49 protein-coding genes and 1 pseudogene (1 of these 50 cut by a window edge) are annotated in these 57,046 nt (G+C 73.7%); 28 read left to right on the top strand and 22 right to left on the bottom strand.

Annotation, left to right across the window (positions count from 1 at the left end; genetic code table 11):
• From OF819_RS23525 to OF819_RS23550, 6 genes and pseudogenes are all read left to right on the top strand, one after another.
• Positions 1-549: pseudogene (locus tag OF819_RS23525) on the top strand (non-ribosomal peptide synthetase); the annotation flags it as partial.
• An 88-nt stretch (positions 550-637) separates the two neighbouring features.
• Complete coding sequence (locus tag OF819_RS23530; protein WP_267245615.1) at positions 638-3,742, top strand: non-ribosomal peptide synthetase; 3,105 nt, start codon at positions 638-640, stop codon at positions 3,740-3,742.
• Positions 3,742-4,977: an acyl-CoA dehydrogenase family protein gene (locus OF819_RS23535; RefSeq protein ID WP_267245616.1), complete on the top strand. Its 1,236-nt coding sequence runs from the start codon at positions 3,742-3,744 to the stop codon at positions 4,975-4,977. The genes OF819_RS23530 and OF819_RS23535 overlap by 1 nt, the downstream gene beginning before the upstream one ends.
• 29 nt (positions 4,978-5,006) lie before the next feature.
• Complete coding sequence (locus OF819_RS23540) at positions 5,007-6,878, top strand: amino acid adenylation domain-containing protein (RefSeq protein ID WP_267245617.1); 1,872 nt, start codon at positions 5,007-5,009, stop codon at positions 6,876-6,878.
• Between the two features lies 1 nt (position 6,879).
• A complete protein-coding gene (locus OF819_RS23545) occupies positions 6,880-8,694 on the top strand; it encodes a non-ribosomal peptide synthetase (protein ID WP_267245618.1) in 1,815 nt (604 codons plus the stop codon).
• Positions 8,691-11,342: a condensation domain-containing protein gene (locus tag OF819_RS23550; RefSeq protein ID WP_267245619.1), complete on the top strand. Its 2,652-nt coding sequence runs from the start codon at positions 8,691-8,693 to the stop codon at positions 11,340-11,342. The genes OF819_RS23545 and OF819_RS23550 overlap by 4 nt, the downstream gene beginning before the upstream one ends.
• Before the next feature lie 131 nt (positions 11,343-11,473).
• Here the strand turns inward: OF819_RS23550 and OF819_RS23555 are convergent, their stop codons facing one another.
• A complete protein-coding gene (locus tag OF819_RS23555) occupies positions 11,474-11,854 on the bottom strand; it encodes a winged helix-turn-helix transcriptional regulator (protein WP_267245620.1) in 381 nt (126 codons plus the stop codon).
• 111 nt (positions 11,855-11,965) lie between these two features.
• On the opposite strand from OF819_RS23555, the gene OF819_RS23560 reads away from it, so the two are divergent.
• The 3 genes from OF819_RS23560 to OF819_RS23570 all read left to right on the top strand — a co-directional run bounded on the left by OF819_RS23560 (position 11,966) and on the right by OF819_RS23570 (position 14,348).
• Positions 11,966-12,373: a RidA family protein gene (locus OF819_RS23560; RefSeq protein ID WP_267245621.1), complete on the top strand. Its 408-nt coding sequence runs from the start codon at positions 11,966-11,968 to the stop codon at positions 12,371-12,373.
• A 36-nt stretch (positions 12,374-12,409) separates the two neighbouring features.
• Complete coding sequence (locus tag OF819_RS23565) at positions 12,410-13,552, top strand: M20 family metallopeptidase (protein WP_267245622.1); 1,143 nt, start codon at positions 12,410-12,412, stop codon at positions 13,550-13,552.
• Positions 13,553-13,685: 133 nt separating this feature from the next.
• Positions 13,686-14,348: a 1-acyl-sn-glycerol-3-phosphate acyltransferase gene (locus OF819_RS23570; protein WP_267245670.1), complete on the top strand. Its 663-nt coding sequence runs from the start codon at positions 13,686-13,688 to the stop codon at positions 14,346-14,348.
• Positions 14,349-14,367: 19 nt separating this feature from the next.
• Here the strand turns inward: OF819_RS23570 and OF819_RS29285 are convergent, their stop codons facing one another.
• Complete coding sequence (locus OF819_RS29285; protein ID WP_099048249.1) at positions 14,368-14,442, bottom strand: 50S ribosomal protein bL37; 75 nt, start codon at positions 14,440-14,442, stop codon at positions 14,368-14,370.
• 336 nt (positions 14,443-14,778) lie between these two features.
• On the opposite strand from OF819_RS29285, the gene OF819_RS23575 reads away from it, so the two are divergent.
• Positions 14,779-15,783 (top strand): hypothetical protein, encoded by a 1,005-nt coding sequence (locus OF819_RS23575; RefSeq protein WP_267245623.1) that lies wholly within the window; start codon positions 14,779-14,781, stop codon positions 15,781-15,783.
• Positions 15,784-15,826: 43 nt separating this feature from the next.
• Here the strand turns inward: OF819_RS23575 and OF819_RS23580 are convergent, their stop codons facing one another.
• Positions 15,827-17,560 carry a serine/threonine-protein kinase gene (locus OF819_RS23580; RefSeq protein WP_267245624.1) on the bottom strand — a complete coding sequence of 578 codons (1,734 nt, stop codon included), beginning with the start codon at positions 17,558-17,560 and terminating at the stop codon, positions 15,827-15,829.
• Between the two features lie 97 nt (positions 17,561-17,657).
• The gene (locus OF819_RS23585) at positions 17,658-18,299 is read right to left on the bottom strand and encodes a cyclase (RefSeq protein ID WP_267245625.1); all 642 of its coding nucleotides are present in this window, start codon (positions 18,297-18,299) and stop codon (positions 17,658-17,660) included.
• 201 nt (positions 18,300-18,500) lie between these two features.
• Here OF819_RS23585 and OF819_RS23590 point away from each other — a divergent pair, with 201 nt between their 5' ends.
• From OF819_RS23590 to OF819_RS23600, 3 genes are all read left to right on the top strand, one after another.
• Positions 18,501-18,992 carry a Gmad2 immunoglobulin-like domain-containing protein gene (locus tag OF819_RS23590; RefSeq protein ID WP_267245626.1) on the top strand — a complete coding sequence of 164 codons (492 nt, stop codon included), beginning with the start codon at positions 18,501-18,503 and terminating at the stop codon, positions 18,990-18,992.
• Positions 18,993-19,145: 153 nt separating this feature from the next.
• Positions 19,146-19,712 carry a 3'-5' exonuclease gene (locus OF819_RS23595; RefSeq protein WP_267245627.1) on the top strand — a complete coding sequence of 189 codons (567 nt, stop codon included), beginning with the start codon at positions 19,146-19,148 and terminating at the stop codon, positions 19,710-19,712.
• A 279-nt stretch (positions 19,713-19,991) separates the two neighbouring features.
• The gene (locus OF819_RS23600) at positions 19,992-20,807 is read left to right on the top strand and encodes a class I SAM-dependent methyltransferase (RefSeq protein WP_267245628.1); all 816 of its coding nucleotides are present in this window, start codon (positions 19,992-19,994) and stop codon (positions 20,805-20,807) included.
• 39 nt (positions 20,808-20,846) lie between these two features.
• Here the strand turns inward: OF819_RS23600 and OF819_RS23605 are convergent, their stop codons facing one another.
• Positions 20,847-21,020: a hypothetical protein gene (locus OF819_RS23605; RefSeq protein WP_267245629.1), complete on the bottom strand. Its 174-nt coding sequence runs from the start codon at positions 21,018-21,020 to the stop codon at positions 20,847-20,849.
• Positions 21,021-21,374: 354 nt separating this feature from the next.
• Between OF819_RS23605 and OF819_RS23610 the strand changes: the two genes are divergently transcribed.
• Positions 21,375-21,584, top strand: coding sequence for a DUF2180 family protein (locus tag OF819_RS23610; protein WP_267245630.1), 210 nt, complete (start codon positions 21,375-21,377; stop codon positions 21,582-21,584).
• Positions 21,585-21,600: 16 nt separating this feature from the next.
• On the opposite strand, the gene OF819_RS23615 is transcribed toward OF819_RS23610, so the two are convergent.
• Positions 21,601-22,485 carry a LysR family transcriptional regulator gene (locus OF819_RS23615; RefSeq protein WP_267245631.1) on the bottom strand — a complete coding sequence of 295 codons (885 nt, stop codon included), beginning with the start codon at positions 22,483-22,485 and terminating at the stop codon, positions 21,601-21,603.
• Positions 22,486-22,569: 84 nt separating this feature from the next.
• On the opposite strand from OF819_RS23615, the gene OF819_RS23620 reads away from it, so the two are divergent.
• Together OF819_RS23620 and OF819_RS23625 are read left to right on the top strand one after the other, a co-directional pair.
• A complete protein-coding gene (locus OF819_RS23620) occupies positions 22,570-23,544 on the top strand; it encodes a threonine ammonia-lyase (protein ID WP_267245632.1) in 975 nt (324 codons plus the stop codon).
• Between the two features lie 176 nt (positions 23,545-23,720).
• A complete protein-coding gene (locus OF819_RS23625; protein ID WP_267245633.1) occupies positions 23,721-24,182 on the top strand; it encodes a cupin domain-containing protein in 462 nt (153 codons plus the stop codon).
• Between the two features lie 94 nt (positions 24,183-24,276).
• On the opposite strand, the gene OF819_RS23630 is transcribed toward OF819_RS23625, so the two are convergent.
• From OF819_RS23630 to OF819_RS23645, 4 genes are all read right to left on the bottom strand, one after another.
• The gene (locus tag OF819_RS23630) at positions 24,277-25,008 is read right to left on the bottom strand and encodes a DUF2470 domain-containing protein (RefSeq protein WP_267245634.1); all 732 of its coding nucleotides are present in this window, start codon (positions 25,006-25,008) and stop codon (positions 24,277-24,279) included.
• A 52-nt stretch (positions 25,009-25,060) separates the two neighbouring features.
• A complete protein-coding gene (locus OF819_RS23635; protein ID WP_267245635.1) occupies positions 25,061-25,456 on the bottom strand; it encodes a DUF2267 domain-containing protein in 396 nt (131 codons plus the stop codon).
• 77 nt (positions 25,457-25,533) lie between these two features.
• Positions 25,534-26,862: a chloride channel protein gene (locus OF819_RS23640; RefSeq protein WP_416370610.1), complete on the bottom strand. Its 1,329-nt coding sequence runs from the start codon at positions 26,860-26,862 to the stop codon at positions 25,534-25,536.
• Between the two features lie 51 nt (positions 26,863-26,913).
• The gene (locus OF819_RS23645) at positions 26,914-29,337 is read right to left on the bottom strand and encodes a phosphoketolase (protein WP_267245636.1); all 2,424 of its coding nucleotides are present in this window, start codon (positions 29,335-29,337) and stop codon (positions 26,914-26,916) included.
• A 160-nt stretch (positions 29,338-29,497) separates the two neighbouring features.
• Here OF819_RS23645 and OF819_RS23650 point away from each other — a divergent pair, with 160 nt between their 5' ends.
• Positions 29,498-30,490, top strand: a complete 993-nt coding sequence (locus OF819_RS23650) for a DUF3048 domain-containing protein (RefSeq protein ID WP_267245637.1) — start codon at positions 29,498-29,500, stop codon at positions 30,488-30,490.
• Positions 30,491-30,532: 42 nt separating this feature from the next.
• On the opposite strand, the gene OF819_RS23655 is transcribed toward OF819_RS23650, so the two are convergent.
• The 3 genes from OF819_RS23655 to OF819_RS23665 form a co-directional block, all read right to left on the bottom strand.
• Positions 30,533-31,219, bottom strand: a complete 687-nt coding sequence (locus tag OF819_RS23655; protein WP_267245638.1) for a DUF2278 family protein — start codon at positions 31,217-31,219, stop codon at positions 30,533-30,535.
• Positions 31,220-31,285: 66 nt separating this feature from the next.
• Positions 31,286-32,815 (bottom strand): APC family permease, encoded by a 1,530-nt coding sequence (locus OF819_RS23660; protein WP_416370611.1) that lies wholly within the window; start codon positions 32,813-32,815, stop codon positions 31,286-31,288.
• Between the two features lie 390 nt (positions 32,816-33,205).
• The gene (locus tag OF819_RS23665; protein ID WP_267245640.1) at positions 33,206-33,484 is read right to left on the bottom strand and encodes a hypothetical protein; all 279 of its coding nucleotides are present in this window, start codon (positions 33,482-33,484) and stop codon (positions 33,206-33,208) included.
• 151 nt (positions 33,485-33,635) lie between these two features.
• On the opposite strand from OF819_RS23665, the gene OF819_RS23670 reads away from it, so the two are divergent.
• Positions 33,636-36,236, top strand: a complete 2,601-nt coding sequence (locus tag OF819_RS23670) for an NACHT domain-containing protein (protein WP_267245641.1) — start codon at positions 33,636-33,638, stop codon at positions 36,234-36,236.
• A gap of 73 nt (positions 36,237-36,309) precedes the next feature.
• Here OF819_RS23670 and OF819_RS23675 read toward each other — a convergent pair whose 3' ends face one another.
• A complete protein-coding gene (locus OF819_RS23675) occupies positions 36,310-36,885 on the bottom strand; it encodes a YbaK/EbsC family protein (protein WP_267245642.1) in 576 nt (191 codons plus the stop codon).
• Positions 36,886-36,928: 43 nt separating this feature from the next.
• Positions 36,929-38,599, bottom strand: a complete 1,671-nt coding sequence (locus OF819_RS23680; RefSeq protein WP_267245643.1) for a hypothetical protein — start codon at positions 38,597-38,599, stop codon at positions 36,929-36,931.
• Between the two features lie 216 nt (positions 38,600-38,815).
• Here OF819_RS23680 and lanKC point away from each other — a divergent pair, with 216 nt between their 5' ends.
• The 4 genes from lanKC (at position 38,816) to OF819_RS23700 (ending at position 45,712) form a co-directional block, all read left to right on the top strand.
• Positions 38,816-41,518, top strand: a complete 2,703-nt coding sequence (gene lanKC / locus OF819_RS23685) for a class III lanthionine synthetase LanKC (RefSeq protein ID WP_267245644.1) — start codon at positions 38,816-38,818, stop codon at positions 41,516-41,518.
• Between the two features lie 15 nt (positions 41,519-41,533).
• A complete protein-coding gene (locus OF819_RS23690; RefSeq protein ID WP_267245645.1) occupies positions 41,534-41,662 on the top strand; it encodes a SapB/AmfS family lanthipeptide in 129 nt (42 codons plus the stop codon).
• A 109-nt stretch (positions 41,663-41,771) separates the two neighbouring features.
• Positions 41,772-43,589: an ABC transporter transmembrane domain-containing protein gene (locus OF819_RS23695; RefSeq protein ID WP_267245646.1), complete on the top strand. Its 1,818-nt coding sequence runs from the start codon at positions 41,772-41,774 to the stop codon at positions 43,587-43,589.
• Positions 43,586-45,712: an ABC transporter ATP-binding protein gene (locus OF819_RS23700; protein WP_267245647.1), complete on the top strand. Its 2,127-nt coding sequence runs from the start codon at positions 43,586-43,588 to the stop codon at positions 45,710-45,712. Before OF819_RS23695 ends, OF819_RS23700 begins: the two co-directional genes overlap by 4 nt.
• 15 nt (positions 45,713-45,727) lie before the next feature.
• Here the strand turns inward: OF819_RS23700 and OF819_RS23705 are convergent, their stop codons facing one another.
• Entirely contained in the window at positions 45,728-46,414 is a 687-nt protein-coding gene (locus OF819_RS23705; protein ID WP_323748961.1) for a DNA-binding response regulator, read from the bottom strand.
• Between the two features lie 298 nt (positions 46,415-46,712).
• Here OF819_RS23705 and OF819_RS23710 point away from each other — a divergent pair, with 298 nt between their 5' ends.
• The gene (locus tag OF819_RS23710; RefSeq protein WP_267245649.1) at positions 46,713-47,753 is read left to right on the top strand and encodes an NAD(P)/FAD-dependent oxidoreductase; all 1,041 of its coding nucleotides are present in this window, start codon (positions 46,713-46,715) and stop codon (positions 47,751-47,753) included.
• Between the two features lie 85 nt (positions 47,754-47,838).
• Here OF819_RS23710 and OF819_RS23715 read toward each other — a convergent pair whose 3' ends face one another.
• The 4 genes from OF819_RS23715 to OF819_RS23730 are packed head-to-tail and all read right to left on the bottom strand — an operon-like array spanning position 47,839 to position 50,751.
• On the bottom strand, positions 47,839-48,648 hold the full coding sequence (locus OF819_RS23715; RefSeq protein ID WP_267245650.1) for a slipin family protein: 810 nt from the start codon (positions 48,646-48,648) through the stop codon (positions 47,839-47,841).
• On the bottom strand, positions 48,645-50,024 hold the full coding sequence (locus OF819_RS23720) for an NfeD family protein (RefSeq protein ID WP_267245651.1): 1,380 nt from the start codon (positions 50,022-50,024) through the stop codon (positions 48,645-48,647). Before OF819_RS23720 ends, OF819_RS23715 begins: the two co-directional genes overlap by 4 nt.
• Complete coding sequence (locus tag OF819_RS23725) at positions 49,952-50,629, bottom strand: DUF1275 family protein (protein ID WP_267245652.1); 678 nt, start codon at positions 50,627-50,629, stop codon at positions 49,952-49,954. The genes OF819_RS23720 and OF819_RS23725 overlap by 73 nt, the downstream gene beginning before the upstream one ends.
• Positions 50,593-50,751 carry a DUF1275 family protein gene (locus OF819_RS23730; RefSeq protein ID WP_267245653.1) on the bottom strand — a complete coding sequence of 53 codons (159 nt, stop codon included), beginning with the start codon at positions 50,749-50,751 and terminating at the stop codon, positions 50,593-50,595. The genes OF819_RS23725 and OF819_RS23730 overlap by 37 nt, the downstream gene beginning before the upstream one ends.
• A gap of 141 nt (positions 50,752-50,892) precedes the next feature.
• Between OF819_RS23730 and OF819_RS23735 the strand changes: the two genes are divergently transcribed.
• From OF819_RS23735 to OF819_RS23750, 4 genes are all read left to right on the top strand, one after another.
• A complete protein-coding gene (locus OF819_RS23735) occupies positions 50,893-51,630 on the top strand; it encodes a class E sortase (protein ID WP_267245654.1) in 738 nt (245 codons plus the stop codon).
• 448 nt (positions 51,631-52,078) lie between these two features.
• Positions 52,079-53,236 (top strand): CapA family protein, encoded by a 1,158-nt coding sequence (locus tag OF819_RS23740; RefSeq protein ID WP_267245655.1) that lies wholly within the window; start codon positions 52,079-52,081, stop codon positions 53,234-53,236.
• A 34-nt stretch (positions 53,237-53,270) separates the two neighbouring features.
• Entirely contained in the window at positions 53,271-53,666 is a 396-nt protein-coding gene (locus tag OF819_RS23745) for a hypothetical protein (protein WP_267245656.1), read from the top strand.
• Positions 53,667-53,738: 72 nt separating this feature from the next.
• Entirely contained in the window at positions 53,739-54,437 is a 699-nt protein-coding gene (locus OF819_RS23750; protein ID WP_267245657.1) for an ester cyclase, read from the top strand.
• Positions 54,438-54,836: 399 nt separating this feature from the next.
• On the opposite strand, the gene OF819_RS23755 is transcribed toward OF819_RS23750, so the two are convergent.
• A complete protein-coding gene (locus OF819_RS23755; protein WP_267245658.1) occupies positions 54,837-55,757 on the bottom strand; it encodes a MurR/RpiR family transcriptional regulator in 921 nt (306 codons plus the stop codon).
• Between the two features lie 190 nt (positions 55,758-55,947).
• Positions 55,948-56,379, bottom strand: coding sequence for an SPW repeat protein (locus OF819_RS23760; protein ID WP_267245659.1), 432 nt, complete (start codon positions 56,377-56,379; stop codon positions 55,948-55,950).
• A gap of 189 nt (positions 56,380-56,568) precedes the next feature.
• Here OF819_RS23760 and OF819_RS23765 point away from each other — a divergent pair, with 189 nt between their 5' ends.
• On the top strand, positions 56,569-57,046 hold the 5' end (the start) of the coding sequence (locus tag OF819_RS23765) for an endonuclease/exonuclease/phosphatase family protein (protein WP_267245660.1). Its footprint extends 479 nt past the window's final position; 478 of the gene's 957 nt are visible here — the first part of the coding sequence; it begins with the start codon at positions 56,569-56,571; its stop codon lies off the right edge, out of view.

Below are 57,046 nucleotides of genomic sequence, written 5' to 3' on the forward strand. Positions count from 1 at the left end.
GCCGGGGCCGCCCTGGCCCGGCTGCCGGCCGCGGGCGGCGACCGCCGGGCCACGGCCTTTCCCGTGCTGCTCGACGCCTGCGCGGACGCCGCGCGCGTCCTGTACGGCCCCGACTGCCTGCCCCCGCTGGGCTATCCGTGGGGCGGACGGCCCGCCGCCGCGCCGCCCGTGCTGGGGTGCTTCCTCAACACCGTCGTCCATCCGGCCGCGCCGGGAGCGGACCCCGCCGACTGGTGGGACGACCTCGACCACGCGGACACCCCGTTCGACGAGGTGGTCAGGGCGGCCCGCGCCGCCGGGTGCGACTGGTCCGGGGCCCTCGACGGGCTGCTGACCTTCGAGGATCTGACGCGCCGCCCCGAGCTTGTGCTCGGCGGCGAGACCGGGCGCGAGACGCATGTCGACGGCCGCCCGGTCCAGGGGCCGTTCGCGGTCTCGGTCTCGTACGGGACCGACCTCCTCGTCCGTATGACCTGGGACCGCGCCGTCGTCGCCGACGGCCTCGCCCGGGATGCCTTCGCCAGTCTTCTCGACGCGCTGGCCCGATAGGGGCCGGTCCGCGTACCCCTCCGGCCCCGGCGCGCCCGAACGGCGCGCGGCGGCCGGCCGTTTCCAGCCACCACCCAAAGGACTGATCATGTTCGGACTCTCTCCGTCGCAGGAGATCGTCTGGCTGCACGAGCAGATGCTGCCCGGCAGCCGCGCCTACAACTTCACCGCCACCATCGATCTGCGCGGCTCGCTCGACGAGGCGGCGCTGCGCGACGGCCTTGCCGCCGCCCTCGACCGGCATCCGGGGCTGCGCCTGGAACTCGTCGAGCAGCCGGGCGGGATACCGGGGCAGCGGGTCCGCGAGCAGTGCGCGCCGCGGCTGCTGACAACCGATCTGACGGGTGAGGCGGACCCGGAGGCCGCGTTCGAGGCGCTGCTGCGCGAGGAGGCCGAAGCGCCGCTGGACACCTTCGAGGCCCCGCTGCTGCGCTGGCGTCTGGTGAGGCTCGGCGAAGCGCACTGCCGGCTCATCCATGTCGAGCACCATCTCATCCATGACGGGCACTCCTTCGCGATCCTGCTGCGCGACGTGTTCACCGTCTACCGCGCCCGGGTGAGCGGCGAGGGCGTCGAGAGCGTCGAGCTGCCGGCGACCCGCTCGTACGAGGAGCACGCGCGCGCCGCGGCCGCCCGCGACCGCACCGCGAGCCTGGCGCACTGGACGGCCGAGCTTCAGGACGCCGCCTTTGACCTGCCGCTGCCGGGTCTGGCGCGTCCGGGAGCAGTGCGCCGTCACGCGGGCGGCCAGCTGCGCCAGACGATCCCCGCCGGCCTCGCCGAGCGGCTGCGCGCGCACTGCGGCGCCCAGGGCCACACCGCCTTCTCCACGCTTCTGACGCTCTACGCCGAGCTGCTGCGCCGCCACAGCGGACGCGCCGACCTGGTCGTGGGCACGGCTGTCGGCAACCGGCCCGAAGGCTTCGAGGGGTCCGTCGGCATGTTCGTCAACACCATCCCGCTGCGGCTGCGGCTGGCCCCGCAGGGGCAGGCGGGCGAGGCGGTCGACGAGGTGACCGACACCCTCATCCGGGCTCTTCCGCACCAGGAGGCGCCGGTCCAGGAGCTGACGCGGGCGCTCGGCCTGCACACCGGCGGCGCGGACAATCCGCTGTTCAGCGTCATGTTCAGCGCCCATGACGCGCCGCTGCCCGAGATCGCGACGCCGGGTCTCGACGTGTCGCTGTTCGAGGGCTTCAACACCGGCACCACCCGCTTCGACCTCGACGTGGTGCTGATGCCCGACGACCGGCGCACGGTCAGCCCCCGGCAGGGCGCGGCCGGGATGACGCTGGTGTGGGACTACGACCGCGATCTGTTCGAGGAGCGGACCGTACGGCTCCTCATGGAGCGCTTCGAAGCGCTCATACGGGCCTATCTGGACGCTCCGGCCGCGCCGCTGGCCGCTCTCGGCGCGTACGGCGACGACGCGCCGGCGCAGCCGCGGCACGGCGTGGGCCCGGAGGCTCTGGACGTGCTGCAGGGGCGGGACCCGGCGCGGCCCGCCCTCGTCAGCGGCGCCTGCCAGCTGACCTACGGCGAACTCGACCGGCAGGTCGACGAGCTGGTCGCCCGGCTGCGCGCGGCGGGGGTGGCCGAGGGGCAGCCGGTGGCGGCGGTGCTGCCGCGCGGCGCGGAGAGCGTGGTGACGCTGCTGGCGTGTCTGCGCATGGGCGCGGTGTACTGTCCGCTGTCCCCCAACGACCCGGCGGCGCGTCTTGAGACGCTGCTGCGCAGGCTGGGGCCCGCGCTGGTGCTGGCCACCCGGGAGAGCGCGCTGTCCCTGCCCGCCGAGGGCCTGCCGCTGGCGCTGCTGGACGGCGGGGACTTCCCGGCCGCGCAGCCCGCCGAGCGGATCGAGGACACGGCGTATGTCATTCACACATCCGGTTCCACCGGGCTGCCGAAGCCGGTGGCGGTGGGCCGGACGGCGCTGGCCAACCATGTGGCGGGCATCGTGGAGCGCTACGGCCTGAGCGGCGAGGACCGGGTGCTGCTGTTCGCGCAGCCGTCGTTCGACGTGGCGCTGGAGGAGGTGCTGCCCTCGCTGGCCGCCGGGGCGTGTCTCGTCGTGCCCCGGCGGGAGGTGCCGACCGCGTCCGAGCTGGTCGCCGTGGTGTCCGCGCGCCGGGTCACGGCGGTCAATCTGCCCACGAGCTATCTGCTCGCGGTGCGCGCGGAGCTGTGCCAGGCGCTGGCCGACGGACGCTTCACCCCGCGCCTGATCGTCGTCGGCGGCGAACGGCTGCCCGCCGACGCCCTGCGCGAGCTTCTCGACGCCGCGGATGCGACCGTCCTCAACGCCTACGGCGTCACCGAGGCGGCCATCACCTCCACCGTCCACCAGGTCACCCCCGGCGATCTCGCCGACGGCGCCGAGGTGCCGCTGGGCGCCGAGCTGCCCGGCGTACGGGTGCACGTCCTCGACGCCGGGCTGCGTCCCCTCCCCGACGGCGCCGTCGGCGAACTGGCGATCTCCGGCGCGGGGCTCGCCCATGGGTATCTCCGCGACGAGGACACGACGCGCGCCCGGTTCACGGATGTGCCCGCCCTGGGCGGGGCGCGGGTCTATCTCACCGGGGACGTCGGCTACCGCGACGAACAGGGCCGGGTGTGCTTCCTGGGCCGCCGCGACAACCAGGTCAAGCTGCGCGGCTACCGCATCGAACTGGAGGAGGTCGAAGCGGCCGCGTCGGCCGAACTCGGCGGCGCGTCCTGTGCGGTGGTCCTCGACCGCGAGGGTCCGGCGGGTCCGCGTCTGGTCGGCTTCCTCCAGGCGGAGGCCGAGCCGGATCAGCCGGCGCTGCACGCGGCGCTGGCCGGGCGGCTGCCCACCGCCCTCGTGCCGGGCCGCTGGGTGCGGCTGGACGCCATGCCCACGCTGCCGGGAGGCAAGGCGAACCGGCATGCGCTGACCCGTATGCTCGCCGATCTGCCGCAGGACGCGGAGGCCGCCCGGGAGCCGGCCGATCCGGATGTCGCGCTGGTCGCGGAGGGCTGGCGGGAGGTGCTGGGGCATGCCGACTTCACGCCGTCGTCGCACTTCTTCCAGGTTGGCGGGCACTCCCTGCTGGCCGCGCAGCTCGCCGCCTGGCTGGAGCCCCGGATCGGCGGCAGGCCGCCGCTGCGTGTGCTGTTCCAGAATCCGGTCCTGGCCGAGCAGGCCCGTGCGGTGCGGGAGGCGGCCGCGTGATGAACTCTGCGACCGCTTCCGCGACCGCCGCCGTGTCTGCCGGGTCTGCCGGGTCTGCCGGGTCTGCCAGGGCCTCGGGGACGACGCCGTCCTCGGTGCTGGAGAACGGCCACCGCGAACTCGTCGACTCCTTTGAGTCGTTCATCCGCCGCGAGCTTGCGCCGCTGGCGGCCGAGCTGCCGGAGACCGCCGATCTGCCGCCGGCCGATCTGCGCGACTATGTGCGCCGCCGCTCGGCGGCTCTGGGCTTCTACGCCGGTGACTATCCCGAGGAACTCGGCGGCTCCGGCATGCCGTTCACGGCCGTCGTGCTGCTGCACCACGCCGCCGGGCGCAGCGGCTGCCCCCTCGCCCCGTATGCGCTGGCCGGTTCCGACGGGCCGAGCCCGCTGCTGCTGCACGGCACAAAGGAGCAGATCACGCGCTATCTGACGCCTCTGGTGCGCGGCGAGGCGGCGCGCTGCCTGGCGCTCACCGAACCGCACGCCGGGTCCGACGCGTTCCGTCTCACCAGCACCGGCCGGCGCGACGCGGCCACCGGCGAGTGGATTCTCTCCGGCCGCAAGTCCTTCGTCAGCAACGCCGACCGTGCGGATTTCGCCCTGGCCGTGGTCTCCGTGGACGGGGAGGCGACCGCGTTCATCGTGGACATGGACAACCCCGGGCTGCGGATCGGCCAGCGCTACGAGGGCATGTCGGGCGAGCCGATGTTCGAGCTGATCCTGGACGAGCTGCGGGTGCCGGCCGATGCCGTCATCGGCGGCGAGGACGGCATCGGCGCGGCGATGGGCGACGGCATCGACAGCCTGTCCCGGGGCCGTCTGGTCGTCGCCGCCATGTGCAACGGCATCGCCGAGCACGCCCTGGCGCAGGGCGTCGCCTACGCGCGGGAGCGCCGCGCCTTCGGCGAGCGCATCGGCTCGTATCAGCATGTGCAGGAACACCTGGTCAGCAGCCGTGCCGAGGTGGAGGCGGCCAAGCTGCTCACGCTCGCCTGCGCACAGCTGGTCGACGCGGGCGCCGAGGCGCCGGAGAACGCGGCGCTGGCCAAGCTGACCTCGTCCGAGACCGCGGTGCGTGTCGTGGACCGGGCGCTTCAGGTGCACGGTGCGACGGGCTGGGTGCGCGGGCATCCCCTGGAGTTCCTGTACCGGTACGTCCGGATGATGACGATCATCGAGGGGACGTCCGAGATCCAGAAGGTCATCGTCGCCCGGGCCATGGGCCTGGGCTGAGCCGCACCCCGACGACGAACGGACGATTGATGAACAGCATTTCCGAACAGCGGCTCAGCGTCGAGCAGGGCGCGGCCGCCGAACCCTTCGACGTGCTCGGCCGGTTCGACCACTGGGTCCGCACCGCGCCGCACGCGCCCGCCGTCGAGGACGGCCAACTGCGCTGGACCTACGCCGAGCTGGACGCGCTCGCCGACCGCGCCGCTCAGGCCCTGCGCGGCCGGGTGCGCCCCGGCGACCTGGTCGGCGTGTGCCTGGACCGGTCGGTTGCGCTGGTCGCCCTCGCGGTCGCCCTCGCCCGGCTCGACGCCGTCTATCTGCCACTGGGGCCCCGGCCGGGCGAGCGGCGTCTCGCCGCGGTGGCCGAGCGGCTCGATGTGGCCTGCCTCGTCGGCGACCCGGCGCTGCTGCCCGTGTCGCACGAGGGCGGGGAGCGGCTGGCGCTGCCCCTGCCCGCGGAGGGCGCGAACGCCGCGGCGGAGGTCGTGGCCGCGTTCGGTCCCGCGCGGGACGGGCGGGACCGAGCGCCCGAGGGGGCGTTCTACGCGGTCCTCACCTCGGGTTCGACCGGTGTGCCCAAGGCGGTCGCGGTCGGCGGGGCCTCGCTGGGCGCGCTGCTCTCCTGGTACGCCGGGCACACCGGCTCCGGCCCCGGCGACCGGCACAGCCTGCTGATCGGCGTCGCCTTCGACCCGCACCTCATGGAGCTGTGGGCCGCGCTCACCACCGGGGCCGCGCTGGCGGTCCCGCCCGAGGAGGTGCGCTGGGATCCGCAGGCGCTCACCGACTGGTGGCGGCGGGCCGGGGTGAGCTGTGCGATCCTGCCGACCCCGCTCGCGGAACTGGTGTTTGAGCGGCCCTGGCCCGGCCTTCCCGGCCTGCGCCATCTCGTGGTGGGCGGCGACCGGCTGCGCCGCTGGCCCGCGCCGGAGGTCACCGCGCGGGTCCACAATGTGTACGGGCCCGCGGAGGCGACCGTGTCGACCACCGTCCACACTCTTGACCCGGTGCTTCAGGACACGGCCGTCGCACCTCCGATCGGGCTGCCGGTCGACGGCGCGGTGCTGTGCGTGACGGATGACGCGGGCCGGGTCGTGCCCCGCGGCGAGCCGGGTGAGCTGCGCATCGGCGGCGGCTGTCTGGCCCTGGGCTACCTCGACGAGGAGCTCACCGCGCAGCGTTTCGTCCCCGCGCCGCCCGGCGTCAGCGGCGCCCGGCGCGTCTACCGCACCGGGGACCGGGTGCGGATGCGCGCGGACGGCGTCCTGGAGTTCCTCGGCCGGATTGACGACCAGGTCAAGGTCAGCGGCGTACGCGTCGAACCCGCGGAAGTGGAAGCCGCGCTCGAGCGCGACTCGCGTGTCCGCCGGGCCGCCGTCGCCGCCCGTCCCGGGCCGTCCGGCGACGTTCAGCTTCTGGCGTTCGTCCAGCCGGCACCGGGTCAGGAGGGCGTGCCCGCCGCGGAGCTTCTGGACGCCGTCCGCGACTGGCTGCCCGAACAGGCGGTGCCGGCGCGTCTGGACCACGTCGACGCCTTTCCGCTCGACGCCAACGGCAAGGTGGACCGCGGCGCGCTCCTGGCAGCCGAGGAGCGGCGGTCGGCCGCCGAAGCCGCCGAAGCCGCTGCGGCCTCCGGGGCCTCTGCGGCCGTCGCCGTCGAGAGCACCGAGGAGCTGGTGGTGCGGCTGTGCGGCGAGCTGCTGGGCGGCAGCGCCCTCGGCCCGCTGGACAACTTCCGCACGGCGGGCGGCACGTCGCTCGTCGCGGCCCGGCTGCTGGCCGCGCTGGAGGCGTCCTGCGGGGTGCGGCTGCGTGCGCCCGAGGTGCTGCGCCAGCCCGATCTGCGCAGCCTCGCCGCGCTGGTCGACGCCCGGCGGGCCACCGCCCCCGCGGGGGCGTGAGATGACTGGTACCGAAGGAGTTCCCGAGGTGTTCACCGCCGACCAGGGCGACGGCATGGTCGCCCTCATCACCGGCCGGGCGCGGTCCGCGCCGCGGTCGCTGGCCGTGTCCGACGGCACGGCGTTTCTGACGTACGAGCAGCTGACCGCCGCCGCGGGGCGGCTGGCCGGGGCCCTGCGGGAGCGCGGGGTCGGCCCCGGGACGGCGGTCGGCGTGCTGCTGCCGCACTCGGTGCGCACGGTCGTCGCCCAGCTCGCCGTCTGGTGGGCGGGCGGCTGTTATGTGCCGCTCGACGCGGGGTATCCGCGTTCGCGCACCGAGGCGATGCTCGCCGACGCGGACGCCGTGCTGACCGTGGGCGACAAGAATCTGCTGGAGGCCGCGGGCATCCCCGCCGGGCGGGCGCTCGCGCTGCCGGACGATGTGGCGGCGCTGCCCGGGGGCGAGTTGACGGAGCCGGCCGGGTACGAGCCCGGGGCGGCCGCCTATGTGCTGTACACCTCCGGTTCGACGGGCCGCCCCAAGGGCGTGGCCGTCCCGCAGGGCGCGGTGGCCGCGCTGGCGGCCGCGCCCGGTGTTGTGCCGCTCACCGCGCGCGATCGCGTCCTGTTCCACTCGCCGCTCACCTTCGACGCCTCCGTCTTCGAGGTGTGGGCGCCGCTGGCCAATGGCGCAGCCGTGGCCGTCTCCACCGCCGACCGGCGCTCGCTCGACAGCCTCTCCCGGGACGTGGAGCGGCTGGGGGCGACGGTGGCGCTGTTCACCACGGCGCTCTTCCACCATCTCGCGGCCCGGCAGTCACCGCTGTTCGCCGTGTTGCGGGCCGTGCTGGTCGGCGGTGAGGCGCTGTCGGCCCAGCACGCCCGCACCGTGCTGCGCGCCCACCCCTGGCTGGAGCTGGTCAACGTCTACGGGCCCACCGAGGCCACGGTGTTCGCCACCGCGCACCGGGTGCGCGAGGAGGACTGCGCGGGGCCGCCGCCGATCGGGCGGCCCGTTCAGGGCGCGACCGCGCATGTCCTGGACGCGCAGGGCGAGCCGACGCCCCCGGGGGAGGTCGGCGAACTGTGGATCGGCGGGCCCCGGCTCGCCCTGGGCTATCTCGGCCAGCCCCAGCGCACCGCCGAGCACTTTGCCGAGCACCCGGTCCACGGGCGGCTGTACCGCAGCGGCGACCTTGTCTCCGTACGCCCCGACGGCGTGCTCGACTTCCACGGGCGGGCCGACGACCAGCTCAAGGTGCGCGGCTTCCGCATCGAGCCGGGGGAGGTGGAGCACGCCCTGCGGACGCATCCGGATGTCACGGACGCCGCCGTGGTGGTGCAGCGGCGCTCGGAGGACGACGCGCGCCTGACCGCCTTCGTGGTGCCCGGTGCGCGGCGGCCCGATCCGGCGGCGCTGCGCGACCACGCCGCCGGGCTGCTTCCCGCGCACATGGTGCCCGGCGCCTGGTCGTTCCTCGACGCGCTGCCGCTCACCGGCAGCGGCAAGGTCGACCGGCGTGCGCTCGCCGAACGGCCGGCGGGCGCGGCCCGTGCGGACGCAAAGACCGCCGTGCCCGCGCTGTCCCCCATCGAGCGGGCCGTGGCCGAGCTGTGGGGCCGGGCGCTGGAGCAGGAGGTCGACCGGGCGGACGCGGACTTCCTCGCCCTCGGCGGGCACTCGCTGCTCGCGCTGGTGATCGTGGACGATCTGCGCGAGGAACTGGGCGTGGAGTTGACGCTCGCCGAGTTCTTCGCGGCCCCCACGGTGGCCGGCCAGGCGCAGCTGGTCGAACAGGCGCTGCGCGGCATGCTTGGGGAGGAGGACCGGTGAGCACTGCGGGGAACGCGTTCCGGCACGGCGCAACCGGCGACGCGCACGACGACGCGCAGCACGAGCTGCTGCGCCGCGCCCGCGAGCGCCGCGCGGCGGCCGAGCGGGGAGCGGCGCGGGCCGCCGCGGGCGCGGCGGGCCCGGTCCCGCTCTCCCGAGCCCAGCGCCGTATGTGGCTGATGGACCGTCTCGGCCAGGACCCGGCCGCCTACAATGTGCCGTTTGCCACGCGGCTGCGCGGCCCGCTCGACCTGGAGGCGCTCGGCGGTGCGCTGACCGCCCTGGTGCGCCGCCACGAGGTGCTGCGCACGCGTTACGGGCAGCGGGACGGCGAGCCGTACCAGGAGGTCGGGCCGGCCTGCCCGGTGCCGGTCCGTGTGACGGACGACGCGGCCGCGCTGCTGGAGGAGGCCGCGGCCCCCTTCGACCTGGCGGCGGGTCCGGTGCTGCGCGCCCTGGTCGTGCGGCACGGCCCGCAGGATGCGACCGTGCTGCTGACGCTGCATCACATCGCGGTCGACGGCGGGTCGCTCGGCGTGCTGGCCGGGGAGCTCGCGGAGCTGTACGCGGCTCAGCGCGAAGGCCGCCCGCCCCGGCTGGCCGAACCGGCCCCGCAGTACGCCGACTTCGCCCGCCGGGAGCACGCGGACAGCGCCTCGCTGGACTCCGGGCTCGCCCACTGGGAGAAGCGGCTGGCGGGTGCGCGGCCGGCTGCCCTGCCCGGCTCTGGCGACCCCGCGCTGCGCGGGCGGGCGCAGGTGCTGGCGGAGGAGCTGACGCCGGAGGTCGTCGCCGGGCTGCGGGCCGCGGGCCGCGAGCATCGGGCAACGCTGTTCACCGTGGTCCTCGCCGGGGCGTTCGCCGCGCTGCGGGACGCCACGGGCCAGGACGACCTTGTGATCGGCTGTGCGAGCAGCCACCGGGAGCGGGCGGGCCTGCGCGATCTGGTCGGGCTGTGCGTCAACACCCTGCCGGTCCGGGCGGATCTGGCCGGCGCGCCGGACTTCGGCACGCTGCTGTCCCGGGTGCGGGACGGGCTGCTTCAGGCGCAGCGGCATCGCGAGGTGCCGTTCGACCTGATCGTGGAGCGGCTGGGTGAGGCGGCGCGCGGTGAGAGCGGCGACGCGCTGGTCGCCGTCACCGCCGATGTGCTGCCCGCGCCCCTCGCGCTGCGGCTGGCGGGGACGGAGGCGGAGCCGGTCGGCATCGACCTGGGCCGGGCCAAGTTCGGCCTCGGCTTCTATCTTGAGGACACCCCTGATGCGCCGCGCTGTCTGGTGCAGTACGACCGGGGCAGGCTCGACGAGGCCGGTGCGCGGCGGCTGCTGCGCACCTTCGCGGATCTCCTGGTGTCCGTCTCGGCGGATCCGGCGCGGCCGCTGTCCCGGCCCGGCGGCGTGCAGGCGGCGGCCCGGCCCGCGCCGGCCGCGGGCACGGCGGCGGACACGGCCGCGGGTACGGGTCCGGGTACGGGTCCGGGCATGGGCATGGCCGTGCGGCCGGACGGCGGGCGGACGGCCGCGGTGCAGGAGGTCTTCAACGAGCTGCTGGGCGAGCCGACGGGGCCGGACGGGGACTTCTTCGTCCTCGGCGGGCACTCCCTGCTGGCCGTCCGGCTCGCCGAGACGCTGCGTGAGCGGCTGCGGCTGCCGCTGACCGGACTGGATGTGATGGAGCACCGCACGCCGCGCGCTCTCGCGGCGCTCCTGGACGAGCGGGCCCTGCAGCGCACGGCCACGGCGTCCGCGCCGTCACGGCGGGCCGCCGCGCGCCCGGATGCGGTCCTGGTCACCGGGGGCACCGGCGGCGTCGGGTCGTTCGTCCTGAAGGAGCTGGCCGCGCGGGGCCGCCCGGTGCGGGCTCTGGCCCGCCCGGAGTCGGCGCATCTGGTCGAGGGCGACGGGGTGGAGGTGGTCGAGGGCGACCTCGCCGACCTCGACAGCCTGCGCGCGGCGGCCGAGGGCGCCGCCGGCATCATCCACGCCGCCTGCACCTTCACTTCCCCGGATGTGGACCGCGCCGCGATGAGGGCGCTGCTCGACAGCTGGCGGCAGGGTGCGTTCGTCTTCGTCAGCAGCATCGACGCGTACGGACGGCCGACGGCTGAGGAGGTGCCCGAGGGCGCGCCGTCGCAGGAGCCGTTGAGTCCGTACGGCAGGGGGAAGCTCGACTGCGAGCGGATGCTGGCGGAGGCGGCGGGGACCGAGGGGCGCGGCGGCGCGAGCGCCGTGCGCGCGCCTGTGGTGTGGGGTGCGCACGACCGGCTGCGCGACCAGCTGCGCTGGGGGGCGACCGGGGAGCTGTTCCAGGCGGCGCAGGCGGGCCTGCCGATCGCGCTGCCGCAGGGCGGCTGGTACGGCACGCCGTGGGTGCATGCCGCCGCCCTGGCCCGCACCCTGGTCACCTGCGCGGAGAATCCGGCGCACGGGGTGGTCAACGCCATCGGCGGCCATGTGAGCTGGGCGGAGGTGGCCGCCGAACTGACCCGGCTGCTGGGCGGCGGCAGCCGCGTCGTGCCCGCGGCGGATCCGGCGTCCTCGCCGTTCCGCCAGCGCTGGCGCTATCGGGCCGAGGCCCTGGCGGAGGAGCTGGTGGAGCGGCCGGGCGAGGACTGGCGCTCGGTGCTGGCGGCGATGCTCGCCGGGTGAGTTCCGGACTCTCCCGGGTGAGTTCCGGTGTGCGGGCGGGATCCCGTTCGGCCGAGGAGGCTGGACGGGATCCCGCGGTTTCCGGGCCGCCTGCCCGCCGCCCTGGGGGGGGGCGGCGGGCGCCCCATCCGTCAGGCGTCGAAGCGGCTGCGGGAGGCCTCGATATGGCCGAGGTGCCGGTGGGTCCAGTCGCACAGTCCGTCGATCGTCGTCCGCAGGGCCCGGCCCGGCTCGGTGAGGGTGTACTCCACCCTGGGCGGCACGGTGGGGTGCACGGTCCGCTCGACCAGGCCGTTGCGCTCCAGCATGCGCAGATTCTGGGTGAGCATCTTGTGGCTGATGCCCTCGATCTCGTTCCGCAGCTCGCTGAAGCGCAGGGTGCGCTCGCCGAGGAACTCGATGATCAGCAGCGCCCACTTGTTGGCGACGTCGGAGAAGATCTCCCGCGCCAGAGAGTCCGCGCGCATCAGATCCGCGTCGTCGGGCGAGCCGCTGAACTGCTTGGTCACCATTCGGTTCCCCAGTCACTTTAAAGTGCGTTCTTCCATGTCAGCGCTCACTCTCCTACGGTTTCCGAGTAACCACAAGAGAGCGACTCTGGTCGCGACGGAGGCGGGCACAGCATGGCCATCACCCTGATCAACCCCAGCGGACTGCCGGAAGTCGACGCATACCGGCAGGTGTCGGTCGCGACCGGTTCGCGGCTTGTCTTCGTCGCCGGGCAGGTCGCCTGGGACGCCGACGGCGTCACGGTCGGCGAAGGCGACCTCGCGGCTCAGGTCGAGCAGTGCTACCTCAATGTCGGCGCCGCCCTGGCTGCGGCCGGCGGCTCCTTCGAGGACGTGGCGAAGCTGAACGTCCATGTCGTCGACTGGACCCCCGACAAGATGCCTCTGCTGATGGAGGGGATCGGCCGGGCGGCCGCGAAGCTGGGCGTGGCCCCGGCGCCGCCGGCCACGCTGCTGGGCGTGGCGGCGCTGGACATACCCGATCATCTGGTCGAGGTCGAGGCCACCGCGGTCCTCGACTGAACGGGCGCCGCCGCGGCGTGCCAGTAGCGTTGCGGCATGACGACGCACCAGACCGCCGATGTGAACGTTGTGAACGATGTGAACGTTGACGCGATGCTTGAGGACCTCAGGACACTCGTCGAGGCCGAGTCCCCCTCGCGCGATCTCGACGCCCTGGCGGCGTCGGCCAAAGCGGTCGCCGCCGTCATCGAGAACCGCCTCGGCGGGCAGGCCGTCCTCGTGGAGAGCGAAGCCGGGCCGCATGTCCACTGGTCCGCCGGCGGCGATCCCAGGGTGCTGATCCTCGGTCACCATGACACGGTGTTTCCCCTCGGCACCCTGGAGCGCCGTCCGTTCACGGTCAGGGACGGGTATGCGACCGGCCCCGGAGTGTTCGACATGCTCGGCGGTCTGGTGCAGGCCGTGCACGGCCTGGCGGCGCTCGACGACCGGTCGGGCGTGGAGATCCTGGTGACCGCCGACGAGGAGGTCGGCTCCCGCTCCTCGCGGGCCCTGATCGAAGAACGGGCCCTCGCCTGCGGGGCTGTACTGGTATGCGAGGGCGCCGCCGACGGCGGCGGCGTGAAGACCGGCCGCAAGGGCTGCGGGACGTTCCGCGTCACTGTCGCGGGCCGGGCCGCGCACGCGGGCCTTGAGCCCGCGGCCGGGGTCAACGCCCTGATCGAGGCGGCACACCAGGTGCTGGACATCGCGGCACTGGCCCGGCCCGACGCGGGCACGACCGTCACTCCGACGGTCGCGTCCGCGGGAACCCTGGACAACGTCGTTCCCGCGGAGGCGACCGTCGTCGTCGACGTCCGGGTCGAGTCGGCCGATGAGAAGGAACGCATCGAGTCCGCGTTCGCGTCACTGGCTCCGCATCTCGACGGGGCGGAGATCACGGTTCAGGGAGCCGTCAGCCGGCCCCCGATGCCCGAGTCGGCGTCGGCCGGACTCTTCGCGGCGGCACAGCAGCTGCTGCCCGGCCTCGAAGGCCGGGCGGTCGGCGGCGGAAGCGACGGCAACTTCACGGCGGCCCTGGGGGTGCCGACCCTTGACGGCCTCGGAGCGGTCGGGGGCGGCGCCCACGCCGATCACGAGTTCCTGGCAGTGTCGGCCATGGCCGAGCGGGCGAAGCTTCTCGCCGGACTGGTCACCGCGATTCAGCGGGGGTCGGCGCCCGGCCGCGCCCGCCGGTGACGACGCCCCCTCGCCCGGCACGGCGAGGTGTGCCGCGCGGCGTGCGGACAAGGTGAGTACGCGCACTCAGGCCGCCCGCGCTGTCTTCGGCGACGATGTGGATCACCACGTCGTCCGACCTCCGGGGTTCCGCATGCTCAGCCGTATCGCCGCCACCGCCGTTCCCGCTCTGGGGCGGCTGACCGTCACCTCCGACTACCGCGCCACGCGCGGCCCGGGAACCGTCATCGTGGCCAACCACACCTCGCTGACCGACCCGGGAGTCGTCCTGGCCGCGCTGCGCCGGGTGGACATCGAGCCGGTCGTCCTCGCCGCCGCGGGGCTGTGGCGCGTTCCCGTGCTGGGCGCGCTGCTGGCCCGTGAGGGGCATGTGCCCGTGCATCGCAGGACCGTCCGGGCCGCCGACGCGCTGGAGGCCGCGGCAGGCGCTCTCGCCGCCGGGCGGCATGTGCTCGTCTACGGCGAGGGCCGTCTCCCCCGCCGCAGGGACGCCGCGGAGGCCGCTCCTGAGGCGTTCCGCAGCGGGCCGGCCAGGCTCGCGGCCGCGGCCGGTGCGCAGATCGTCCCTCTCGGCCAGGCCGGCGCCCGGCGGATCACGTCCGGCAGCGGGCTGAAGCAGATCGCCGGACTGGTCACCGCTCCGGTGCGGCGGCCCCGTCTCCATGTCCACCTCGGCGCCCCGCTGCGGCTGCCCGACGACGTCACAGCGGCGACCGCGACCGCGCACCGGGCGGTCACCGCCGCCTGGCGCACCGCCGCGCGGCGTCTGGGCGAGCCCGCCGGATTCCGCGGCTGAACGCCGCGGGCCGCGGCGCTCAGGCGTTGGGACGCTTGCCGTGGTTGGCCTTCTTGCCCTTGCGGGCGCGCCGCTTGTTCCCACGCTTCGACATGGATCGTCCCCCTTTACAGGGATATGACTGCGTTGTTCAGTCTAGGTCGGATCTTCGGGGTGCGCACCGGCTGCCGCTGCCTGCGGGGGGCGGGGACGGTCCCGGCCGCTGCCTGCCTGACCTGCGGACTTCGTGATCGTCTCGTGCTGGTGGGGCCCGCTGGGGTCGCGGATGACGCCTGGCGGACACATGGACGAGGGGTGGGAATGACGACCGGGAGATCCTGGAGAACGCTGCTGGTGCTGCTGCCGGCACTCGTCGGCGCGGCCGCGTGCGGGCCGGCGGCTGGCGGCGGAAGCGAGGCGGAGCCCGTTCGGTTCGGCCGCCGGTGAGGCCGTGCACCGGACGGAGGGCAGCCAGAACTACGTTGCGGACACCTCGCTGGCCACCAGCGGCCTCCGCGTCGACGCGGACTTTCCCGAGAGCGCGGAGCGGCACCTCGGTGTGCCGGGCACGACGGACCGGCGTACCCTCGCCACCGTCGCCGACGACGTCTACGCCCAGCGCGCGTCTTCGGCCTGGCTGCGCTTCAGCCCCGTCACGGCGGGCGAACTGGGCCCGGCGGCGAGTTCGTTCACCGCGTACGCGGCGGGCGACGCGGCGCCCTTCAGCGGCACGCTCGCCGATCTCGTCCCGCGTACGATCCCCCGGCAGGAACCCCGGCGGCAGCCGGACGGCAGCCGTGTCTACCGGGTGACCGCCCTTCCCGAGGTGGCCGCGGAGCTGTTGCCCGGGAATCTGCGGGCCGTTGCCAGAAAATGGGGGCCGGACCCGGTGTGGCTGACGGTCACGCTGGATGCCAAGGGCCGACTGGCGAAGGCGACCGCGGACCTGGGGCCGGTTCTGGCGCGCCTGCATGACAGGAAGGTCCTCAGCGGCGTGACGCGCCTCGACGCCTCGTACGAACTCACGGCGTTCGGCGAACCGGTCCGGTACCGGGTCCCGGGCGAGGACGGCGCGCGTGTCGAGGCGGCGGAGGCGGTGCTGGCCCCCGTCGGCACACTGAAGGGCGGGCAGTGCGCCGCGGCTGACACGGGGCTCGACACCATCGGGGCAGTCCGCCCGGTCGGCTGTTCGGAGCCCCATGACCTGCGGGTGTTCGCCCAGACGTCGGTGGACCTGACCTTCCCCGGGAAGAAGGAGGCGGACAGCGGGAAGGACTACGGGGACGAGCAGTGCGGACGCGCCTATGCCGAGGCTCCCGGAGAGTGGCTGCGCGGCAGCGGCGCCGAGGGGCCGTACTCGTTCACCGGGTCGACCAGTGTGGTCGTCTCGACGGGCGCCGGAAAGACCGAGACGACGGTCAGCGGTGCGTACACCTGCTACACCGTCACCTCCTGACCTGCCTCCTGCCGGCTGTCTCCTCACCCCGCCCGGCGGCTCCTCAGTCCGCGGGGTAGCTCTCCACCACCTTTCCGTCGGCGCCGGCCGCGAGGTAGCCGACCGCGCTGTACGCGTTGACGAGGTAGAAGCGCAGGGTGGGGCGGTCGGAGTTGAAGGTCCAGCGGTCGACCATCACATATCGCATCGTCGGGTTCTCCACATTGAGCTCCCGCTCGCCGCGTTCGATCAGCGCGGGGAGGCCGTCCCAGTCCATCGCGGCGGGGTCGAGGGGCTGCTCGTCCGGCTCGTCGGGGTCGATGGTGCCGCCGGGGCCGGTACGGCGGGCGGCGCCGCCGCGGTACTCGTATCGGTCGTAGGTCTTCGCCCCGGCCTTCGTGGGGATCGAGGCGACGGCGTAGCCCTCGTAGACGATCAGCTCGCGGAACTCGGCGACGCCGCTCGCCTCCCGGAACGCCTCGACGACCGTGCGGGCGTTCTCCGGCGTGAGCAGGCTGCCCTTCGGCCGGGGCGTGACGCCGTCCGCGTCCGGCTCCGGGGAGCCCTGGCCGGCCTTCGGGGAGCCCTGGCCGGCGGAGGCGGCCGCAGGGCTGGCCGGGCCGCCGCTCCGCTTGCCGTCGGGGGCCGGGGAGGCTGAGGGGCCTTGCGCCTGCGCCCTGTCGTGTGCGCCGTCGCCGGGCAGGACGGCGTAGACCAGTCCGGCCCCGCCGGCGGTGAGCGCCGCGGCCAGGGCGAGGGACAGTGCGAGGCCGCGGCGGCGCGGGGGCCCGGGCGCGGAAGGCGGGGGCGCGGGCGGGCCGAACACCGCCGCGGCGGGGGTGGTGGTGGTGCGGGGGGCGCCGGCGGCCGGTGTCCCGGGCGGGGGCGCGGGCGCGTTCCCGGCGGCGTACGGGTGGAGGGAGGCGGCGTCGTGCTGCTCTGCCGTGGCGGGCGGGGTGTCCCGCGCGGTGCGCAGGAGCTGTTCCAGCCGCGCCGCGTCGGGGCGTTCCGCGGGATCGCGGACCAGCAGCCGCGTCAGGACGGGCGTCAGTGCGCCGGACCTGGCGGGGGCGGGGATCGGGTCCTCCAGGACCGCCATCACGGTCGCCAGGCTGGTGGCCCGGCGCAGCGGGTGGCGCCCCTCGGCCGCCACGTACAGCAGCATGCCCAGCGACCACAGGTCGGAGGCGGGGTTGCCTTCTTCGCCGCGCACCCGCTCGGGCGCGATGTACTCCGGGGAGCCGATCAGGTCCCCGGTGGAGGTGAGACGGGAGGTCGACTCGCGCAGTACGGCGATGCCGAAGTCGGTGAGCACGGCGCTGCCGTCGGGCCGCAGCAGCACATTCGCGGGTTTGACGTCGCGGTGCTGGATGCCGGCGCGGTGGGCGGCGCGCAGGGCGGAGAGCACTTCGAGGCCGAGTCTGGTCACCTCGGGCACGGGCATGGGGCCTTGTGTGAGCCGGTCGTACACCGAGCGTCCCTCGACCAGCTCCATCACGATCCAGGGGTGCGTGCCGTCGGAGGGGTCGACGATGTGATGGATCGTCACCACGTGGGGATTCGACAGCCGCGCCAGCGCCTTGGCCTCGCGCACGGCGCGTTCCCGCGCCTGTGCGGCGAGGCCCGGCGTGGCCTCTTCGACGGCGGGGTCGGGTGGGCGGACCTCTTTGAGCGCCACTTCGCGGTCCAGGGCGATGTCACGGGCCCGCCATACGGTGCCCATGCCGCCGCTGCCCAGTCGGGAGATCAGTTCGAAACGCCCGTCGACCAGGGGTCTTCGGGACTCGCTCGTGCTCATGGCCGGTCATCGTATGGGGCGTCGCCGACATGCGGACCGGCGGGCCACTCCCGCCTGCCCCGCCGGTCCGCTGCCGTCCGCGCGGTGGGCGGGGGCGTCAGCCGATGGCCGTGGAGCTGAGGACGGGGTTCGGCGAGGGATAGCACGCCGTCGGCACGCTGACGGTGACGAAGACGACGGGCACGCGGGCGGTGAATGTGAGGCCGGGGTCGCCGTAGCCGGTGCCCGCGAGGCGGGTTTCGACGGTGTTGCCGGATGCGCCGGCCGTCAGGTCCAGCGTCAGCGTGGGGAGCGTGAAGGTGCGGCCGCCGCTGATCGGGCCGGGTACGGTCATCACGATCTCGTCGCCCTCGACGGTCACTTCCGGGGTCCCCGAGTCGATGCCGGACCCGCCGGAGAGATGTGTGCCGGTGAGAGTCGCGTGGGCGGGGACGGGAGCTTTGAGGGTGATGTCCTGGATCGATTTGACCGTGTAGCCGCTGACGGAGGTGGGCACGGTCATCGGATCGACGGCCAGCGCCACCGAGAAGGCGTCGCCGGACGGGACGGTGTCCGGCGCGGTGGCGTCGACTGAGGCGCCAAGGCTGAACGTCTGTGCCGAGCCGACCGGGGGCGTGGCCTGGCAGTCCAGGTTGAGGTCGGCGCCGGCGGCCGCTGCGGGCCCCAGGGCGAGGCCGAGCAGGGCCATGGCGCCGGCGGCCGCCATGGGCAGGCGTAAGAACAGGGACTTGGGGTTCATGCCGTCCTCCTCGACGTTCTGACACAGCATGAGATGTCGTGTACATGACAGCACTCAGGGCGTGTGATGTACAGGGGCATGACGTCACGGAGAGCGGAGCGCGGAGCGCAGCGACCCGGCGCGCGCGGTGAAACGGTTGACCGGGGCGGGGGCGCGGGCAGACAGTGAGGGTATGCCGGATCCGTCCGCAGGGGAGGCTTTGTGACCATCCGCATCGACCAGCCGCGGGAGTTGGACCTGGTCGGCAATCCAGTGCTGGCAGCAGGCATCGGCGTCGGCTTCGAGGCCACGCTGAACTACCGGATCGGCGAAGGCCATGACGAGGTCACCGGACATTTCATGGTCGGCGGCGGGACCGGAGAGCACGGGCAGTTCCAGTTCCAGGCGGACGTCGGCGGCGCGTCGTTCCGGCTGGACCGGCTGCTGGTGCAGGTCTTCGAGATCAGCGCGGAGGACGGCAGCGAGATCAACACGGTGACCGTCCCGGTTCTCTACGGCCCGCGCATCGTGCCCGGCTACATCGGATACCGCGAGCACACGGTGGCGCGGGGAGAGACGCTGTCGGCGATCTCCGCGATGCACTATGGCGATCCGACGCTCTACCAGCGGATCGTCCGGGCGAACCCGTCGCAGATCAGCGATCCGGATCTGATCTTCCCCGGGCAGGTGCTGCGCGTGCCGATCGGCGTCTGACCCGGGAGCCGCGGGCCGGCGGCCGGACCTGAAGCCGGCCCGCGGGGTCCGCGGCGAAGGGGGCCGCACGCAGGCGCATTTGCGGCCGGGCGGAGTCCGCCCGGCCGCAATGCGGATGAGATCCGCTCCGCGGGCCTTTAAGGTCTGACAGCCATGAAGGAAGAGTTCGGACGCCTGCTCAACGTGGTCGATGTGGAGGCCACCTGCTGGGAAGGACAGCCGCCGCCGGGACAGATGAGCGAGATCATCGAGATCGGGCTCTGCGTCGTCGACACGGTCGCCCGTGAGCGCGTGGCGCGGCAGCGGATGCTGGTGCGCCCGGCCAGGTCCCGGATCAGCGGGTTCTGCACGGAACTGACCGGACTCACCCAGTCCGAGGTGGATGCCGGCGTCACCTTCGCCGAGGCCTGCGCCCTCCTCGCACGGGACCAGCGGGCCGGGTCCCGCGCGTGGGCGAGTTGGGGCGACTACGACCGCAAGCAGTTCGCCCTCCAGTGCGAACGCGGGAACACGCGCTATCCGTTCTCACGACGGCACATCAACGCCAAGGCCGAGTTCACGCGTTCGCACGGGCTCACAAAGCGGCCGGGCATGGCCCGCGCGCTGCACGTGGCGGGCCTGCCCCTGGCCGGCCGCCATCACAGCGGTGTGGACGACGCCTGGAACATCGGAGCGCTCGTGCTGGACGTGATGCGGCGGGGCGACTGGCCGGCGACGTGATGACGGCCGGCGCGCTCGGCGGCGCTTCCTCAGCGGAGTCGCGCTGGCGCTGATCCAGGCGTCCGGCGTCCGGCCGCTGCGTGGCGGGACGGCGCCCGGCCGCGGCAGGCACAGGCAGCGCGAGGCGTTGCCGGACGGTGTGTCCGAGGCGGCGGAACGGGCCCGACTGGCTACGATCGGTGATCGTAAGGTTGCGGGGCGGTGCGCAGGGAACGCGCAGCGGATCCCCGGACCGTCACGCCGGATGCCGTTGCGTGGACGACGACTGGGAGCCCCGTCATGCCGCAGAACACCACTTCACGCCTGTCGGCGAACCGTTCGAGCCTGCGGCACAAGATGCGGTACCTGCTGAGGCATCCCGGAGGGCTGCTGCCGTATCTGAGGCGGGCCGGCCGCGACGGTCTGCTGCGTGTCCGGCACCGTGGAAACCATGTGGGCTACTACCGGGCCGTGATGGCCTCGGACACGGCGAGGAGCCCCGAGGCCGCGGTCGGCGGCTCGCCGTCGCAGGAGCGCTGGCTGGCGATCGGCCGGATGCAGTTCGACTATCTCGTCGGGCACGGGCTCACGCCGCAGGACCGGATGCTGGAGATCGGCTGCGGCAATCTAAGGGCCGGGTGGCGCTTCATCGATCATCTGGAACCCGGGCACTACTACGGGATCGACATCTCGCCCGACATCCTCATCGAGGCGAAGAAGACCCTGGTCCGCTATGGCCTGCAGGACAAGATGCCGTATCTGACGGCGGTGCAGGACCTGACGTTCGACTTCCTGCCGGACGCGTGGTTCACGGTGGTGCACGCGCACAGTGTGTTCTCGCACTCGCCCCTGGAGGTCATCGACGAGTGCCTGGCGCACGTCGGGCGCGTACTGGCCCCCGGAGGGAAGTTCGACTTCACCTTCGACCGCACGGAGGCGGCCGAACACCAGGTGCTGCGTGAGGACTTCTACTACCGCACGGAGACGCTGATCCGGCTGGCGGAGCGGCATGGGCTCACTGCCTGCTTCCAGGACGACTGGGAGCGGCTGCCGCACCGGCAGTCGAAGATCCGGGTCACCCACCGGCAGCTCCGGGGAGCCGAGGCGGGCCGCTGAGCCATGCCGCGGCCCTGCGCTCGGCGCAGCCGCCGTGACTTACGCGACGGTTCCGCGTGCGGAGCCGAAGTCGACGGCGCGGTCGACCTCCTCCATGGTCTGCTCGGCCGTCCGGCGCACCTGCGCGGGGATGTCGCCGAGTTCCCGGATGAGGCTCGAATAGATCGGGGCGTCGGAGGCATCCGCTGTTCTGTCCGCGGAAGGCTGGTTCACGAGTGGGTCCTTTCCCCATGTGGTGTGCAAACGGGGGCCGAGTGTACGGGGCGGCTAAGAGATCGTCTGTGCCGGGCGTCTCATGTGGCGCATCGTGATAGGGACTGCGCGCGCCGGGCGAACGCCGTACAGTGCGCGGCGGCACGACTCGTTTGCGCGACGCCTCTGCGCGACGCCTCCGTCCGGGGCGTACGCCGGAGCAGCTCTCGCCCGACCGGGGTTTCGCCGCGGCGGGGGCGGGTACCCGGCGCGCTGCCGGGCGTACGCGAGCCGCTTTCGCCGCGGCGGCGGGCGGCGGCCGGTGCGAGGTGCGCCGCTTTGGCAGCGGCGGCGGTGCGGCGACGGAGGTCGGGCATGAACTGCTACGAGTGCCGGCGGGTGTCCGGGACCACGAATCCCGCCGAGGCGGTCTGCTCCCAGTGCGGGGCGGGGCTGTGCTCCCTCCATGTCCGCATCGAGACGCGCGAGGTGCATCAGCCGCACGGACTGGGCAAAAGCAGCGCGGACCTGCCGGGGCGGCGGATCGTGTGCCCCGTCTGCGAGCGCGCCGAGCGCAGCGAGTAGCCGCGGACGGAGGCGGTCACGGGGCGAGTGCCGTCGCCGCGGCGTGTGCGAGGTGTTCCAGGAGCGCCGTGGTCGCGGGCGGGTCGGGCGCGTCGCCGTGGAGGGCCGCGCTGACCGACCGTACGCAGCCGGGCAGGCGGACCGTCCGCACCGACGGGTTGCGCTGGGCGGCCAGCGCCAGGGCCGGCAGGGTGGTGACGCCCAGTCCGGCGGCGACGAGTGCCTGTACGGCGACGTAGTCGTCGGTGGTGAAGGCGATGTCGGGGGTGAATCCGGCGGCGGCGCAGGAGCGCACGAGCTGGCGGCGGCAGCGTTCACAGCCGGTGATCCAGCGGCGGCCCGCGTGGTCGGCGAGGGTGTCGCCGGGCAGGCCTGCGGGGGTGACAAGGCAGATCGGCTCGGTGAGCAGAGGGGTGTGGCGCAGCGCGTCGTCGGGGAATGCGGCGTCCGGGTAGCTGAAGAGCAGGGCGACGTCGACCTCGCCCGCGCGCAGCAGCCGTACGGCGTCGGGCGGTTCGGCCTCGGTGAAGCGCAGCTCGACGCCGGGGTGTGCGGCGGTGAAGGCGGCGGCGGCCGCGGGGACGAAGGTGCCGAGCGCCGAGGGGAAGGCGGCCAGGCGTACGCGGCCGGCGCGCAGCCCGGTGTGTGCGGCGAGTTCGGCCTCTGCAGCGTCGAGGCGGCCGAGGATCTCCTCCGCACGCTCGGCGAGCAGCCGTCCCGCGTCGGTCAGCCGGATGCCGCGGCCCACGCGCTGGACGAGGCGGCTGCCGGTCTCGGACTCCAGCCGCGCCAGATGGTGGCTGACCGCCGGCTGGGAGTAGTTCAGCGCCCGTGCCGCCGCCGTGACCGATCCGTGCCGGGCGACCGCGGCGAACACACGGAGCCGGTTGGTGTCGAGCATGGTCTGAATCTATCAATCTGATTGATGAGTATGCGCGAGAAATGGCATTGGACCTATGAGAGGGGCGGCCGTGACGATGGCGGCATGGAATGTGAACCTGCCTACGCCGATGTGCTGGCCGCCCGGGAGCTGCTGGCCGGCCTGCTGCCCGTGACGCCGATGTGGTCCTATCCCGCGCTGGACGAGGTGACGGGAGCGACGGTCTTTGTGAAGCACGAGAACGTCCAGCCGGTCGGGGCGTTCAAGGTGCGCGGCGGGCTGACGCTGCTCGCCGGGATGAGCCCCGCGGAGCGGGCCCGCGGACTGGTCACCTACTCCACGGGCAACCATGCGCAGTCGCTGGCGTACGCCTGTGCCGCGTTCGACGCCCCCTGCACGGTGGTGATGCCCGCCTCTGCCAGCGCGGAGAAGGTGCGTGCGGTGCGGGCGCTGGGGGCGTCCGCGGTGCTGCACGGCGCGGACATGGCAGCGGCGCAGGAACGGGCCGAGGAGCTCGCGGCCGGCGGCCGCGGCCACCTGGTCAGCCCCGGGGACACGCCTGCTCTGCTGGCCGGGGTCGGCACGGCCTATGTGGAGATCTTCGAGGCCCGGCACGGGCTCGACGCGGTCGTGGTGCCGGTCGGCAGCGGCACCGGGGCCGCCGCGGCTGGCATCGTGGCCGCGGAGCTGGCGCCCGGCTGCCGGGTGATCGCCGTCCAGTCGGCCGCCGCGCCCGCGGCGCACGATTCATGGCGCGCCGGGCGTTGTGTGGAGCGGCCGGACAAGACCGCGGTGGAGGGGCTGGCCACCGGGCGCGGGTTCGTTCTGCCGCAGCGGCTGCTGCGCGCGCGTCTCGCCGAGTTCCGGCTGGTGTCCGATGAGCAGATCGTCGCGGCGCAGCGGCTGCTGGCCAGTCATGCGCACACACTGGCTGAAGGGGCGGGGGCGGCCGCGCTGGCGGCCGTGCTGGCCGACCCGGAGGGCTTCGCGGGACAGCGGGTGGCGGTGGTGTGCACGGGCGGCAATGCCTCGGCCGCGGAGATCGCGGCGCTGGGCGGCGGGGCCTGGCCGGTGCGCTGACTCAGCGCATCGGCCTGGGGAGTGTCGTCAAAGTAGCGTCGTCCGCCCGGAGGGCGGGCCGGACGACCGACAACGCCGCGAGGGTGCGCGCCAGGCGTCGCCCGGCAGACGGGACTTTGACGACACGGCCTAGGCTGCGTCAGGGGATGTGACCCGATGGGGAAGGGACGGGCGCGGTGCGCGACTGGAGGCGGGACTTGGGGCTGGAGCCGCACCCCGAGGGCGGCTACTACCGGCGCATCTACGCCAGTTCCCGGACGGTCGCCCTGCCGGGCGGGGAGCGGCCGCTCGCCACGTCCATCCACTATCTGCTCACGCGGGAGCAGCCGTGTGGCAGGCTGCACCGCAACCGCAGCGACATCCTCCACTTCCTCATCGACGGCGGGCCTGCCGAGTATCTGACGCTGACCGGCGAGGGCTCCGTGGAGCGGGTCGTCCTCGACCGCGGCGGGTGTACGTTCCTGCTCGTCCCCGGCGGGGTGTGGAAGGGGTCCCGCCTGGTCGACGGAGCGTCTTATGCGCTGGTGGCGGAGGTGGTCACACCCGGATTCGACTACGCCGACCATGAGTTCGCCGCATGGGAGGACGTACGGCATCTGACGCATCTGCATAAGCTGCTGCGGCCGTTTCTGCCGTGATCCGCCGCAGCCGGCCGCCGGTGTTCAGCCGTTGGTGTTCGGCCCCCGGTGTTGAGCTGCCGGTGTTCAGCCGTCGGTGCTCAGCCGTCGGTGTTCAGCCGTCGGCGCCGCGGCCGTGCGGGCAGTGGCGGGAGCGGGGGCGGCTCAGCAGGCGGTCGACCTGGGGGCCGATCTCGTCGGCCGTGTGCAGCGGAGCGGGGAACGGGACGCGCACATCGCGATGGCCCGCGGCGTCCTCGCAGCGCAGGGTGAAGCCATAGCGGTCGAGGGCGTACGGCCGTACCCGCAGGGCGTTCTGCGGCGCCGGGGGGTCGGCCAGACGGCCGAGGTGTTCGATCACGTCCGGGTGGCCGGCGTCCAGATGCGTCAGCAGACCCGCCTCCTCCCGGGCCAGCGGATCGGGTTCGGCCAGCGCGAGGTCGCGCAGGCCCACCCGCTCGACCGCCCCGTCGCACTCCACCGCGGCCTGCCCGGCGTCGAACCGGAGCACCAGCGCCCCGGGGGTGGGCTGGGTGACGGACGTCGTCAGCGCTCCGGACAGGGAGACCCGGGCCCTGAGACGGTCCCGCACCGCGACCGGGGCGATGTCGGTGAACTGCAGCAGCGCGGGCAGGGCGCCCTGCGGGGAGCAGACGGCCTCGGCGGCCAGCGGGCTCTCGCCCGGGACATGGAGGCTCAACCGCCCCCGCTGGTCGACGGTGTGCACGGCGATCAGGTCATAGCAGGCGGCTTGTGTCGTCAGACTCAGCGACGCGGCACTGGTCATGATCGAGCGGATGCGCTCCGCGCGGGTCGGTCGGGCCGTCCTGGTTGTGGCACCAGCCATCAGCACTCCTTAGGTAAGGCTTACCTAAGATAGCAGCCTGACGGCCGGGCGGTCAGGAGGCCTGCGGGTGGCCGAACAGCAGGTCGTAGCCCGGCGGGAGCTGGATGAGGACACGGCTCAGCAGATCGTCCCCGGCCGTGTCCGCCACCACGCTCAGCACGGCGCTGACATCCCAGGTCGCCGTCTGCTGGCTGGCTCCCTCGATCCAGGCGGCGGTGGCTCTGATGAACCGCTCGGCGGACAGCGGCTCATGTGCCTGGAGAGGGTTGAGCAGCACGATCGCGAGGGTCTCCGGGAGACGGTCCGCCAGTTCGTTGCGCACCTCCCCCACCAGGTGTGCGCCCAACAGCCCGAGCACCACACGGGCCGCGCGCTCGGCCTCGTCCCGCGAGGGGTATTCGCCGCGTTCCTGGACGGCCTCCAGAAACGCATCCCAGTGCATCCGCATGCGTCGCTCCCTGGACGGTCTCCGGCGGACCGGTCCTCCCCACACCGAGGATATCGCCAGGGCCTGCCGACGGCTGGTCAGCGGGGCGAAAGCGCCCGCGGGCGGGGCAGCAGCTCGGCGGTGACCAAGGCGGTCACCGCGGCGAGGAGCACCACCGGAATCATCTCCGCGCTGCCCAGCAGCAGGACGACGAGGACGCTGCAGCTGACCGGCAGCCGCAGGACGGCCGTCGCCGCGGCGGCCATCCCCGCGGCCATGCCGGGGACGACGCCAAGACCGGGCAGCGGTGCGAGCAGCACTCCGGCCGCGGCCCCCAGGAACAGCGCGGGGAACACCGGGCCGCCGCGCAGGCTGCCCAGACTGAGCGCGTAGGCGGCGGTCTTGAACAGGAGTACGGCGACCAGCGCGCCCACGCCCCAGGCATGGGGATCGGCGGCCAGCTCGGCCATCGTGGCCTGGCCGGAGGAGGCGACGTCAACGGGTGTGCGATCGGTGATCAGGGTGTAGAGGGCCGCGCAGCCCCCGGCCGCCAGCGCGCAGCCGGCGGATCGTGCAATCGGCCGTGCGGCGACGAACGCCGCCACCGGCCGGGCGACGGCGAACATCCCGCGGACCGCGGCGCCGACGGCCATGGCGAGCAGGACCGACCACAGCACGTCCCCGGCGTCGATGCGGGGCGCCGCGGAGGAGAGGTTCAGCGACAGGCTGCCCGTCTCCAGCCCGGTCCACCGGCCGAAGCCGGTGAACACGAGATAGCCGAGGCCGCTGGCGAGCAGCGCGGGCAGCATCACGGCGATCAGCTGCGGTCCCGCCACCCCCGCCACCTCGATCAGCAGCACGGCGCCGATCAGCGGGTTGCCGAAGATGGCGGAGATCGCGGCGGCGGAGCCGGCCGCTCCCAGCAGCGCCGTGCTGCGCGGCGTCGCCGGGGCTCTCGTCAGATCCCTGACGAGGACGGCCAGTCCGCCGCCCAGTGCGATCAGCGGGGCTTCCGGCCCCAGGACGGCCCCGAACGGCAGGCTTGCGGTCGCGGCGAGCAGCACGCCCGGCAGCGCGCCGGACGACGCGCCTCCCACCTTCAGCCCCTCCGCGGGGATATGACCGCCGCCGCCGGGCAGCCGGGCCGCGATCAGGCCGACGGCCGCTCCGGCGAACGCCAGCAGCGGCAGCGGCCACCACCACGGCGGGGAGGCATGGCCGAACGCCTGCGGCAGATCGTGCCACAGCGCGTGCTCCAGCTCGTGCAGGCCGGCGAGGAACCAGAAGGCGAGCAGGGAGATCGGCGCGCCGATCAGGGCGCACAGGGCCAGGGCCTTGAGGTATCCCGGGCTGCGCAGCATGGCGTCCAGCCGGGCCGCGTCCTGTGCCGAGTCCGTCGGGTCTGTCGGGTCCGTCGGGTCCGTCAATGGATCGTCCTTCCCGTGGCCCGTCGCGGCGGACCCCGGTCCCGGCGGCGGTCAGCCCGTCCAGCTCCAGTCCAGGACCTCGGGCAGGTCCTGGCCGTGTTCGCGGATCCAGGCGTGGTGCCGGGTGCGGGCGTCCTCCATGTGCTGTCGTACGGCGGCGGCGCGCACCGCGAGGCCCGGCACACGGTCGATGACGTCCATGACGAGCCGGAAGCGGTCGAGGTCGTTGCCGACGACCATGTCGAAGGGGGTCGTCGTGGTGCCGATCTCCTTGTATCCCCGGACATGCAGCTGGGGGTGCCCGACACGCCGGTAGGCCAGACGGTGAATGAGCCACGGATAGCCGTGGTAGGCGAAGATGACCGGCTTGTCGCGGGTGAACAGGGCGTCGTACTCGGCGTCGGTCATGCCGTGGGGGTGTTCCTCGCGGGGCAGCAGCCGGGCCAGGTCGACGACGTTGACGACGCGCACGGCGAGGTCCGGCAGATGGCGGCGCAGCAGCAGGGCGCAGGCCAGGACCTCCTGGGTGGGGACGTCCCCGGCGCAGGCCAGCACCACGTCGGGGTCGCGGTGGCCGTCCTCGGAGCCCGCCCACTGCCAGACGCCGACGCCGCGTGCGCAATGGGCGCGGGCCTGTTCGGGCGTCAGCCAGTCGAAGCAGGGCTGTTTTCCGGCGACGACGACATTGACGCGGTCGCGGCTGCGCAGCACATGGTCGGCGACGCACAGCAGGGTGTTGGCGTCGGGCGGGAGGTAGACGCGCACGACTTCCGGGGCCTTGTTGAGGACGTGGTCGATGAAACCGGGGTCCTGGTGGGAGAAGCCGTTGTGGTCCTGCCGCCACACATGCGAGGTCAGCAGATAGTTGAGGGAGGCGATCGGGCGTCGCCAGGGCAGCCGCCGGGTGACGCGCAGCCATTTGATGTGCTGGTTGACCATGGAGTCGACGATGTGGGCGAAGGCCTCGTAGCAGGAGAACAGGCCGTGGCGGCCAGTGAGGAGGTAGCCCTCCAGCCAGCCCTGGCAGGTGTGTTCGGAGAGGATCTCCATCACCCGCCCGTGCCGGTCGAGGTGTTCGTCGACCGGGCGGACGTCTGCCTGCCAGGCCTTGCCCGTCGCCCCGTAGACGGCCTGGAGCCGGTTGGAGGCGGTCTCGTCGGGGCCGACGAGACGGAAGTCGCGGCGGTCGGCGGTCGCCTTCATCAGCTCTTCGAGATAGGTCCCGAGGACGGCGGTCGGCTCATGAAGGACGGTGCCGGGTTTGTCGACCGGCACCGTGTGCCGTTCCAGCGGCGGCAGCGGCAGCTCGCGCAGCAGCAGGCCCCCGTTGGCGTACGGGGTGGCGCCCAGCCGCCGGTCGCCGTCGGGGACGCAGGCCAGCACGCGGGGGCGGGGGCGGCCGTCGGCGTCGAACAGCTCCGCGGGACGGTAGGAGCGCAGCCAGTCCTCCAGCTGCCGCAGATGGTCCGGATTCTCCCGGACCCCGGCCAGGGGCACCTGGTGGGAGCGCCAGGTGCCTTCGACGGGCTGCCCGTCGACGCCTGCGGGGCCGGTCCAGCCCTTGGGGGTGCGCAGCACGACGACCGGCCAGCGGGGGCGTTCGACGCCGCCTTCGGCGCGGGCCGTGCGCTGGATTCGCTCGATGAGCTCCAGCGCGCGGTCGAGGGCCGCGGCCAGGGCCCGGTGCACGGCGGGCGGCTCGTCGCCGCTGACGTGAATCGGGAGGTGTCCGCAGCCGCGCAGCAGCTCGTCCAGCTCGGGTTCGGGCAGCCGGGCGAGCACGGCGGGATTGGCGATCTTGTACCCGTTGAGGTGGAGGATCGGCAGCACCGCTCCGTCGTGCACCGGGTCGAGGAACTTGTCGGAGTGCCAGGAGGCGGCCAGCGGGCCGGTCTCGGCCTCTCCGTCGCCGATCACACAGGCGACCAGGAGGTGGGGGTTGTCCAGTGCGGCGCCGTAGGCGTGGGAGAGGGCATAGCCCAGTTCACCGCCTTCGTGGATGGAGCCGGGGGTCTCTGGGGCGACATGGCTGGGCACGCCGCCCGGGAAGGAGAACTGCCGGAACAGCCGCGCCATGCCGGCGGCGTCGCGGGTGACGTCGGGGTACGTCCGGGTGTACGAGCCGTCCAGCCAGCTGCCTGCGAGGACGGCGGGGCCGCCGTGGCCGGGCCCCCACACGCACAGCACGTCCCGGCGGTCTGTGCGGATCACCCGGTTGAGGTGGGTGTAGATCAGGTTGAGTCCGGGCGAGGTGCCCCAGTGGCCAAGCAGCCGGGGCTTGATGTGCTCGGGCCGCAGGGGCTGGTCGAGCAGCGGATTGTCCATCAGATAGATCTGGCCGGCGGCGAGATAGTTGGCCGCCCGCCAGTGGGCGTCGAGGGCGGCGAGCTCGTCGCCGGACAGCGCACCGGCCGGGGGCCGGGCGTCGGACGCGGCCGGGGCGGCGGCTGAGGGTGGAGCGGCGGTGTGGCGCATGCATGCCTCCGAGGGGGTGGGCTGACCGGTGCGGAGCACGTGCCGTCAGCCTTCCTCCGCGGGCGCTCGCGCCGACAGGGCCGTATGGGTCGGCCTGGTGTCCACACGGCCCGCAGTGGCGTGGTGTGGTGCACTGGAGTCAGACAGGGAGCAGTTGCCGATGGGCGCAAGGAGACACAGGCGGCGCCGGGCCGGCGGTGTGACGGCGGCCGTGGCGGCATGCGCGGTCGCCTGTGCGGCGCTGTTCGGGTGCACGGCGGGCGAGCAGGACCGCAAGTCCTCCGGGCAGACGGCGGCGCAGAAGGCCGTGTCGCCGTTCACCGGGCTGACGGCGGAGCCGGGTCCGGTGCTCGCCGTCAAGATCGACAATGTGCGGGCGGCACGGCCGCCCACCGGGCTGGCCGCCGCGGACATCGTGTATGTCGAGCAGGTCGAGGCGGGGCTGAGCCGCCTCCTCGCCGTCTACTCCTCCGAGCAGCCGCCCTCGGCGGGACCGGTGCGCAGCGCGCGCGAGTCGGACATCGAACTGCTGCGGCAGTTCGGCCGCCCGGCGCTGGCGTTCTCCGGCGCCCAGTCGGCGCTGCTGCCGCTGGTCGAGGAGGCTCCGCTGTTCGCGCTGCCGCCGTGGGGTGCGCCGGAGGCGTATGTACGAGACGCCGGCCGGGCCGCGCCGCACAATCTGTATCTGCGGCCGGAGCGGGCGCTGGCGGCCGCTCCGGAGGCGGACCGGCCGCGGGACATCGGCTTCCGGTTCGGTCCCGCCCCGGCGGGCGGACAGCCGCTGGACGAGCACACGGTGAGCTTCCCGTCCGCGCGTTTCACTTTCACCTGGTCGCCTGAGCAGGAGCGCTGGCTGGTGTCGATGGACGGGGCTCCGGCGCGGGACGCCGACGGCGCGCGCCTCGGCGCGCCGACCGTGGTGGTGCAGCACGTGGAGGTCCGGGGCTCACAGTTCAGGGACCGGTCCGGCAGCGTCTCCCCGTACACGGAGACCGTGGGGTCGGGGACCGCTCTGGTGCTGCGGGACGGCCGGGGGCATGACGCCCGGTGGAGCCGGCCGGCGGCGGACGGCGGCACGGCGTTCACCACGCCTTCGGGGGAACGGCTGAACTTCGCCCGCGGGCCGGTGTGGGTGGTGCTCGCGGCCCGGTGAGTCTGCCGCCGCGCAAGGGCCGCGGCGCAGGGTCCGCCGCCGCTACACCGGGTGGCCGTCGTCGTCGGTGCGGTCGGCCTGGGTGGAGAACTTGGACAGGAACACGTCGTACCGGCCGTCGTCCCTGCGGGTGAGGGTCGCACCGTCCTGCCAGACGCCGTTCTCGTCCCACCACTGGCTGCCGGGCGGGTCGCCCTGGTTCTGGTGGATGTTGTGCATCCCGAGGCCGCGGTCGAACGGCTCTCCGTAGACGAGGACGGCTCTGCCCGGCACGAGGATCGGTTCCAGGGCGCGGGCGGCGTCCAGGTTGGAGCCGGAGATCCAGGGGCGCCTCGGGGCGAGCCTGTCCGCGAGCCCGAGGAGCCCGAGAAGTCTGCGGAGCCCGGGCGGCAGGGCCCGCGGTCCTGCCGCGGTGCAGCCGGGGCGGCGGCCCGAGAGCGCGGGATGCCGTACGAAGTCCAGGGCGCCGGACTCCGGGGTGCGGGCGAGATCGTGGCAGCCCGGCGGGAGGGCGGCCACAGGGCCGAGGACCGCGGCGGGAAGCGTGAGTGTCCGCCACTGCACACCGGTGGCGGACTGCTTGCTGTCAACGTCGACGGCGCACCGGTAGCGGCCGGCGGGCGCGTCGACCTCCAGATTGACGTGGAACCAGCGGCCCTGCGTGTCGGGCTCGTCGCGGAAGTGGCGGTGCAGCGTTCCGGACAGCACGCCGTAGCGGTCGAGTGGCACGGCGCTCAGTCAAGCACCGGGGGCCGACGGCCGCGGTGAGGCGCACCGGGGTGAGGGGCGGCGCGGTCATGTCCCCGCGCCGGCGTCCAGCAGGCGGGGGTCGGCCGTCTCGCGGCGTTCCGACCAGAAGGGTGCCGCCGTCAGCCGCCACAGCACCATGACGATCACGCCGACGGCGGTGATCCCGATGCCGATGACCAGCGGCGGGCCCAGGCCGAGCCAGGACTCCCCGCTGTAGGAGTTCGCGGGGTCGGACATATCGATGACGGACTCCGCCAGCAGCCAGACGAGCAGCGCCGCGCCGGTCAGCGGACCGAGGCCGACGAGGACGAAGGTGCGCGGGCTGCGGGTGAGAAGCCTGCGGTAGTAGACCGCGCAGGCCACGCCGGTGAGGGCGTAGTAGAACGCGATCAGCAGGGACAGCGCGGTGAGCGAGTCGAAGGCGGCGTTCTCGCTGATCTGGTTGACCGCGAGATACCAGGCGACGGCGATGGCGGCCACCCACCAGGTGCTGACGTCGGGGGTGTGATGGCGGTGGTGGATATGGGCGAAGTGGGCGGGCAGGGCGTGCCGCCGGGCCATGGACAGGGCGGTGCGGGAGGCGGGGATGATCGTCGTCTGGGTGGAGGCCAGGGCGGAGGTGGAGACGGCGATCAGCACCACCCAGTCCCAGCCTCCCATCACCTCGCCCGCCAGCAGGGCGAAGATCGTCTCCTCTTCGCCGGCGTTCTCGGCGAGGTAGGCGGCGCCCGCGTACGCGACGACGGCGAAGCCGGTGGCCAGATAGGTCACCAGCAGGATCACCGTGGACCAGATGCCGGCCTTGCCGGGGGCGCTGGCGGAGTTCTCGGTCTCCTCGGTGAGGTTGACCGCCGACTCCCACCCCCAGTAGATGAACACGCCCAGTAGCAGTCCGCCGGTCAGCGCCGCTCCCCCGGCCCCGAAGGGATTCAGCCACATCAGCTCCGGTTCGGCGGACCCGAGTGAGCCGGCGCCCGCGTAGACGCGGTACAGGGCGACGACCGCGAACACCAGAAGCAGCACGACCTGCGCCGCGATCAGCACGTCCTGCACGCGGGCGGACGCCTCGGTGCCGATCACGCAGATGGCCGTCATGACCACGATGAGCAGCACGGCGAGGGTCTGGCGTACGGCGTCGCTGTCCGCCCAGCCGTCCAGGCCGAAGGCGAGCAGGGCGAAGCGTACGGCGACGTCGGCGAGCGAGCCGATCACCAGCACGCCGGTCATGGTGATGGCCCAGCCGCCGAACCAGCCCGCCCAGGGGCCCATCGCCCGGGTGACCCAGGAGAACGTGGTGCCGCAGTCCTGGTCGGCCTTGTTGAGGTAGTAGAACGCGGAGGCGATGAGCACCATCGGCACGAACGAGGCGAGCATCACGCCGGGCGCGTGGACGCCGGCCAGCGCCACGACCGGGCCGATGACGGCGGCCAGCGAGTAGGCCGGGGAGGTGGAGTTCAGGCCGATGACCAGGGCTTCTGTGAAGCCGATGGCATCGGCCTGGAGCCGGTCGGGCGGGCTGGCGCGGGGGGCCTCTTCGGACACGTTCCCTCGCTTCGGTCGGGCGGCGGGTCCCATGGAACCGTGTCCGCGGGCGGTGCCGGGCCAGCGACGCGCGGGGGGCGGCTGGGCCCTTGGGCCGCGGCCGGGCGTCGCACTGGGGCTCCGCCCCAGACCCGTGCGGGGGCTCCGCGCCCGGACCCCCGCGCCTCAGACTCCCCCAGCCCCGTCCGGGGGTACCCCCAGGCGGGGCTGGAATTACCGGGCCTCACGCCTCAAACACCGGCCGAAGCCCGATCCCCGAGCCCCGCGCCTCATACGCCAGCGGGGCTGGAACTGCCGGGCCTCGCGCCTCGGGCACCGACCGAGGCTCTGCTTCCGGGCCCCGCGCCCGGGCCAGGGGCACGCATGTGGGCAGGCCCCCAGGGCAGGGGATTCGGGGTTGCCGCCCCGGCGGGGGCGTGGGGGTCACCACACGGTCGGGACCGTCGCGCCGCCGCCGCGGCGGATCGCGGCGACCACGGCGTCATGCAGGCGGCGGCTCTGCTCCGCGGTGTCGCACGACACGGGGCTCCCGGCCATGGTGAACCAGTCCGTCGCCCCGCTGTACTGCACCGCGATCTGCGCCTCGCCTTTCGACCAGGTGGTATGCACGGTCACATCGCCGGTCAGCACGCCGGCCTCGTCGGTGCGGACCCCTCCCGCTCCCGCGTACAGTCCCGTCGTCGTCCACGATTCCCAGCTCATCAGTGCACCTCACGCAGCCGCCGACCGAAGATCTTGTCTCCAGTCTGGCACTCCGCGCCGCTGTGCGACGATCACCGCCACTGGCGCGCGCGGGGAACTACCCTCGGGATCTGTATGTGATGGGGTGCCAGTTCTTCGGGGGGTTACGCGGATGGATCCCGCACTTGTGGTCGGACGGCTGTCTCAGCCGGTGGTCTCGCATCTGGTCAAGAAGCTCTTCGCCGGCGGCGGTCCGGGGGCGGGGCTCGTCGGCCGGCCCGTCCGCATCGCGCGGCTGGTGTCCTTCCGGGGCGAGAAGCGCACCCTGACAGAGGCCGATCTGCGCCGGCTGGCCGCCGAGCTGGTGCGCCGTGCCGTACACGGCCCGGGTGAGCCGCCCGTCGCGCCGGAGGAGGAGCCGGCCGTGGCCGATGCCGTGGCCCGCACGCTGCGGGCGATGGGCGAGATCGAGATGAGCGATGTGCAGGCCGTCGGGCTGCGGCCCGAGGAGTTCGCCCGGCATCTGCGCTCCTCGACGCCCGGAGCCGAGCGGGAGCTCAGCGCGGACGGGGCGCTGCTGTACGGGCTGCTGATCGAGGTGGCGTCCCGCCATGTGCTGGAGTTCTTCAGCAGCCGTTCCCAGTTCACGGCGCGGACACTGGTGGAGCACGGGCGGTTTCTGGCCGATCTGGAGCAGCGGTACCGGCGTCTGGCGGAGCGCGTTCCGTCGCCCGCCGGGGCGGACGCCGCGTTCGAGGAGCGGTTCGCCCGGGACACGGCGGTGCTTCACAACCATCTGACGATCTTCGGCATCGATCTGGCGCACTCCCCCGACACCTGGCCGCTGAGCACCGCCTATCTCGGTCTGCGGTGCGAGAGCGAGCCGGCTGGGGACGATGAGCCACAGGAGGCGGGCGCGGCGGTCCCGGCCGCTCAGGCGCTGTCCGGGCTGACGCGGATTCTGCTGCGGGGCGTGGCGGGTTCGGGCAAGACGACGCTCATGCAGTGGCTGGCGGTGTCCACCGCCAGGGGCGAGCTGCCCGAGCCGCTGGCCGGACTGCACCGCCGGGTGCCGTTCATGCTGCCGGTGCGGCGGTTCGTACGGGACGGCTTTCCCACGCCGGGAGACTTTCTGCGCGCCGTCGGCTATCCGGGGGCGGAGGCGCAGCCTGCCGGGTGGGCGGACCGGGTGCTGTCGGCAGGGCGTGGTCTTGTGCTGCTCGACGGGGTCGACGAGGCGCCGGAGAGTCAGCGCGAGCAGCTGCGGCACCGGCTGCGCGAGTGGACGGCCCTGTATCCCGGCAATGTCTGGCTGGTGACCTCGCGCCCGTCGGCGGTGCGGGAGGACTGGCTGGCGGCCGAGGGCTTCACGGAGCTGCGGCTCGCGCCGATGAGCCGGGACGACGTCGCCGCGTTCATCCAGCGCTGGCACCATGCCGCCCGGCAGGCGCCCAGCGCCGACGCGGAACGGCTGGAGCGCTATGAGCAGACGCTGATCAGCGCGGTGCGCATCACCCGTGATCTGGGGCGGCTGGCCACCAATCCGCTGATGTGCGGGCTGCTGTGCGCGCTGCACCGGGAACGGCGCGGCTATCTGCCCAAGGGCCGCAAGGAGCTGTACGACGCCGCGCTGTCGATGCTGCTGGAGCGCCGGGACCGGGAGCGTGCGGTGCTGGTGCCGACCGACGGGATCGATCTGCCGCGCCAGCCGAAGATCCAGCTGCTGCAGAAGCTGGCGCACTGGATGCTGATCAACGGCAGATCCGAGATGGACCGGGAGGTGGCCGTGGACATCCTGGCGCAGCATCTGCCGGCGGTGCCGGAGGCCGCCCGTCAGGGCGACGCGGAGCAGATCTACCGCCATCTGCTCAACCGGACGGGTCTGCTGCGTGAACCCGCGCCGGGCGCGGTCGACTTCATCCACCGTACGTTCCAGGACTATCTGGCGGCCGATGCGACGGTGCAGCGGCATGACTTCGGACTGCTGCTCAACCATGCGCATCTGACGGAGTGGGAGGATGTGTTCCGGATGGCCGTGTCGCTGTCGCGGCCCGACGAGTGCGCGGACCTGCTGACCAGGCTGCTGGCCCCGCAGCCGGGGCTGCGGGCCGCTGCCTCCCGTCACCGCAAACTGCTCGCCGCGGCCTGTCTGGAGCACGCCAGCGAGATCGACCCGGAGGTGCGGGCCCGGGTGCAGCGCTTCACCCGCGACATCGTCCGGCCCACCACTCCGGCCGCGGCGCGGGCGCTGGGCTGGATCGGCCCGATCGTGCTGGAGATGCTGCCCGATCCGGCGGCGGTCGGCGACGACGAGGCCCATATCCTCGCGATCACGGCCAGCTCGGTCGCGGACGACATGGCCATCGACTATCTCGCCGGGCTGCGGGACCGCACACGTCTGGAGACGCGCGCTCAGCTGGCGTACGCCTGGCGGCGGTTCGACACGGCCCGCTATGCCAGGGAGATCATCGCCCATCTGGACGAGCGGGATCTGTACTTCACGGTCACCGACCGGGAGGAACTGCGCGCCCTGGCGTCCCTCGGCGGCCGCAGCCGGGTCCATATCGCCGGGCCGCTCTCCCCCGAGGAGCTGACCAGGACGCTGCCGCGGGAGCGGGTGACGCATCTGTGGCTCGGCTATGACCTGGGCGGCTCGCTCGCCTGGCTGTCGGCCTTTCCGCGGCTGGGCACGCTGCGCGTCAGCCCTTCGTCGGCGCCCCGGGTGAGCGGTGTGCCGGAGGGCGTCGAGGTGGTGCAGAGCCCGCGGGGGTGAGGGGCGCGGGCGGTTCAGGCGGCTTCATACGGTCGCCTCAGCGTGCAGCCGCTCCCGCTTCCCTGACGGGGGCTCAGTCGGCGGCCCGCACGCCCAGTCCGGGCAGGATCTCGGCTCCGGGGAGCTGGGCCAGGGCGTTTCCGGGGAGGATCAGCTTGCCTCGGCGGCGACCGCTGCCGACGAGGACCCAGTCGACGGCGGCGACCGCGTCGTCGATGAGCAGCCGCCAGCCGGCGGGCAGTCCGACGGGGGTGATGCCGCCGTACTCCATGCCGGTCTCGGCGACCGCCGTGTCACGCGGCGCGAACGAGGCCTTGCGCGCCTCAAGGCGGCGGCGGACGGCGTTGTTCACGTCGACCCGGCTGTGGGCGAGGGCGAGACAGGCCGCGAGGGTGGTGACGCCGCCTCGTTTCGCGGCGACCACGACGCAGTTGGCGGAGTTCCCGGGCGACACATCGTATGTCTCGCAGAAGACGGCGGTGTCGGCCTTGTCGGGGTCGGTGTCCGCATACAGCGCGGATGCGGCCGCTTCCCGCTTGTCCCAGGTGCGCAGCGCCTCGGCCACCGGGCCGGCGAGGAGGCCGGCGGCGTCCAGGGCGGGGCTGACGGCGGTGAAGTTCCCGAACGGGGCGCGCAGGCTGTCGCTCATGGAGGGAGGGTAGCCGGTGTGCCGTGCGAGGGCGGATGGGTGGTCAGAGGCGGAGGTAGGGGGCCCAGAGCCGGTAGCGGCCGGCCCGCGGGGCGGTCAGCCGGGTCCATTCGCCGTCGGCCCGGACGGCGGCGCCGTTGTCCGCGCGCAGCCAGGGGGAATGGCGGACGCGTACGGTGACGGGGCCGGGGCGGTCGACGGTGAGGACCACTTCGGCGGGCGCGGCGCGGACGATGCGGCCGGATCCGTCGGCCAGCGGCGTCGCGCCGTCGACGGCGAAGACGGTCCAGTGGTCGTCGTGCCAGACCTGCCGCAGCCACGGGGGGCGGGTGGCGATGAGCGCGGCTTCGGCGGCGGCGGGGCCGTCGGGCCGGCCGGTGTGCAGGACGACATGGCCGACGGCCCAGCGGTCGAGCCAGGCGCGGTAGGTGCGGGCGTCGAGGGTGCCGTCGTAGAAGAGCCGTGCGCGTTCCACGTCGAGCTGGCGGTTCCAGCCGCGGGCGAGCTGGAAGCGGCGGGCGAGCAGCCAGGACTCGCGGTGGTCGCGGGCGGGCACGACCTCGATGCGGGAGCGGTGGGCGCCCAGGCGGCGCAGTTCCTCGGTCACCGCGCGGGTGTGGCCGGCCCAGGCCGGGACGTGTACGGAGTGGCGCAGATCGTCGGCGCATCTGCCGAGCGTCCATGCCGAACCGGCCAGGACGGCGGCGAGGAGGACGGCGGCGCGGCGTGCGGGGCGCGAGGCCGGGGCGGTGTCGGCGCGGGGGTCGCGGCCGGGTGCGGTGAGCAGGGCGGTGAGCAGCAGCGGCGGGCCCGCGACCAGCGCGAGCCGGTCGACGTTGGAGCCGACGGGTGTGGTGAGCACCAGCGCCAGGACGACGCCCGCGGCGTAGAGGGCCGCCCCGGCCCGTACCAGCGTCCAGGAGCGGGGCGCGGCGTGGAGCGTCGCGGCGCAGAGGAGAAGCGGGAGGGCCGCGGTGCGCAGGTCTATGGGCTGCTCACCCCAGTACGGGAAGGCGAGGGCGACGCAGAGCTGCACCAGCGCCACCGGCAGCAGCAGGGCCGCGGCGGCGCGGGGGCGGCGCAGCAGCAGCTGGGCCGCGCCGACGACCAGCAGAAACAGTCCGGCCACCGGGCTGGAGGCGGCGGTGAGCGCGCTGGCCGCCGCGCACGGCAGGGGCCTGCGCAGCAGCAGGCAGGCCCAGCAGGCGGCGGCCAGTCCCACGGCGAACGTGGTGCGGCCTGAGGCGATGTTGCACCACACGGTGACCGCGCCCAGGAGGGAGGGCCACAGCGGCGCGGTGAGCCGTGGCACGCGGCAGATCAGGCGGGTCAGGGCCCAGGTGGCGGCGAGGCCCGCGCAGACGGACACCGCCCGCACGCCTGCGAGGGCCATCAGATGGGGTGTCAGCAGGCTGTAGTTGGCCGGGTGCATGCCCCCGTACCACGACAGGTTGTACGCCCCGCCCGGATGGCGCCCGGCGAAGGAGGCCCAGGCGATCTGCGCCGCCAGGTCCCCGGCGCCCGTGGCCAGCCACCCGGCCCACAGCGCGTACAGCGGCACGGATGCCGCGGTGACCGACAGCGGCAGCCGGGCGCGGGCGAGGCGGCGGCGCGGCAGGCCGTAACGGCGCGGGCGGCGGGGACCCGGCAGGCGGGGGGTGTCCGCGGTGCGGGAGGCCCCGGTGGGCGCGGTGGCGGCGGGCTGGTTGAGCACGCGGCGACTGTAGGGGCGGCACAGGAGCCGCCCGGGGCCATCCGCGCCCGCGGCGGCATGTCACCCCTCCATCGGGTGAAGGGGCTTGCCCGCGGCCGTACTCGTGCGTACCGCACGGGCGGATGGTGACAGTTGTGACTGTCGGTCCTCAGCCGCCCCGTGCCACCGTCGTGTCGTCCGCAACCGCCGACCTGCCGCCGGCCGAAAGGAGTGTGCGTGGACAAGGGGTATGCCGTGTTCTGCGATGCGGACCGGCACTTCTATGACGCGCCCCACCGGCTGGCCTCCGTCTCGGGCGAGGGCCGTCACTCGGTGTACGCGGCGGCGCGGCGGCCGGTCCCGGAGGGCTGGCAGCGCCACCGGGCGGGCGACTGGCTCGCGCTGCGGCCGGCGGACTGCCGGCTGCCCGACCAGGGGTGGAAAATCCATGTGTCGGCGTGCCTGGACAACGCGGCGTCGGTGCTGGAGCGGGTGTGGGACCACTGTGTCGCCCGCGGCATCGCGTTCAAGTTCGTGCCCAGCCCCTATCTGCTGCACACGCGGAACGCCAAGTACGCCGAACGCAGCGGCAGCGGGAAGTTCATCACCGTCTACCCGGCCAACGACAGCCGGTGCGGCGTCGTCGCGGCCGAGTTGGACGGTCTGCTCGCCGGTGAGGAGGGCCCGTACATCCTCAGCGATGTGCGCTTCGGCGGCGGCCCGGTGTATCTGCGGTACGGCAGCTTCACCCGGCGGCACTGCTATGACGAGCGCGGCGAGCTGACCCCCGCCGTCCGGCGGCCCGACGGCACGCTGGTGCCCGATGTGCGCGGCCCCTCCTTCCAGGTGCCGGACTGGGTCGCCCTGCCGGCGTTTCTGCGTCCCCATGTCGAGGCCCGCGCCTCGGGCCCCCAAGTGGCCGGACTGCCGTACGCGATCGAGCGGGCGCTGCACTTCTCCAACGGCGGCGGGGTGTACGAGGCGCGCGACAAGCGCACCGGCGAGCGGGTGGTGCTGAAGGAGGCGCGGCCGTTCGCCGGGCTGGCGGCGGACGGCGCGGACGCGGTGCGGCGGCTGGAGCGGGAACGCGCGGCCCTGGAGCGGCTGTCGGGCCTGCGCTGCACACCGGAGGCAAAGGACGCGTTCGTCCTCGGCGACCACCGTTTCCTGGTGCTGGAGCATATCGCCGGCAAGCCGCTCAACTCCTTCTTCGCACGCCGCCATCCGCTGATCGACGCCGATCCCGGGCCGGAGCGGCTGGCGGAGTACGCCGCGTGGGCGGTGCGGGTGCACGGACTGGTGGAGGAGGCGGTCGAGGCGGTGCACGGCCGCGGCATCGTCTTCAACGACCTTCATCTGTTCAATGTGATGCTCGACGACGACGAGTCGAGAGCGGTGCTCCTGGACTTCGAGGCGGCCCGCCCCGTGGAGGAGGACGGGCGGCAGACCGTGGCCAACCCCGGCTTTGTCGCGCCGCCGGACCGGCGGGGCCTCGACGTCGACCGGTACGCCCTGGCGTGTCTGCGCCTGGCGCTGTTCATCCCGCTGACCAGTCTGCTCGCGGTCGACCGCGCCAAGGCCGCGCATCTGGCCGAGGCGGCGGCCGGACAGTTCCCCGTCGCGCGGGAGTTCCTCTTCCGCGGGGTGGAGGAGATCCTGCGGGAGCCGTCCGCCTCCCGGTCCGGCCCCCGGTCCGCCGTCCGGTCCGGCCGTCCCGCGCCGGAGCCCCCGGGGAGGCGGTATCTGCCGGCGGAGCCCGGCGACTGGCCGGCCGGCCGGGACTCCCTGGTGCGCGGCATCCTCGCCGCGGCCACGCCGGAGCGCGACGACCGCTTCTTCCCGGGCGACATCGCTCAGTTCGCCGCGGCGGGCGGCGGGCTGTCGTTCGGCTACGGCACGGCCGGAGTGCTGTACGCGCTCGGCGAGAGCGGGGCGCCGCGGTGCGACGAGGCGGAGGAGTGGCTGCTGAAGCGCACCGCGCAGCCCGAGTCGGGGACTCCGCTGGGCTTCTTCGACGGTCTCGCGGGGCTTGCCTGGACCCTGGACCGGCTGGGCCGCCGAGAGCGGGCCCTTCAGCTGGCGGAGCTCGTCCTCAAACAGCCGTGGGACGCGCTGGGCCCCGGTCTGCACAGCGGCGCCGCCGGCCTCGGGCTCGCGCTGGACTCGCTCGCCGCGTCCACCGGGGAACAGGCCCTGCACAAGGCGGCGCTGCGCTGTGCGGACCTGGCGGCCCTGCCGATGCGGCCGCACGGCCGGGAGGCGGCCGGGTCCGCAGGGGCTGCCGGGGCCGCGGGCGGGTATCGGCGTGCGGGGCTGCTGCACGGCGCGTCGGGTCCGGCGCTGCTCTTTCTCCGCCTGTACGAACGCACCGGCGACAGCGGGCTGCTCGACCTGGCCGGCGAAGCCCTCCGCCGCGACCTGGAGCGCTGTGTGACCGGCGCGTACGGCACGCTCCAGGTCGACGAGGGCTGGCGCACCATGCCGTATCTGGGCGCGGGCAGCGTCGGCATCGGGATGGTCCTCGACGACTTCCTCCGGCACCGCGCGGACGCACGGTTCGAGCAGGCCCGCGCCGAGATCGTGCGGGCGGCGCAGGCGACCTTCTGCGCGCAGCCCGGGCTGTTCCGCGGTGCGGCCGGCATGGTGCTGTATCTGAGCCGTACGACCGCGCCCGGCCCGGGCGCCGGCCCCGCCGATGTGCGACGGCAGATCGACGCCCTGGCGTGGCACGCGATGCGCTACCGAGGCCACCTGGCCTTCCCCGGAGAGCAGATGATGCGGCTGTCCATGGATCTGTCCACCGGATCCGCGGGCTGTCTGCTGGCGCTCGCCGCCGCCCTGGGCGACGGCGGAGCGCATCTGCCGTTCCTGCCGCCGCTGAAGCGGCCCCACAAGCCGGCCCCTCGCGGGGCCGAGGCAGAAAACACCGTCCCCACGTAAGGAGAGGAAACGACGATGACGCTTCTTGACCTGCAGTCCCTGGAAACCCCGAAGGAAGAGGCCGTCGGCGATGTGGCCACCGGCAGCCGCGCCAGCCTGCTGCTGTGCGGCGACAGCTCCCTGAGCGTCACCACCTGCAACTGACCCCGCATCGCCCGCCGCAGGTCCCGGCCCCTCGTCGGTCCGGGGCCTGCGGTCCGCCGTGCGGAGGCGACGACGCGACCGACGCAGACGCGAGGAGCGGCCCCACACCATGAGCGCACGCGAGGAGGCGGACGCACACGGCGCGCCGTCCGCGGACCGCCTGCTGCTGCGCGCCGCCCGGCACAGCGCGGGCCGCACGGCAGGCGTGTTCCTGTGCGCGTCGGCCTCCGCCGCCGTCTCGCTCGCCCTTCCCGCCGCCCTGGGCCACACCCTCGATCTGCTGCTGCGGCAGCAGCCCGGAGCGCGGACCTGGCTGCCGGTCTGCACGGTCCTTCTCGCCGCGGAGGTGCTGCTGGACGCGGCCCTCGCCTTCCTGTCCGGGGCGGCGGGCGCGCACTCGACGGCGTGGCTGCGGTCCGCGGGCGTACGGCGGCTGCTGGCGGCGGCGCCGGACCGGGCCGCGCGCTTCTCCCCCGGCGATGTGGCCACCCGCATGTCGGCGCACGCCACCGAGGCGGGGGCCGCGCCGGCCGCCGCGGGACAGCTCGCGGCGTCGGTGCTCGCGCCGTCCGGAGCGCTGATCGCCCTCTTCGTGATCGACCCGTGGACCGGGCTGGCGTTCACGGCCGGGCTGCCCGCGCTGGCGCTGCTGCTGCGCGCCTTCGCCCGGCACTCGTCCGACAGCGTCGCCCGCTATCAGCGCGTCCAGTCCGAGATCGCGTCCCGGCTGCTGGAAGCCCTGGGCGGGGCGCGGACGATCGCCGCCGCCGGGACGGCCGGCCGGGAGCGGGAGCGGATCCTCGCGCCGCTGGGTGAACTGGCCGTACAGGGGCGGCGCATGTGGCGGGTGCACGGCAGCGCGGTGGCACGCAGCGGTGTGCTGATGCCGCTGCTGATCACCGTGGTGCTGGCGGTCGGCGGGGCCGGTGTGGGCTCCGGCAGGCTCAGCGTCGGCGAGCTGCTGGCGGCCTCCCGTTACGCGGCTCTCGCGGCGGGCGCCGGCGCGGTCGCCGGGCATCTCGGAGCGCTGGTGCGCGGCAGGGCGGCGGCCCGGCGCACCGCCGAGCTGCTGGCGCTTGAGGCCGTGCGCTACGGGCGGACGCGACTGCCGCGCGGCGGCGCGGGCACGCTCGAACTGCGCGGGGTACGGGTGGAGCGCGACGGACGGCGGGTGCTCGACGGGGTCGATCTGCTGGTGCCGGGAGGCAGCACCGTGGCCGTCGTGGGGCGTTCGGGGGCGGGGAAGTCGACGCTGGCGGCGGTCGCCGGACGGCTGGCCGATCCCGACCGGGGCGAGGTGCTCCTCGACGGGGTACGGCTGGACCAGGTGGAGCACCGGGAGCTGCGGTGCGAGGTCGGGTACGCCTTCGAACGGCCTGTGCTCTTCGGCTGCGCCGTCGGCGACGCGGTGGCCTGGGGGGCCGAGACCGTCTCGCCCGCGCGGGTCAGGGCGGCGGCGCGGGCCGCGGGCGCGGACGGCTTCCTGCGGCTGCTTCCCCACGGCTATGACACGCCCGTCGGCCGGGTTCCGCTGTCCGGCGGCGAGCTTCAGCGGCTGGGGCTGGCGCGGGCCTTCGCCCATGCGGGGCGGCTGCTGGTCCTCGACGACGCCACATCCAGTCTGGACACGGCGACCGAGCGGGAGGTGGTCAGGGCGCTGGTGCGTCAGGTGCGTCCCGGCACCCGGCTGATCGTCGCCCACCGGCCGTCCTCGGCCGCCCGGGCGGATGCGGTGGTGTGGCTGGAATCCGGGCGGATACGGGCGGTGGGCGGGCACGCCGACCTGTGGCGGAACGCCGCGTACCGTGCCGTGTTCGCCGGTGACGACCCGGCTGCCGGTGACGGCGCGCTTCCCGGTGACGACGCGTCTCCCGGTGGCGGCGCGCTTCCCGGTGGGGATTCGGCGGAACGGCGGCCTGTCCCATGAAGCCGATCGCTGCCGCCCGGGCGGCGACGGCGCAGAAGCTCACCGTCACTTTGGCCCGCGGCCCCGGCGGCCTGGGCGCGGGTGCGGGCGGTGGCGGAACGGACGGCGGGCGCGGGGCGTCGGCCCGGCTGCTCCCGCAGGCCCGGCGTTTCCTCGCACGCCGCAAGGGCGTGCTGGCCAGGCTGGCGGTGTGGTCGCTGCTGGAGTCCGCGCAGACGTTCCTCGGCGGCTACTGTCTGGCGCAGGCCCTGGACCGGGGGTTCCTGGCGGGACGCACGGACGTGGGGCTGCTGTGGCTGACGGCCGCCGCGGTGGCGGTCCTGGCCGGGGGGCCGGTCGTGCGAGGGGTGTTCGCCCAGCTGGCGGAGCTGGTTGAGCCGTTGCGGGACGGTCTGGTCCGCAGAGCCGTGGCCGTCGCGCTGCACGAGGCGACCGAGGGCGGCGCGGCGCGGGCGGCGACGCGGGGGCACAGCGCGGTCGTCTCGCGGCTGACGCACCAGACTGAGATCGCCCGGGACTCCTTCGCCGGACTCGTCTTCACCGCCCGGTCGTTCGTGTTCACCGCCGCGGGCGCACTGGCCGGTCTGGTCTCGCTCGCACCGCAGCTGCTCGTGGTCGTACTGCCGCCGCTGGCCGCGGGACTGCTGCTGTTCCTCGCCACGCTGCGGCCGATGGCGGCGGCCCAGCGGCGGTTCCTGGACCGCGACGAGGCGTTCGCCGAACTGGCCGGGTCCTTGCGGACCGGGCTGCGGGACATCGTGGCGTGCGGCACGCAGCCCGCCATGGAGCAGGAGGCACAGCACCTGATCGGGCAGGCGGCGGCAGCGGCGCGGTCGCTGGCCCGCTGGGCGGCCGTCCGCACGCTGGCACTGGGCGTGGCCGGGCAGCTTCCCGTCCTCGTGCTGCTGGCCGCCACCCCGTGGCTGCTGGAGCAGGGCGTCACCGCGGGCGCGCTGCTGGGCGCGCTCGCCTATCTGGCGCAGGCGCTGCTGCCCGCGCTCCATGCGCTGATGACGGCGGTGGGGGCGGCGGGGGCGCGGCTGCTGGTGGTGCTCGACCGCCTGGCCGGTCAGCAGCCGCCCATGCCGGCGGAGGCCGGGGCCCGCGCGGCGGACCGGGGGGCTTCTCCCCCGCCCCTCCCCCTGTGCCCTGGGGGCGTGGGGGACCCCCACATCCCGCAACCGGGGGCACGCCCCCAGACCCCCCGTACGGCCTTCGGCCGTGTCCTCAAACGCCGGACGGGCTGGATCTTCCGGCCCGTCCGGGACAGTTCGAGGCGCGAGGGGCCGCGCAGTCCGGCTTCGTCCGGGGGTACCCCCGGACGAAATCCGGAGCAGACTGAGGCACGGGGGTCCGGGGGCGGAGCCCCCGGAAACGGGGTCCGGGGCGGAGCCCCGGCGGCAAGCGGCCCGGCGGTCGAGTGCCGGGCGGTGACCGTGTCGTACGGGCCGCGTACCCGCCCGGTCGTGAATCGTCTCGATCTGACGGTGCGGGCCGGCGAGCACCTCGCCGTCGTGGGGCCGAGCGGGGCCGGCAAGTCCACGCTGACGCATGTGCTGTCCGGACTGCTCACCCCTGACGAGGGGGCCGTATGGCTGGCGGGAGAGCCGGTCGACGCCATGACCGCGGCCGAACTGGCGCAGCGGCGTGTGCTCATACCGCAACAGGCGTATCTGTTCACGGGCACCGTCCGTGAGAACCTCTTGCAGCTGAACCCCGACGCCTCCTCCAGCGACGGGGCAGCGGCCGTGGACGCCCTGGGGCTCGGCCCGCTGACAGCCCGCATCGGCGGTCTGGACGCCATGCTCGACCCGGCTGTGCTTTCCGAAGGCGAACGTCAACTGCTGTGCCTGGCGCGGGCCTACGCCGCACCCGCCCCGCTGCTCATCCTGGACGAGGCCACCTGTCATCTCGATCCGGCGGCCGAGGCGCGGGCCGAACGTGCGCTGGCCGAACGGCCCGGAACGCTGCTGGTGGTGGCGCATCGGCTGTCGTCCGCCCGCCGCGCGGACCGCGTTCTCGTACTGGACCCGGCGGGGGCCGTGTGCGGCACGCACGAGGAGCTGCTGCGCCGGTCGGCCCGCTACCGCGAGCTCTTCGCCCACTGGCAGGGCGGACCCTGAGCGGGGGCGGGCCGGTCACATCCAGCCCGCGCTCTGGGAGATGCGGATCGCGTCAACCCGGTTGCGCGCGCCGACCTTGCGGGTGGCCGCCGCCATGTAGTTGCGCACCGTCCCGCGCGACAGATGAAGCGAGACCGCTATCTCGGCGATCGACGCCCCGTGGGCCGCCTGGGTCAGCACGGCGAGCTCCCTCGGGGTCAGCGGCATCTGGGCGGCCTGCAGAAAGCCGAAGGCGAGCGATTCGTCGATGAACCGCTCGCCTTGCGCGACCTGGTGGACGGCCTGCAGTAATCGGCGCGGCGAGCCCTGCTTGTCGACGTACCCGACCGCGCCGGCGTCGAAGGCACGCCGCAGCGTGCCGGGGCGCTGCGGCGCGGCGAGCACCACCAGGGCGCCTGCGGTGCGGCGCGTTCCGGACCGGTCGGCCACCCCGGCGGCGGCCGCGGCTCCCGTACCGGCACCCCTACCGGCTCCCGTACGGGCGCCTGGGAGGGCCGCCGCCCCCAGGCAGTCGGCGTCCGCGACGCAGACGTCCACGTTCCCGTCTCCGCCCCCGTCCCCGTCCCCGTCCGCGGCATCGCCGCCGCGCCAGGCGGCGTCCCAGGAAGCGGAGGAAACCTCCAGCGAGCAGTCCGACGTGAGCAGGGCTTCCAGCGCGGACCTCAACAGCCGCTCCTCATGCACAACCAAGACACGGATCATTGCCATCCCTTCGCGTCTGCAACGCAGTTATTGTGCAGACCGCGGCGACCGCCCGCGACCCCGCACCACCTCCTGCCCAGGCCGACCCGGCCGCAACACATCGATCCGTGTGACCACATGCACACACAGCGGAGCGGCGGCCTCGTGGCGGCTGCCGCGCGTTCCGCCGGTTCCGGCATGGGGGCTGTTTGCCGGATCGGCAAAGAACATTGCTCTGCCCAGGAGAGTGAGCGCACCATCTCCGCATCTTCGGAAACGGAGGTACGGCGCATGATGGGATGGAATGGGAGCAATAGTGATGAAAACCTCACAGGATGGCGAGAAGCGCTACGACGTCGTGGTCGTGGGCGGCGGGGCGGCCGGTCTCAGCGGGGCGCTGACGCTGGGGCGTGCACGGCGGTCGGTCGTGGTGGTGGACGCGGGCGAGCCGCGCAACGCGCCTGCCGAAGGCGTGCATGGCTATCTGGGCCGGGAGGGTGTCGACCCGCGTGAGCTGCTGGCCGCCGGGCGGGCCGAGGTGCGGCGCTACGGCGGGGTGTTCCGGGATGCGTCGGCCGTGGCGGTGGAGCGCTGCGACGACGGAGGGTTCCGGATCGCCCTGGACGACGGGGGCGCGGTGCACGGCAGGCGGCTGCTGGTGACCGCGGGGCTGGTGGACGAGCTGCCCGAGGTGCCGGGGCTGGCCGCGCTGTGGGGCAAGGACGTGCTGCACTGCCCGTACTGCCATGGCTGGGAGGTGCGGGACCAGCCGGTCGGGGTGCTGGCGACGGGGCCGCTCGCGGTGCGGCAGGCGCTGCTGTGGCGGCAGTGGAGCGAGGATGTGACCTACTTCCGGCACACCGCGCCCGAGCCTGACGAGGAGCAGTACGAGCAGCTCGCCGCGCGGGGCATCGGCGTCGTGGAGGGCGAGGTGGCGGCGGTGGAGACGGCTGCCGGCGGCAGGCTGAGCGGAGTGCGGCTGGCGGGCGGAACGACTGTGCCGTGCCGGGCGCTTGCCGTCGCCCCGCGTTTCACCGCACGGGTCGGCTTCCTCGCCCCGCTCGGGCTGGAGCCGGTCGAGCAGGAGTCGAACGGCCATGTCATCGGCAGTGCCCTGGCCGTGGACGCCTCGGGGGCGACGGCCGTCCCGGGCGTATGGGCAGCCGGCAACGCCGTCCAGCTGATGGAGCAGGTCGTGGGCGTCGCCGCGGCGGGGGCGCGGACCGCCGCGGCCGTCAACGCGGACCTGGTCGCGGAGGAGACCCGCCGGGCCGTGGCCGCCCGCCGCGGGCCGTTCTCCCCGGAGAGCGAACGGGCGGTGTGCGAGCGGGTGCTCGGGGCCCGGCGGCACGGCCTCTGACCGCGCGCGGCCGGCGGTGAGACGCACGGTGCGCTGCCGACGGCCCGCCGCTCGGCCCATGGGCGGCGCACCGGTGCGGTCGTGGTCATCCGCTTTCCCCGGCCTGCCGCTCCGCCGCGAGCCCGGCTGGGCGGCCGCCGCTCTGGCTCAGCATGTCGACCAGGCGGAGGACCTCCATCGGGAGCGGGAAGATGAGGGTGGAGTTCCGCTCGCTGGAGATCTCGCTCATGGTGGAGAGGATGCGCAGATGCATCGCGGCCGGGTGGCCTTCAAGGCGTACCGCCGCGTCCGCCAGGGTCTCGGCGGCCTCGAACTCGCCCTTGGCGTGGATGACCTTGGCACGCCGGTCGCGCTCCGCCTCGGCCTGGCGGGCCATGGCCCGGCGCATGGCCTCGGGCAGTTCGACGTCCTTGACCTCGACCAGGGTGACCTTGACGCCCCAGGGGTTGGTGACCTCGTCGATGATCTGCTGGAGCCGCTGGTTGATCTCGTCGCGGTTGACCAGCAGCTCATCCAGGTCGACCTGGCCGAGGATGCTGCGCAGCGTCGTCTGGGCGATCTGCGAGGTGCCCTTGACATGGTCTTCTATGGCGACGACGGAGCGGTTGGGGTCGACGACGTTGAAGTAGGTCACGGCGTTGACGCGCACGGTGACGTTGTCCTTGGTGATGACGTCCTGCGGCGGGATGTCCATGGTGACCGTGCGCAGGGAGACCCGTACCAGCCGGTCGACGACGGGGATGATGAAGAACAGCCCCGGTCCTTTCGCGCCGATGATCCGGCCGAGACGGAAGATCACCCCGCGCTCGTACTCGGGCACGATCTTCACGGACATCATCAGCAGAAGCAGCACGATGAGGGCCGCGACGGCGATGCCTGTCCAGGCGGCGTTCATGACGGACTCTCCTTCGGGTGTGACGGACTCCGGCCGGGGGGAGGCGCGGGTTCTACGACGAGATCCAGGTCCTCGCGGGCGACGACGCGCACCCATGCGCCGTTCACCAGGGGGCTGCCGTCGCGGCTGCGGACCGTCCACCAGGCCCCTTCGAGCAGCACCTGGGCCCGGTCGCCCCGGGCGGCGGCGACCGTCGCCTCCTGGCCGATCAGCACGTCCCCGCCGCTGGTGACGGGGGCGCGCCGGGCCCGCCAGGCGAGGCGTCCCGCGAGGAGGGAGCCCCCGCCGACGACGAGGGCGGTCGGCCACAGGACGGCGGGGTCGACGCCCGTCTCGCCGCGGAAGAGGAAGACGCCGGAGAGCACCAGGGCGACGGTTCCCCCGGCGGCGAACACTCCGACGCCGGGTGTCAGCACCTCTCCGGCGAAGAGCGCCGCGGCCAGTCCGAGCAGGAGCAGGCCGGCCGCGTTGAACGGCAGCACGCTCAGGGCGACGAAGCCGAGGATGAGCAGGACCACCCCGATGATGCCGCCGAAGCCCATGCCGGGGCTGGCCAGTTCGTAGATCACGGCGAGGGTGCCGAGCGACAGGAAGAGAAAGGCCAGTTCGGGGCTGGCGAGGAATTGCCGTATCTCGCCGAAGAAGCCGAGGTCGTACTCCTCGATCTGCGCGCCCTCCGTGTGCAGCACGGTCTGCTGGCCCTGCGCGAGGGTCACGGTCCGTCCGTCGACAGCGGCGAGCAACTCGGTGCGGGAGGCCGCGGTGATGTCGGTGACGCCTCGCCGCAGCGCCTCCCGGTCGGACACGGAGAGCCCGTCGCGGACCATGTCGTCGGCGAACTCCACACTGCGGCCGCGCTGCTCGGCGATCGCGACGGCGAACGCGGCGGAGTCGTTCACCACCTTCTCGCTGGCGGTCTCGCCCTCGCCGGTGACGGGTGTCCCCGCGCCGATGTGGGTGCCGGGCGCCATGGCCGCGATATGGGCGGCCATGGTGATGTACGCGCCCGCCGACGCGGCGCGCGCTCCGGAGGGGGTGACGTACACGATCACGGGGACATCGGCGCCGAAGAACCCCTGGACGATCTCCCGGGTCGAGGTGAGGAGCCCGCCCGGGGTGTTCAGCTCGACGAGGAGCGCCGCGTGGCCCTCGCGCTCCGCCTCGCGTATGCCGTCCTCGATATGGGCGGCGATGACCGGTGTGATGGTGTCGTCGACACGGGTGGCCAGGACGGTGGGGCGGTCCTGCGGCTGTGCGGGGCGGTCCGCGGCGGCGGGCAGGGCGAGCAGACAGACGAGCAGCGTCAGCAGCGCCCGCACGGACAGCCGCAGGGCTGCCGGCGTGAGGCGCGCCGGGGCCGGGCATTGCTGCTGCACGGTGCCCACCGTCCTATCGCCGGGGATGGGCGGGTACCCGTGCGAGGTGGCGGCATGCGGACGGTGGCGTACGGGCGGGGCCGGCGGGGCGTGCGTGTCGGGGGCGTACGGGCGGGCGGGGCGCGGTCAGTCCGGTACGGAGGCGCGGCGGTGGGGGACGTAGCCGTAGGCGAGCCCGACGGCCAGCGCTCCCCGGTCGCCGCGAGCAGCACGGCGGCCGGGCTGACGCTCCGGTGCAGCAGCCACGCCCCCAGCAGTCCGCCGGTGAACATCGCGCCCGCGGCGGCCGCCCGCCTGCCCTGATGCCGGGGGCCGGAGGGAGTCTTCGCCGTGGACGGGGCGCGCGGCGGGACGCTGAGGAAGGCGGTGAGGGTGCTGGTGACCACCACCGTGGGCACATCCCGCACCCGGGCCCTCATGGCCGCGACCGCCTGCAGGCCCATGGCCGCGGCCACGGTCGCGGTCACCGCGCAGTGCCTGGGGGTCAGGGTGCGGCCGGCCGCCTCGATGCCCCAGCCGGCCAGCCCCGCGACGCCCAGCAGGGCGGCCTCCGCGCACAGGGCGCCGATCAGCCAGCGGTGTCCGCGGGCCTCGGTGCGCGCCATGAAGCGGGTGCCGAGGACCACTCCCGTCGCAGATTGCCGGTCTGCACGGCGGTGAAGACGGGGCCCAGCACCAGGAAGCTGACGGCCTCGACGACGCCGGTGGTCACGGTGAGCGCCACCATGGCCGAGGTGAGGGCGACGCCGGCTGCGGTCTCATATCGCGGAATCTACGGCCGCCGGCGCAGTGCGGCCAGTCGTGATCCGCTGACCGTCAGTGATACTTCTGGACTTTGGCGCTCCGTTCCTCTCAGCATGGGAGCGTCATGTCCCTGTCCCGAGCTGTCGCCGCCTCTTTCGCGAGCGCGCTGGTCATCGCCCTCGCGGCGTGTTCCGGCGGCCGCCCCGCAGACGGCGAGTCCGCCGCGGCGGCTCCGGCCGCGGTGGCTGCCCCACCGGCTGACGGGCCTTCTGCCGCGCCGTCTCCGGCTGCGGACGCCGCGGCCGCCGCGGCCCTTCAGGACCGGAAGCCCTCTGCCGAGCCGAGCGGCTCCGCCGACCCGCGCACCCAGGCCGCGTCGCTGTCGATACCCGCGATCGGGGTGAAGGACCTGCGGGTCGTTCCGTACGAGGGCACGACCGACGACTGGCCGGGCACCCGCATCCAGGACCGCGGCGTGGCCGCGAGCCCCTACGGCGACGGGGGCGGCGTCGGCCCTGGCGAGACGGGCAACTACCTGGTCACGGCGCACCGGCTGTCGGCAGGCGGCCCGCTGCGCGATCTGCCGTCGCTTGACGAGGGCGACATGGTGTACGTCGAGTTCGACGGCACGGTCTACGCCTACGAGATCACCGAGACCCGTACGACGTCGTTCCGGTCGGAGCGCTCGCTGGCCGAACAGCGGGCCGCCGTGCCCGGCTTCCCCGGCGAGAAGCCCACCGAGGCGATGATCACCATCTCCACCTGTGCGACGCCGGAGGACGATGCGGCGGGTAACTTCTGGCGGGATGCCAAGGGGAATCCGGAGCATCGGATCGACAAGGTCGGGGTGCTGCGCGAGTAGGCGGTGGCCGGTGGGTTTTCCCCCCACCCCGCCCCTTCCCGTAACCGGGGCTCCGCCCCAGACCCCGTCTCCCGGGGGCTCCGCCCCCGAACCCCCGCGCCTCAAACTCCCCCAGACTCCGTCCGGAGGTACCCCCAGGCGGGGCTGGGTTTCAGGCCCCGCACCTCAAACTCCCCCAGACTCCGTCCGGGGGTACCCCCAGGCGGGGCTGGGTTTCTGACTTCTGCGCCTCAGTCGCCGGCGGGGCTTGATTGGCGCAGCCCGGTTCAGCCCGGTGGGGGCTCCGTGGGGGCACGTCCGTGGGGGTCCCCACGGACGGAGTCTGGGGGAGGTGGCTGGGGGGAGACTGAGGACACGGCCGAAGGCCGTGCAGGGGCGGGCGGCGTGAAGCGGCGACCGCCAGGGGCGCGGGGCGTCAGCGCCGCCGCGCAGCGCCTAACCTGGGAGCATGGCCGGCGGGTTGGTCAGGCTGTTTCTCTGCGGCGATGTGATGCTGGGCCGCGGGGTCGATCAGATTCTGCCGCATCCCGGCGATCCGGAGCTGCACGAGCCCTACATGGACGACGCACGCGCCTACGTGGGCCTCGCGGAGCGCGTGAACGGGCCGATTCCGCGGCCCGTGGGTTTCGCCTGGCCGTGGGGGGAGGCGCTGGACGTCCTCGATGCGGCCGGTGTCGGCGTCCGGATCGTCAATCTGGAGACTTCGGTCACCACGAGCGACGACTTCGCGCCAGGCAAGGGCATCCACTACCGGATGCACCCCGCCAATCTGCCGTGTCTGGCCGCGGCCCGCCCCGACGTCTGTGTGCTGGCCAACAACCATGTGCTGGACTTCGGGCGGAGCGGGCTGGCTGAGACCCTGGACGCCCTGCGGGGCGCGGGGCTGGTGACCGCGGGCGCCGGGCGGGATGTGGGGGCCGCGCGGCAGCCGGCGAGCGTCCCGTACGGGTCGGGCGAACGCACGGGCCGGGTGCTCGTCTTCTCCTTCGCCATGCCGACCAGCGGCGTCCCGGACGGCTGGGCCGCGGGACAGGACCGCAGCGGAGTCGACTGGGTGGCCGGACCCACGCAGGACGCCGCCGCGGAGATCTCCGGCCGGGTCCGCCGGGCGCGGCGGCCGGGCGATGTGGCGGTGGCCTCGGTCCACTGGGGGCCCAACTGGGGTTACCGCGTGGCCCGCGAGGAGGTGCGGTTCGCGCACGCCCTCCTCGACGGCGGGGTCGACATCGTGCACGGCCACTCGTCGCACCATCCGCGCCCTGTGGAGGCGTACGGCCGCGGGCTGGTCCTCTACGGCTGCGGCGATCTGGTCGACGACTACGAGGGGATCAGCGGGCACGACGCGTACCGGGACGATCTGCGGCTGCTGTATCTGGTGTCGGTGGACGCCGCCGCCCCCGGCGGGGCCGCCGTCCGCGAGGTGCGGATGGCCGTGCTGCAGGCGCGGCGGATGCGGCTGGAGCATGCCGCCCAGGAGGACCGCGCATGGCTGCGGACGGTCCTCGACCGGGTCAGCCGCCCGTTCGGCTCCCGTGTCGGGCTGACGCCGGACGGCATGCTGACCCTCGCCGGGGAGCGCCTTGGCGGGCCGGATGCGTACGCTTGACACAGACGCACCGTCCGGGTCCGGGAGGCTCCTCATGGCCCGCGTTCACCGCTATCACCTCGACCGCGACGGTCACTCGGTGACCGTGCGCCCCGGACACGCGGCCCGGGACATCGAGCTGCTGGTGGACGGCAAGGTCGTCGGCTACCGGCGGGGCTCGGCCAAGGGGCCCGCCGTGCTGGCGGCGGAACTGCCGGGCGATCCGCCGCGGCCCTTCACCGTCACGATCGATCCTCCCTCGCCGTCCGGGAGCGTCCCCGTGTGCGCCATGCACATCGACGGCCAGGTCCTCCGCGTCCCTCCCGTGCCGCCCGGGCCGCCGGCGAGCGCCCAGCATGCGCCGCGCTCCGCCGACGGGCCGTTCGGGCCGGTGCGCTGGGTGCGAAGACTTCTGCGCCGCCGCCTCCGGCACGGCCTCCACCGCCTCTAGGGCGGCGGGAGCCGCGGGCCGCCGGGCAACAACAGCACGCCGACACGGCCGTGCTTCGCGACAGGAGGCGTCATGACCTTCGTCCAGATCATCGACTGCAAGACCAGCAGGCTGGATGAGCTGAACGGCCTGATGGACAGCTGGGTCCAGGCGACCCAGGGCAAGCGGACCGCCACCCACTCGATCGTCGGGCGGGACCGCTCCGACTCCACGCATGTCCTGGAGATCGTGGAGTTCCCCTCGTACGAGGAGGCGATGAAGAACTCCAACCTGCCGGAGACCGACCGGATCTTCCGGGAGATGGTGGCGCTCTGCGACGAGATGCCGTCCTTCATGGACCTCGACGTCGTCCGGGACGAGCAGCTCAACAAGATCGCCGTGAAGACCTTCGTGGAGGAAGTGATCAACAAGGGCGACATCGACGCGATGGACGGGCTGTGCACCGCCGGCTACCGCGAGCACGACCCCTCCCTGTCCTCGTACGACGTGGATCTCGCCCGGGCCAAGCAGGAGAACCGGGAGATCATGGAGGCGTTCCGGCCGAGCGCCACCGTGGAGAGCATGATCGCCGAGGGCGACACGGTGTGCCTGCGGTTCTCGTTCAAGGGCCGTCATGTGGGCACGTACAAGGGCATCGAGGCGACGGACCGCGAGGTGTCGGGAACCGGCCATGCGACGTTCCGCTGCGAGGGCGGCAAGCTCGCGGAGAGCTGGTGGAACGTGGACGACATGGGCCTGATGCAGCAGCTGGGCGTCGTGGAAGGGCCGTGACCTGAGGTACTTCCGCCGAGCGGAGGCGCCGCCGCCGAGGACGGCCGGCTGAGGTCCGCAGAAGCCGGTCAGGCGGCTGCCGGCGGCCCGGCCCAGGGGTTGGCCGGGGCCGCCGGGGGCATCCGTGGGGTGTGCGGTGCCCGAACTGAACACCCTGGGGCGGCGAGGAGGAGGCCGTCCCTTGGTGTTCGGTTCACCTGACCCTTGAGGCTCCGTCGCATGTGCTGTTCCGGCTCAGCTGCTCCGGGGCCCTGGGCTCCACCACGCAGTAAATATATTTACCGCCAAGTAGGCAAGGGCATGAAAAATTTCATGCACTCGCCGGGCCGAAAATATCCTCCCCGGCCCGCCGAGGAGGCTGCTGTGCCTTGAGTCGGTGCGCGGTCGGCGCGCGGTCAGTCACTCGAGGAAGAAGTCGTGCTGCTCCGCCGCCTGTTCGTATTTCTCCAGGCGGAGCTGGGTGCGTTCGGGGTCGGCGTCGGCCATGGCCTGGAGGATCGCCGCGGTCAGCACCCCCGGCGCCGCATAGGAGTCGAAGACGAGCCGCGATCCGGTCCCGGCGGTGAACGCGATGTCGGCCTCCTCGACCAGCGGCCCCAGCGACAGATCCGTGATCAGGGCGACGCGGAGCCCGGTGCTGCGCGCGGCCCGCATCGCCGCCAGGGTCTCATTGGCGTGCCGGGGCATCGCGAAGGCCAGGACCCAGCTGCCGCCCGCCTCACGGGACTGCAGCAGCGCGTCATTGGCCACGCTGCCGCCGCGTGAGACGAGCCGCACGTCCGGGTGGATGCGGCGCGCCGCGTAGGCGAAGTACTCGGCGAGGGAGACGGAGATCCGCAGGCCCAGCACGGTCAGCGGCACGGAGCGGGCCAGCTCGCGCCCGACGTCGAGGACCTGGTCGGTGTCGGCGAAGACCCGGCGCAGGCTCTCCAGATTGGCGATCTCGGCGTCCACGGCCGCCTGGAGCTCATTGCGGCGGTCCTCCCTGCGCATGTCCGGAGTGCCGGCCACGGCGCTCAGGGCGATGGGCTGGAGCGCCTCGCGCAGCGCGGGGAAGCCGCTGAAGCCGAGGGAGGTCGCGAAACGGGTCACCGACGGCTGGCTGACGCCCACGCGCTCCGCGAGCTCCGTGATCGACAGAAACGCCGCCTCGGTGAGGTGGTCGGTGATGTACTGCGCGATGCGCCGCTGCGCGGGCGACAGCCGATGGCCCCCGAAGAGGGTGCGTACGGTCTGGGCGGGGGTCGGCTCCTCGCCCGGGAAGTGCCGGCCCGGAGTGATCGCGGACGCCTGCGCGCGTGCCTGCTGCCCTGATGGCACCGGTGTGCCTCCTTCTCATCCCACGTGTGCTCAACATAGCTGACGCACTGTGGTCATCATCAGGGCCGAAGTCCACGAGCGCCCCGGCCGGAGACCGGCCGGGGCGTGGGGTGCGTAGGCGCAGTGTGCGTGCGCACCGTGGGGGTCGGGGCTGGGCGACTGCGAGGGCGCTAGGCCGTTCGCGGCGGCCCTAGGCCCGTTCGCGGCGGCCCGCCGCCACCGCGGTCATCGCCAGGCCGAGCAGCACTGCCACGCCGCCGACGATGACGTTGTTGACGATGGTGCGGGTGGTGTCCACAGCTCCGGACACGACCCAAGGAGCGATGATCGTCCATGCACCGATGGCGACGGCGCAGTAGGCCATGGCGTGGGTCTGCTCGTATGCCGAGCGGAATCCTCCCATGCACAGGGCATAGGCGACGCCGACGATCAGGTTGCTCACGGCCAGCGTGGTGAGGCCGTTGAAGCCGACGATCCATGGCGATGCCGCCAGGTACAGACCTGTGAGCAGAGCCAGGGCCTCAACGCCCTGCGCGATGGGGGTGCTCGTCGCCCGTTCGAAACGGGTGCGCATTTCTGCCAGGTCGGGGTGTTGCTCAATGCTGCTCGGGTGGGTGGTCATTGCGGGCCGCCTCCTGTTGAGAAGCCTTTATCTGCCCTTTAAGTCCTATATACGCTTATTCGGGCCTTAAGGTCAACGGGCCACCGGGCCCTCTCTTCCGCCGGTCGGCACGGGAACCCGGTGCGCACACCGCCGCGTCGCAGTACAGACAGACGAACATGATCGAACAGAGGGGCGGGGCGGGAGCCGATGAGGCCGGGCAGCGGCGGCACACGATGGCGCTGGACGTATGGAAGACCCACGGCGGCGGCCGCCGCATGTGCGGCGCTGCTGCTCGCATGGCCGTCCGCCGTGCCGAACACTCCGGGCCGCCTCGGCAGCCTCCTGGAGACCTTTCTGCCCTGGCTCGGGCTGGTGACGCCCGTCCTGCTGGGCCTGGCCCTGCTGCGCCGGTCGGCGTCCGCGCTGCTCGCCTCGGCGCTGGCCGCCGCCGTATGGCTCGCCGTCTTCGGACGGCTGCTGCTGCCCGCCGACAGCGGCGGCGGGCGGTACGAGCTGACCGCGGTGCAGCACAACGTCAGCGATGAGAACGCCGATCCGCGCGGCACCGCACGGGCGCTGCGCGCCGCCGGGCCGGAGCTGGTGGGCCTGCAGGAGGTGACGCCCGCCGCCCGGCCGGTCTACGAGGCGGAGCTCGGCCCCGGCCTTCCCCACCATGCCGTGATCG

It is taken from the genome of Streptomyces sp. PR69 (assembly GCF_026420845.1).
GTDB lineage: Bacteria > Actinomycetota > Actinomycetes > Streptomycetales > Streptomycetaceae > Streptomyces.

Coding starts and splice junctions, on each gene's coding strand:
- OF819_RS23750 (WP_267245657.1), top strand. CDS start 53,739: ATGACCTTCGTCCAGATCATCGACTGCAAGACCAGCAGGCTGGATGAG.
- OF819_RS23650 (WP_267245637.1), top strand. CDS start 29,498: ATGGGCGCAAGGAGACACAGGCGGCGCCGGGCCGGCGGTGTGACGGCG.
- OF819_RS23735 (WP_267245654.1), top strand. CDS start 50,893: ATGTCCCTGTCCCGAGCTGTCGCCGCCTCTTTCGCGAGCGCGCTGGTC.
- OF819_RS23610 (WP_267245630.1), top strand. CDS start 21,375: ATGAACTGCTACGAGTGCCGGCGGGTGTCCGGGACCACGAATCCCGCC.
- OF819_RS23715 (WP_267245650.1), bottom strand. CDS start 48,648: ATGAACGCCGCCTGGACAGGCATCGCCGTCGCGGCCCTCATCGTGCTG.
- OF819_RS23725 (WP_267245652.1), bottom strand. CDS start 50,629: ATGGCGCGCACCGAGGCCCGCGGACACCGCTGGCTGATCGGCGCCCTG.
- OF819_RS23740 (WP_267245655.1), top strand. CDS start 52,079: ATGGCCGGCGGGTTGGTCAGGCTGTTTCTCTGCGGCGATGTGATGCTG.
- OF819_RS23760 (WP_267245659.1), bottom strand. CDS start 56,379: ATGACCACCCACCCGAGCAGCATTGAGCAACACCCCGACCTGGCAGAA.
- OF819_RS23660 (WP_416370611.1), bottom strand. CDS start 32,815: ATGGGACCCGCCGCCCGACCGAAGCGAGGGAACGTGTCCGAAGAGGCC.
- OF819_RS23675 (WP_267245642.1), bottom strand. CDS start 36,885: ATGAGCGACAGCCTGCGCGCCCCGTTCGGGAACTTCACCGCCGTCAGC.
- OF819_RS23580 (WP_267245624.1), bottom strand. CDS start 17,560: ATGAGCACGAGCGAGTCCCGAAGACCCCTGGTCGACGGGCGTTTCGAA.
- OF819_RS23595 (WP_267245627.1), top strand. CDS start 19,146: ATGAAGGAAGAGTTCGGACGCCTGCTCAACGTGGTCGATGTGGAGGCC.
- OF819_RS23585 (WP_267245625.1), bottom strand. CDS start 18,299: ATGAACCCCAAGTCCCTGTTCTTACGCCTGCCCATGGCGGCCGCCGGC.
- OF819_RS23620 (WP_267245632.1), top strand. CDS start 22,570: ATGGAATGTGAACCTGCCTACGCCGATGTGCTGGCCGCCCGGGAGCTG.
- OF819_RS23630 (WP_267245634.1), bottom strand. CDS start 25,008: ATGGCTGGTGCCACAACCAGGACGGCCCGACCGACCCGCGCGGAGCGC.
- OF819_RS23635 (WP_267245635.1), bottom strand. CDS start 25,456: ATGCGGATGCACTGGGATGCGTTTCTGGAGGCCGTCCAGGAACGCGGC.
- OF819_RS23670 (WP_267245641.1), top strand. CDS start 33,636: ATGGATCCCGCACTTGTGGTCGGACGGCTGTCTCAGCCGGTGGTCTCG.
- OF819_RS23530 (WP_267245615.1), top strand. CDS start 638: ATGTTCGGACTCTCTCCGTCGCAGGAGATCGTCTGGCTGCACGAGCAG.
- OF819_RS23645 (WP_267245636.1), bottom strand. CDS start 29,337: ATGCGCCACACCGCCGCTCCACCCTCAGCCGCCGCCCCGGCCGCGTCC.
- OF819_RS23700 (WP_267245647.1), top strand. CDS start 43,586: ATGAAGCCGATCGCTGCCGCCCGGGCGGCGACGGCGCAGAAGCTCACC.
- OF819_RS23535 (WP_267245616.1), top strand. CDS start 3,742: ATGAACTCTGCGACCGCTTCCGCGACCGCCGCCGTGTCTGCCGGGTCT.
- OF819_RS23705 (WP_323748961.1), bottom strand. CDS start 46,414: ATGATCCGTGTCTTGGTTGTGCATGAGGAGCGGCTGTTGAGGTCCGCG.
- OF819_RS23540 (WP_267245617.1), top strand. CDS start 5,007: ATGAACAGCATTTCCGAACAGCGGCTCAGCGTCGAGCAGGGCGCGGCC.
- OF819_RS23665 (WP_267245640.1), bottom strand. CDS start 33,484: ATGAGCTGGGAATCGTGGACGACGACGGGACTGTACGCGGGAGCGGGA.
- OF819_RS23615 (WP_267245631.1), bottom strand. CDS start 22,485: ATGCTCGACACCAACCGGCTCCGTGTGTTCGCCGCGGTCGCCCGGCAC.
- OF819_RS23730 (WP_267245653.1), bottom strand. CDS start 50,751: ATGGTGGCGCTCACCGTGACCACCGGCGTCGTCGAGGCCGTCAGCTTC.
- OF819_RS23600 (WP_267245628.1), top strand. CDS start 19,992: ATGCCGCAGAACACCACTTCACGCCTGTCGGCGAACCGTTCGAGCCTG.
- OF819_RS23710 (WP_267245649.1), top strand. CDS start 46,713: ATGAAAACCTCACAGGATGGCGAGAAGCGCTACGACGTCGTGGTCGTG.
- OF819_RS23555 (WP_267245620.1), bottom strand. CDS start 11,854: ATGGTGACCAAGCAGTTCAGCGGCTCGCCCGACGACGCGGATCTGATG.
- OF819_RS23695 (WP_267245646.1), top strand. CDS start 41,772: ATGAGCGCACGCGAGGAGGCGGACGCACACGGCGCGCCGTCCGCGGAC.
- OF819_RS23690 (WP_267245645.1), top strand. CDS start 41,534: ATGACGCTTCTTGACCTGCAGTCCCTGGAAACCCCGAAGGAAGAGGCC.
- OF819_RS23545 (WP_267245618.1), top strand. CDS start 6,880: ATGACTGGTACCGAAGGAGTTCCCGAGGTGTTCACCGCCGACCAGGGC.
- OF819_RS23565 (WP_267245622.1), top strand. CDS start 12,410: ATGACGACGCACCAGACCGCCGATGTGAACGTTGTGAACGATGTGAAC.
- OF819_RS23570 (WP_267245670.1), top strand. CDS start 13,686: ATGCTCAGCCGTATCGCCGCCACCGCCGTTCCCGCTCTGGGGCGGCTG.
- OF819_RS23560 (WP_267245621.1), top strand. CDS start 11,966: ATGGCCATCACCCTGATCAACCCCAGCGGACTGCCGGAAGTCGACGCA.
- OF819_RS23745 (WP_267245656.1), top strand. CDS start 53,271: ATGGCCCGCGTTCACCGCTATCACCTCGACCGCGACGGTCACTCGGTG.